This window comes from Bradyrhizobium genomosp. III, assembly GCF_000261705.1.
Lineage (GTDB): Bacteria > Pseudomonadota > Alphaproteobacteria > Rhizobiales > Xanthobacteraceae > Bradyrhizobium > Bradyrhizobium ottawaense.
This window is the reverse complement of sequence record NZ_AJQF01000015.1, coordinates 1-56,027: the sequence shown is the minus strand read 5'-3', so window position 1 is coordinate 56,027 and position 56,027 is coordinate 1. Positions and strand designations below refer to the sequence as shown.

54 protein-coding genes and 2 pseudogenes (1 of these 56 running past the window's edge) are annotated in these 56,027 nt (G+C 64.3%); 12 read left to right on the top strand and 44 right to left on the bottom strand.

Translation table 11 applies throughout. From position 1 onward, the window contains the following. The 4 genes in view from rnz to IC66_RS0101085 are tightly spaced (at most 52 nt apart) and all read right to left on the bottom strand, a layout consistent with a single transcriptional unit that may run on beyond the window. A protein-coding gene (gene rnz, locus IC66_RS0101100) for a ribonuclease Z (RefSeq protein WP_038946370.1) crosses the window boundary here: on the bottom strand, positions 1–496 show its 5' portion. Its footprint begins 410 nt before the window's first position; the window shows 496 of its 906 coding nt (coding positions 1–496); its start codon is at positions 494–496; the stop codon falls past the left edge of the window. A gap of 52 nt (positions 497–548) precedes the next feature. Next, complete coding sequence (locus tag IC66_RS0101095) at positions 549–1,532, bottom strand: antibiotic biosynthesis monooxygenase (RefSeq protein ID WP_038946369.1); 984 nt, start codon at positions 1,530–1,532, stop codon at positions 549–551. 10 nt (positions 1,533–1,542) lie between these two features. Then, positions 1,543–2,940, bottom strand: coding sequence for a guanine deaminase (guaD, locus tag IC66_RS0101090; RefSeq protein WP_038946368.1), 1,398 nt, complete (start codon positions 2,938–2,940; stop codon positions 1,543–1,545). Positions 2,941–2,955: 15 nt separating this feature from the next. Further along, positions 2,956–4,173: a multidrug effflux MFS transporter gene (locus tag IC66_RS0101085; RefSeq protein WP_038946367.1), complete on the bottom strand. Its 1,218-nt coding sequence runs from the start codon at positions 4,171–4,173 to the stop codon at positions 2,956–2,958. Positions 4,174–4,696: 523 nt separating this feature from the next. Here IC66_RS0101085 and IC66_RS0101080 point away from each other — a divergent pair. Then, positions 4,697–6,178 (top strand): amidase, encoded by a 1,482-nt coding sequence (locus tag IC66_RS0101080; protein WP_038946366.1) that lies wholly within the window; start codon positions 4,697–4,699, stop codon positions 6,176–6,178. Between the two features lie 34 nt (positions 6,179–6,212). Here IC66_RS0101080 and IC66_RS0101075 read toward each other — a convergent pair whose 3' ends face one another. Continuing rightward, complete coding sequence (locus IC66_RS0101075) at positions 6,213–6,818, bottom strand: TetR/AcrR family transcriptional regulator (RefSeq protein ID WP_038946365.1); 606 nt, start codon at positions 6,816–6,818, stop codon at positions 6,213–6,215. A 199-nt stretch (positions 6,819–7,017) separates the two neighbouring features. Between IC66_RS0101075 and IC66_RS0101070 the strand changes: the two genes are divergently transcribed. Together IC66_RS0101070 and IC66_RS0101065 are read left to right on the top strand one after the other, a co-directional pair. Beyond that, on the top strand, positions 7,018–8,262 hold the full coding sequence (locus tag IC66_RS0101070; protein ID WP_038946364.1) for an efflux RND transporter periplasmic adaptor subunit: 1,245 nt from the start codon (positions 7,018–7,020) through the stop codon (positions 8,260–8,262). Between the two features lie 164 nt (positions 8,263–8,426). Continuing rightward, positions 8,427–11,627 (top strand): efflux RND transporter permease subunit, encoded by a 3,201-nt coding sequence (locus IC66_RS0101065; RefSeq protein ID WP_038946363.1) that lies wholly within the window; start codon positions 8,427–8,429, stop codon positions 11,625–11,627. Here IC66_RS0101065 and IC66_RS0101060 read toward each other — a convergent pair. From IC66_RS0101060 to IC66_RS0100985, 15 genes and pseudogenes are all read right to left on the bottom strand, one after another. Next, positions 11,624–12,351: pseudogene (locus IC66_RS0101060) on the bottom strand (sulfite exporter TauE/SafE family protein). The gene IC66_RS0101065 and the pseudogene IC66_RS0101060 overlap by 4 nt on opposite strands. A gap of 14 nt (positions 12,352–12,365) precedes the next feature. Beyond that, the gene (locus tag IC66_RS0101055; protein ID WP_240536293.1) at positions 12,366–12,611 is read right to left on the bottom strand and encodes a hypothetical protein; all 246 of its coding nucleotides are present in this window, start codon (positions 12,609–12,611) and stop codon (positions 12,366–12,368) included. Continuing rightward, positions 12,538–12,774, bottom strand: a complete 237-nt coding sequence (locus IC66_RS0101050; protein WP_244429067.1) for a hypothetical protein — start codon at positions 12,772–12,774, stop codon at positions 12,538–12,540. The genes IC66_RS0101055 and IC66_RS0101050 overlap by 74 nt, the downstream gene beginning before the upstream one ends. A gap of 252 nt (positions 12,775–13,026) precedes the next feature. Then, positions 13,027–14,145: a helix-turn-helix transcriptional regulator gene (locus tag IC66_RS0101045; RefSeq protein ID WP_038946362.1), complete on the bottom strand. Its 1,119-nt coding sequence runs from the start codon at positions 14,143–14,145 to the stop codon at positions 13,027–13,029. 107 nt (positions 14,146–14,252) lie between these two features. Continuing rightward, complete coding sequence (locus IC66_RS0101040) at positions 14,253–15,371, bottom strand: helix-turn-helix transcriptional regulator (RefSeq protein WP_038946361.1); 1,119 nt, start codon at positions 15,369–15,371, stop codon at positions 14,253–14,255. Between the two features lie 144 nt (positions 15,372–15,515). Beyond that, positions 15,516–18,038, bottom strand: coding sequence for an autotransporter family protein (locus IC66_RS0101035; protein WP_038946360.1), 2,523 nt, complete (start codon positions 18,036–18,038; stop codon positions 15,516–15,518). 225 nt (positions 18,039–18,263) lie between these two features. Further along, positions 18,264–18,512 (bottom strand): DUF6894 family protein, encoded by a 249-nt coding sequence (locus tag IC66_RS0101030; RefSeq protein WP_038946359.1) that lies wholly within the window; start codon positions 18,510–18,512, stop codon positions 18,264–18,266. A 122-nt stretch (positions 18,513–18,634) separates the two neighbouring features. Then, positions 18,635–19,600, bottom strand: a complete 966-nt coding sequence (locus IC66_RS0101025) for a helix-turn-helix transcriptional regulator (protein WP_038946358.1) — start codon at positions 19,598–19,600, stop codon at positions 18,635–18,637. Positions 19,601–19,838: 238 nt separating this feature from the next. Continuing rightward, entirely contained in the window at positions 19,839–20,990 is a 1,152-nt protein-coding gene (locus tag IC66_RS0101020; protein ID WP_038946357.1) for a helix-turn-helix transcriptional regulator, read from the bottom strand. A gap of 303 nt (positions 20,991–21,293) precedes the next feature. Next, positions 21,294–21,794, bottom strand: coding sequence for a hypothetical protein (locus tag IC66_RS0101015; protein WP_028145205.1), 501 nt, complete (start codon positions 21,792–21,794; stop codon positions 21,294–21,296). Between the two features lie 90 nt (positions 21,795–21,884). Continuing rightward, the gene (locus tag IC66_RS0101010; RefSeq protein ID WP_028145206.1) at positions 21,885–22,331 is read right to left on the bottom strand and encodes a MaoC family dehydratase; all 447 of its coding nucleotides are present in this window, start codon (positions 22,329–22,331) and stop codon (positions 21,885–21,887) included. A gap of 380 nt (positions 22,332–22,711) precedes the next feature. Next, positions 22,712–23,134 carry a hypothetical protein gene (locus IC66_RS0101000; RefSeq protein WP_018319784.1) on the bottom strand — a complete coding sequence of 141 codons (423 nt, stop codon included), beginning with the start codon at positions 23,132–23,134 and terminating at the stop codon, positions 22,712–22,714. Positions 23,135–23,146: 12 nt separating this feature from the next. After that, positions 23,147–23,368, bottom strand: a complete 222-nt coding sequence (locus IC66_RS0100995; protein WP_018319783.1) for a hypothetical protein — start codon at positions 23,366–23,368, stop codon at positions 23,147–23,149. A 142-nt stretch (positions 23,369–23,510) separates the two neighbouring features. Further along, the gene (locus IC66_RS0100990; RefSeq protein WP_038946356.1) at positions 23,511–24,329 is read right to left on the bottom strand and encodes a lytic murein transglycosylase; all 819 of its coding nucleotides are present in this window, start codon (positions 24,327–24,329) and stop codon (positions 23,511–23,513) included. Between the two features lie 36 nt (positions 24,330–24,365). Beyond that, positions 24,366–26,219, bottom strand: coding sequence for a flavin-containing monooxygenase (locus IC66_RS0100985; RefSeq protein WP_038946355.1), 1,854 nt, complete (start codon positions 26,217–26,219; stop codon positions 24,366–24,368). A gap of 176 nt (positions 26,220–26,395) precedes the next feature. On the opposite strand from IC66_RS0100985, the gene IC66_RS0100980 reads away from it, so the two are divergent. From IC66_RS0100980 to IC66_RS0100970, 3 genes are all read left to right on the top strand, one after another. Next, positions 26,396–28,021 carry a long-chain fatty acid--CoA ligase gene (locus IC66_RS0100980; RefSeq protein ID WP_028145210.1) on the top strand — a complete coding sequence of 542 codons (1,626 nt, stop codon included), beginning with the start codon at positions 26,396–26,398 and terminating at the stop codon, positions 28,019–28,021. A gap of 161 nt (positions 28,022–28,182) precedes the next feature. Further along, positions 28,183–29,295: a glycoside hydrolase family 172 protein gene (locus IC66_RS0100975; RefSeq protein ID WP_028145211.1), complete on the top strand. Its 1,113-nt coding sequence runs from the start codon at positions 28,183–28,185 to the stop codon at positions 29,293–29,295. A 30-nt stretch (positions 29,296–29,325) separates the two neighbouring features. Continuing rightward, the gene (locus IC66_RS0100970) at positions 29,326–30,537 is read left to right on the top strand and encodes an acyl-CoA dehydrogenase family protein (RefSeq protein ID WP_028145212.1); all 1,212 of its coding nucleotides are present in this window, start codon (positions 29,326–29,328) and stop codon (positions 30,535–30,537) included. Between the two features lie 57 nt (positions 30,538–30,594). Here IC66_RS0100970 and IC66_RS0100965 read toward each other — a convergent pair whose 3' ends face one another. Together IC66_RS0100965 and IC66_RS0100960 are read right to left on the bottom strand one after the other, a co-directional pair. Further along, entirely contained in the window at positions 30,595–31,503 is a 909-nt protein-coding gene (locus tag IC66_RS0100965; RefSeq protein ID WP_038946353.1) for an amino acid ABC transporter substrate-binding protein, read from the bottom strand. Positions 31,504–31,663: 160 nt separating this feature from the next. Beyond that, positions 31,664–32,083: a nuclear transport factor 2 family protein gene (locus tag IC66_RS0100960; protein ID WP_038946352.1), complete on the bottom strand. Its 420-nt coding sequence runs from the start codon at positions 32,081–32,083 to the stop codon at positions 31,664–31,666. 143 nt (positions 32,084–32,226) lie between these two features. Here IC66_RS0100960 and IC66_RS0100955 point away from each other — a divergent pair, with 143 nt between their 5' ends. Both IC66_RS0100955 and IC66_RS0100950 read left to right on the top strand, forming a co-directional pair. Continuing rightward, positions 32,227–33,468: an amidohydrolase family protein gene (locus IC66_RS0100955; RefSeq protein WP_038946351.1), complete on the top strand. Its 1,242-nt coding sequence runs from the start codon at positions 32,227–32,229 to the stop codon at positions 33,466–33,468. A 205-nt stretch (positions 33,469–33,673) separates the two neighbouring features. Further along, on the top strand, positions 33,674–34,021 hold the full coding sequence (locus IC66_RS0100950; protein WP_038970964.1) for a hypothetical protein: 348 nt from the start codon (positions 33,674–33,676) through the stop codon (positions 34,019–34,021). Here IC66_RS0100950 and IC66_RS0100945 read toward each other — a convergent pair. From IC66_RS0100945 to IC66_RS0100915, 7 genes are all read right to left on the bottom strand, one after another. Then, the gene (locus IC66_RS0100945; RefSeq protein ID WP_038946347.1) at positions 34,011–34,925 is read right to left on the bottom strand and encodes a DUF1932 domain-containing protein; all 915 of its coding nucleotides are present in this window, start codon (positions 34,923–34,925) and stop codon (positions 34,011–34,013) included. The two genes, IC66_RS0100950 and IC66_RS0100945, sit on opposite strands and share 11 nt — an antisense overlap. Continuing rightward, a complete protein-coding gene (locus IC66_RS0100940) occupies positions 34,925–35,794 on the bottom strand; it encodes a hypothetical protein (protein WP_038946346.1) in 870 nt (289 codons plus the stop codon). The genes IC66_RS0100945 and IC66_RS0100940 overlap by 1 nt, the downstream gene beginning before the upstream one ends. 21 nt (positions 35,795–35,815) lie before the next feature. Further along, positions 35,816–36,499, bottom strand: a complete 684-nt coding sequence (locus tag IC66_RS0100935; protein ID WP_038946345.1) for a 4-carboxy-4-hydroxy-2-oxoadipate aldolase/oxaloacetate decarboxylase — start codon at positions 36,497–36,499, stop codon at positions 35,816–35,818. Beyond that, positions 36,496–37,209, bottom strand: a complete 714-nt coding sequence (locus IC66_RS0100930; protein WP_027517331.1) for a PIG-L deacetylase family protein — start codon at positions 37,207–37,209, stop codon at positions 36,496–36,498. The genes IC66_RS0100935 and IC66_RS0100930 overlap by 4 nt, the downstream gene beginning before the upstream one ends. 67 nt (positions 37,210–37,276) lie before the next feature. Beyond that, a complete protein-coding gene (locus tag IC66_RS0100925) occupies positions 37,277–38,344 on the bottom strand; it encodes a cation:dicarboxylate symporter family transporter (RefSeq protein WP_038946344.1) in 1,068 nt (355 codons plus the stop codon). Continuing rightward, positions 38,341–39,225, bottom strand: a complete 885-nt coding sequence (locus tag IC66_RS0100920; protein ID WP_038946343.1) for an amidohydrolase family protein — start codon at positions 39,223–39,225, stop codon at positions 38,341–38,343. Before IC66_RS0100920 ends, IC66_RS0100925 begins: the two co-directional genes overlap by 4 nt. Positions 39,226–39,255: 30 nt before the next feature. Next, a complete protein-coding gene (locus IC66_RS0100915; RefSeq protein WP_038946342.1) occupies positions 39,256–39,966 on the bottom strand; it encodes a TetR/AcrR family transcriptional regulator in 711 nt (236 codons plus the stop codon). A 113-nt stretch (positions 39,967–40,079) separates the two neighbouring features. Here IC66_RS0100915 and IC66_RS0100910 point away from each other — a divergent pair, with 113 nt between their 5' ends. Next, positions 40,080–41,060, top strand: a complete 981-nt coding sequence (locus IC66_RS0100910; protein ID WP_038946341.1) for a tripartite tricarboxylate transporter substrate binding protein — start codon at positions 40,080–40,082, stop codon at positions 41,058–41,060. Positions 41,061–41,138: 78 nt separating this feature from the next. On the opposite strand, the gene IC66_RS0100905 is transcribed toward IC66_RS0100910, so the two are convergent. Next, entirely contained in the window at positions 41,139–42,278 is a 1,140-nt protein-coding gene (locus IC66_RS0100905; protein WP_028145224.1) for a mechanosensitive ion channel family protein, read from the bottom strand. A gap of 128 nt (positions 42,279–42,406) precedes the next feature. Here IC66_RS0100905 and IC66_RS0100900 point away from each other — a divergent pair, with 128 nt between their 5' ends. Beyond that, positions 42,407–43,657, top strand: coding sequence for a DUF763 domain-containing protein (locus IC66_RS0100900; RefSeq protein ID WP_038946340.1), 1,251 nt, complete (start codon positions 42,407–42,409; stop codon positions 43,655–43,657). 38 nt (positions 43,658–43,695) lie between these two features. Here IC66_RS0100900 and IC66_RS0100895 read toward each other — a convergent pair whose 3' ends face one another. The 6 genes from IC66_RS0100895 to IC66_RS0100870 all read right to left on the bottom strand — a co-directional run bounded on the left by IC66_RS0100895 (position 43,696) and on the right by IC66_RS0100870 (position 47,126). Further along, positions 43,696–43,938: a hypothetical protein gene (locus IC66_RS0100895; RefSeq protein WP_038946338.1), complete on the bottom strand. Its 243-nt coding sequence runs from the start codon at positions 43,936–43,938 to the stop codon at positions 43,696–43,698. An 82-nt stretch (positions 43,939–44,020) separates the two neighbouring features. Continuing rightward, positions 44,021–44,221 carry a hypothetical protein gene (locus IC66_RS0100890; protein WP_028145227.1) on the bottom strand — a complete coding sequence of 67 codons (201 nt, stop codon included), beginning with the start codon at positions 44,219–44,221 and terminating at the stop codon, positions 44,021–44,023. 13 nt (positions 44,222–44,234) lie between these two features. Beyond that, a complete protein-coding gene (locus tag IC66_RS0100885; protein WP_028145228.1) occupies positions 44,235–44,420 on the bottom strand; it encodes a hypothetical protein in 186 nt (61 codons plus the stop codon). Between the two features lie 141 nt (positions 44,421–44,561). After that, on the bottom strand, positions 44,562–45,830 hold the full coding sequence (locus IC66_RS0100880; RefSeq protein WP_038946336.1) for a cytochrome P450: 1,269 nt from the start codon (positions 45,828–45,830) through the stop codon (positions 44,562–44,564). Positions 45,831–45,920: 90 nt separating this feature from the next. Next, the gene (locus tag IC66_RS0100875; protein ID WP_018320980.1) at positions 45,921–46,247 is read right to left on the bottom strand and encodes a hypothetical protein; all 327 of its coding nucleotides are present in this window, start codon (positions 46,245–46,247) and stop codon (positions 45,921–45,923) included. A gap of 105 nt (positions 46,248–46,352) precedes the next feature. Next, entirely contained in the window at positions 46,353–47,126 is a 774-nt protein-coding gene (locus IC66_RS0100870) for a ferredoxin--NADP reductase (RefSeq protein WP_038946334.1), read from the bottom strand. 157 nt (positions 47,127–47,283) lie between these two features. Here IC66_RS0100870 and IC66_RS0100865 point away from each other — a divergent pair, with 157 nt between their 5' ends. After that, positions 47,284–48,480, top strand: coding sequence for an amidohydrolase family protein (locus tag IC66_RS0100865; protein WP_038946333.1), 1,197 nt, complete (start codon positions 47,284–47,286; stop codon positions 48,478–48,480). Positions 48,481–48,598: 118 nt separating this feature from the next. After that, a complete protein-coding gene (locus tag IC66_RS0100860) occupies positions 48,599–49,288 on the top strand; it encodes a hypothetical protein (protein ID WP_038946332.1) in 690 nt (229 codons plus the stop codon). 10 nt (positions 49,289–49,298) lie between these two features. Here the strand turns inward: IC66_RS0100860 and IC66_RS0100855 are convergent, their stop codons facing one another. The 8 genes and pseudogenes from IC66_RS0100855 to IC66_RS48105 all read right to left on the bottom strand — a co-directional run. Further along, complete coding sequence (locus tag IC66_RS0100855; RefSeq protein WP_038946331.1) at positions 49,299–49,685, bottom strand: hypothetical protein; 387 nt, start codon at positions 49,683–49,685, stop codon at positions 49,299–49,301. 161 nt (positions 49,686–49,846) lie between these two features. Further along, entirely contained in the window at positions 49,847–50,302 is a 456-nt protein-coding gene (locus tag IC66_RS0100850; protein WP_028145235.1) for a MarR family winged helix-turn-helix transcriptional regulator, read from the bottom strand. Between the two features lie 25 nt (positions 50,303–50,327). Further along, on the bottom strand, positions 50,328–51,032 hold the full coding sequence (locus IC66_RS0100845; RefSeq protein WP_028145236.1) for an ABC transporter ATP-binding protein: 705 nt from the start codon (positions 51,030–51,032) through the stop codon (positions 50,328–50,330). Beyond that, on the bottom strand, positions 51,029–51,820 hold the full coding sequence (locus IC66_RS0100840) for an ABC transporter ATP-binding protein (RefSeq protein ID WP_038946330.1): 792 nt from the start codon (positions 51,818–51,820) through the stop codon (positions 51,029–51,031). Before IC66_RS0100840 ends, IC66_RS0100845 begins: the two co-directional genes overlap by 4 nt. Further along, positions 51,817–53,706, bottom strand: coding sequence for an ABC transporter permease (locus IC66_RS0100835; RefSeq protein ID WP_038946329.1), 1,890 nt, complete (start codon positions 53,704–53,706; stop codon positions 51,817–51,819). The genes IC66_RS0100840 and IC66_RS0100835 overlap by 4 nt, the downstream gene beginning before the upstream one ends. Positions 53,707–53,853: 147 nt before the next feature. Continuing rightward, positions 53,854–55,056 (bottom strand): ABC transporter substrate-binding protein, encoded by a 1,203-nt coding sequence (locus IC66_RS0100830; protein WP_028145239.1) that lies wholly within the window; start codon positions 55,054–55,056, stop codon positions 53,854–53,856. Positions 55,057–55,135: 79 nt separating this feature from the next. Then, positions 55,136–55,720: an amino acid synthesis family protein gene (locus IC66_RS0100825; protein WP_038946328.1), complete on the bottom strand. Its 585-nt coding sequence runs from the start codon at positions 55,718–55,720 to the stop codon at positions 55,136–55,138. A gap of 15 nt (positions 55,721–55,735) precedes the next feature. Beyond that, positions 55,736–56,027 (bottom strand): annotated as a pseudogene (locus IC66_RS48105) (UPF0280 family protein); the annotation flags it as partial.

The window sequence follows — 56,027 nt, the reverse complement described above, 5'->3', positions numbered from 1 at the left end:
GCGCCGCCAGCCGATCCGGCTGAAGGTGGCGGCGAGCGGGGCTTTGGAAGACGAATCCAAAACTGTCGGTGTCGCGATGGCGGACCGGAAAGCAGTCGATGGTGAAATCACCGGCGTCGACGAACCGTCCTGCGGCCAACGAGGCGAACTCCACTGGGAGCGGCGCCCTGCCCGCGCCCCACAAGCCGGCCAGCATCTGGATGACCGTATCAAGCGTCGATGGGCCACCATGAACCATCATCACCTCGGCGCTCTGCCGCAAACGCAGCGTCGAGAACAGGCCGGGGATGCCGAGCACATGATCGAGATGGGCATGCGTCAGTAGAATGCGGTCGAGCCGTCGAAAACCTGCGCCACTGCGCAGCAACTGACGCTGCGTGCCCTCGCCGCAATCGACCAGCATGCGCTGTCCGGCAGCCTCGATCAGCAGGGCCGGATGGTTGCGTTCCGCGGAGGGAACGCTCGCCGAGGTGCCGAGGAATGTCAGGGCAAACATGGTCGTCGATGTCCAGCGACCGCCCCTCTCCGCGACGGTACGGTGGACGGTCTCACCGTCCCCAATGCCACGCGAGCAACAACGCGTACAGCCCCATCGAAGCGGCGTAGAGCGCGGCAAGAAGTGCATAGCCCGCGATCTGGCGACTGATCGCCGCCTTCGGCGCGACCCACCAGTCGAGTGCCCTGAAGGCCGCGGGCACGAGCCACCAGCCGAGCAGCTGGGTGCTGACGAGATTGCCGACAAACAGCGACAGCCAGATCGGTACGCCATGGCTGTCGATCAGGGGCCGGCTGACGAAAGTGCCCCAGAGATAGACCACGGGGTAGAGCACCAGGAGGACGATGAGGTTGCTCTTCCAGATCATGGCCGGGCCCTGCTCGGGAGCCCCAGTCTTGCCGGCCGGGAACCAGAAATTGAAGCCGTAGCTCGCGCGCTTCACGTTCATGCCGGCGTTGAAGCGCTCGCCCTCTTTCAGCAGGGTCTGACGGACGGGTGAGCCAAGCCATGCATTGAGGTTGGCATCGCTGTCGAACGACAGGATGACGATCCATTCGTCGCGCAAGCCTGGAATCGGCCGCTCGATCTTGTGACGCAAAAATCCCTTGAACTCGGCCTCCGCGGCCTGGATGCGCTGCTGCCATTTCAGAAACGCGTCCTCGAGTCCATCCGGCACCTTGAAGGAGATGACGGCCGACACCGCGCTGTCACGCTGAACGCCGGTGTCGGGCAGGATGTGGACATCCTCCGAACCGACGAAGAAGCGCTGCACCTCAGCGATCAGCTTCGCCCGCACCTCGCTCTGGAGCCAGGCGCGCGCCGCGGCCGGACTGGCGAAACGCAAAATCGTCACCCAGTCGACATGCGCCGGCGGCTGCGGCGGCACCACCTCCTGCCCCAGGAAACCGGGCCAGGCCTTCAGCGCCTCGCCCACCTCGCCGTTCCACCGCGCGAACGCGGCAAAGCCCTCGTCAGCGATGCGGCGTTGGATGACGAGGGCGACCGGCTGGCCGGCCGTGTCAGGAGATGTGCTCATCGCGGCGGCTTCAGCCTTTTTTGTAGAGACGCTTGCCCATCACCCAGGTCTCGTCGACGCAGCGATCGTCGCCGACCATCATCACGGCGAACAGCATGCTCGCGGCCTCGTCCATCGTGCGCGGGCCGGCGCCCTCGGCGATCAGCGATTGGTGCCACGCTTGGGCGATCTGCCCGCCGTTCGGATCGAGCGCAACGAAATCGGCTTCTTTGCCGGGCTCGAAATTACCGAGCTTGTCGTCGATGTAGAGGCCCTCGGCACCGCCAAGCGTGATCGACCAGAAGCCGCGATAGGGCGAGAGCTTGTTGCGCTCGGCTTCCGCAAGGTCCTTCCGCGTGGGATCGATGCTGCCGTCGAGCAGCGTGTTGTTGCACATGCCGACCTTGTAGGCGTCGTCGAGCACGGAGATCATCGAGAAGCGGTTGCCGCCGCCGACATCGGTGCCGAACGACATCTTCACGCGATGCTCCGGATCGGTGGCGCGGCCGAGGCGGAACAGGCCGCTGCCGAGGAACAGGTTCGAGCACGGACAGAACACCACCGCCGCGCCCTTCTTCGACATGCGCCGGAATTCGTTGTTCGAGAGATAGACGCCATGGCCGCCTGAGAACTTCGGCCCGACGAGGTCGAACTTCTCGTAGACGCCGAGATAGTCCTCGCAGTCCGGATGCTCGACCAGCACGCCACTGCATTCAGCCGGGTTCTCGGAGATGTGGGTGTTGACCCAGCAGTCCGGATGCTCGTGCTTGAGGCGCTGGCACGCCTTGAGCAATTCCGGCGAGGCACCGAAGGCGAAGCGCGGCGTGATGGCGTAGAGGTTGCGGCCCTTGTTGTGATACTCTGCGATCAGCCGCTTGCTGTCGCGATAGAAATTCTCCGGGGTATCGATGAAGTCCGCCGGCGCGTTGCGATCGATGCCGGTGAGGCCCGCGATGACGCGCATGTTGCGGCGGGCCGCTTCCTCGAACAGTTCCTCGGTTGAAACGGGCGAGGAGCTCGTGAAGGCCTGGCAGGTGGTGGTGCCGGACGCGAGCAACGCGTCGAGGAAACGCTTGACGCCCTCCCGCGCGTAGTTGCGATCCCGGTATTTGAGCTCTTCCGGATAGACCCATTTCTGGAGCCACGGCAGCAGCTGCTCGCCATAGGCCCCGAGCACGCGGGTCTGCGGCAGATGGATGTGGCCGTCGATGAAGCCCGGGACGAGGATGCGGTCCTTGATGTGCGTGATCTCGACGCCGGGATGGGCGGCAGCGATCGTCTCGTAGGGTCCGAACGCCTTGATGACGCCATCGGTGACGATCATGAGACCGTCCTGGTGAAAGCGCGCGGCGGCCTGCTCGTTGCCGACATGCTTCCAGGGATCGTCGACGAAGTCGAAGAACGTGCCGCGAATACCGACCGTGGTCATGATTGAGTCCCTTCCTTAAGACTGTGTGGCTTGGCGCACTGACGGCAGCGACATCGCGAGCAGCGTGCCCGCGATGGCGCAGAGGCCGAGATAGAGCCATCCGATCGGCGCCTGCGTTGCCTCAGGCAACACTGCCGCGATCGCCATGGCGCCGCTCACGGCGAGATAGCAGAGCGCGCTGATCAGACCGCCGATCAGGCCGTGGTCGCGCTCGAACAGGCCGAGCGCCATGCCGTACATCATCGGGCACAGCACGCCGCAGCCGCCGAGGACCAGCGCACCGCCGATCGTGATCGACGCGAAATCGAGACCGACGACCATGCCTGTTACGGTCAGCACGGCGGAGCCGGCGAGAAACAGCGCGAAGGCACCGAAGCCCAGCAGGCGCGCCGGCATGAAGCGCGCAAAATGCGCGCAGCCGAGCTCGCCGGCGAGATTGACCCCGCCGAGGCCGAGCGCGACGAGGCCGTAGATCGCCGCCGAGTAACCGAGGCCGGTCTGGTAGAAGAACGGCGCGACGACGCCGAACGCCAGCTGCGCGCTCGCCGCCGCGGCGAAGACCAGCACGAAAGCCAAAAAGCCTGGACGGACCAGCGCCTCGCGCAAGATACCCGCCGTGCGGCGCGGATCGAACGGCGCGCGCCGCTCCGACGGCAATGTCTCGGGCAGAAGAAACACGACGATCGCAGCGACGATGGCCGCGGCAATCGCAATGATGACGAAGACACCGCGCCAGGACGTCAGCTCGACGATGAAGCCGCCGGCCGCGGGCGCGAGCACCGGCGCCAGCCCCCAGGCCGCGCCAAGCAGGCCGGAGATCGCGGTGAGCTCACGGCCGCGATAGCAATCGGCCGCAACCGCATAGGCCACGACGAGGCAGGTGCAGCCGCCGATCCCTTGCAGGAAGCGCAAGCCCAGCAGCAGCGAGGCGCTGGTGGCGAGCGCGCAGGCGATGCTCATCGCGATCAGCACCGACAGGCCTGCGAGCAGGACGTTGCGGCGGCCCAGCGTGTCGGAGGCGATGCCGACAGGCACCAGCGCCAGACTCATGCCGAGCATGTAGGCGGTGACGGTGTTCTGCATCGAGGCGGGATCGGCGGCGAGATCCACCACCATCTGCGGCAGGCCGGGCGTATAGGCATCGAGCGGAATCTGGCTGAACGGCACGACGCACAGCAGGATCGGCACGATCCCGCGCTTCGCGCAACCGGCGTCCGAAGCAAGTGCGGTCATGAGCAACGCCCCCTTGATCTCCGCGGGCCCCGTCTTTTCGTGCGCGCAGTGAGACGCGACGATGCAGGTTGCGGGAACTTTGACGCGCGGGAGCGTGCCAGAACTGTGTGTAAGAATTCTTAGGAGCGCCCGTATCGATACGGCCTTTGACGGCTGATGCCCTGGCCGGGGGACGCCCAAACAAAAAACGCGAAAACAACCCCATGCAAAGTACAAATCATTGAAGAATTTCGCGCCGCACTCCGCCAAGGCCTGCCCGCGCGGACGTTTGACACGTCGGGCAAAGCAGGCGCTGACTCGCCTGATGGCCGATTGTGGATCCCGCCAGCGCGCCGGTCCGTTAACGGGGCGGAAGGCATAGCTGCTTCGAAGCCCGGGCCTCCGCACCGGTGCCCCCGGCAAGCAGATCTGGTGCCCGTTGCGCCGCCTCCTCATCCCCCTTTCAAAATCGCATGTTCGGTGCCCCGAGCGATCTGCAGCGGGGATAGTGTAGATGCCGCGATGAGAGACATTGGAGTTCGTGATGACCGCAGATGCTGCTGACCTGAACTACGGCTCGATCAGAGCACTGGCGAGCGCCCTGCACGCGCGCAAGATATCTGCCTCGGAATTGCTCGAACACACGATCGCGCGCATCGAGGCACTGGACGGGCGGATCAACGCGGTCATCGTGCGCGATTTCGACCGCGCGAGAGCGGCCGCGCGCACCGCCGATGCCGCGCTTGGACGCGGCGAGCAACGGCCATTGCTCGGCATCCCCGTGACCTTGAAAGAACCCTTCAACGTCGCGGGCCTGCCGACGAATTGGGGCTTTCCGCATTTCAGGGATTTCCAGCCGGCAGAGGATGCCCTCGTCGTCTCGCGGTTGAAGGCGGCCGGCGCCATCGTCATCGGCAAGACCAACATTCCGATCGGGCTGCGGGATTTCCAGAGCTACAACGAGATCTATGGGACGACCAACAACCCCTGGGACCTCGGCCGGTCGCCCGGCGGTTCCTCTGGCGGATCAGGCGCGGCACTGGCTGCCGGCTTCGGTCCACTCTCCATCGGCTCGGATATCGGCGGCTCGATCCGGGTCCCCTCGCATTTCTGCGGCGTGTTCGGACACAAGCCGAGCCTCGGCCTGGTCCCGCTGCGCGGATACAGCCTGCCGCCGGCACCGCCCGTCCCCGGCCAGGGCGATCTCGCGGTCGTTGGGCCGATGGCGCGCACAGCTTCGGACCTTGCGCTGGCGCTCGACGTGATCGCCGGCCCGGACGAGACGCGCGACGGCGTCGGCTACCGCCTCGCGCTGCCGGCCCCGCGCCACGACCGGCTCGGGGATTTCAGGATCCTCGTGGTCGACACGCATCCGTTGATGCCGACGGGCGACGCGGTGCGCTCAGCCATTGGACGATTGGCCGAGCGGCTCGGCAGATCGGGCGCGCAGGTGGCGCGCTCGAGCACATCGCTGCCCGATCTCGCCGAGTCGGCCCGGCTCTACATGAGACTGCTGAACGCCGCGCGAAGCCCGCGCCTGACACCGGCCGCCATCGAAGAAGCGCGAGGTCTTGCCGCGGCACTCTCCCCCGACGACCGCAGCCTGCAGGCCGAACGCGCCCGCGGCTGGGGCATGATCCATCGCGAATGGCTCGCGACCGATGCGGCGCGCCTGCAGCTGCAGCAACGGTGGCAGGAGCTCTTCCGCGAATTCGACGCGGTGATCTATCCGGCAGCGGCGGTGCCGGCCTTTCCGCATGACCATTCCGAACCGTTCGACGCCCGGCAGCTCGACATCGATGGAAAGCTCTACAACTACTCCGATGCGTGCTTCATCTGGGCCGACCCCGCTTCCACCTGCGGGTTACCTGCGACCGCCGTTCCGATCGAGCGTACGTCGTCGGGCCTGCCGGTCGGCGTCCAGATCATCGGGCCCTATCTGGAGGATCGTACGACGATGGCGCTCGCCGGACTGATCGAGCGCGAGTTCGGCGGCTTCGTGCCGCCGCCGGCGCTGTCTGCATAATCCGCGGGAAGACAGCCGACGGCACTTACAGCCATCACGTTCGGTCGGCCGACTGCGCCTCGACCGCCTGCACGGCGACATGAGCCACCTGTCGCAGCGCTTCGCGGTCCGCGCCCGAGGATGCCATCACCCCCATGCCGACCGCGACCGCCGAGACGTAGCGCGCGAGCGCGGCGGGGTCGGCGCTCTCCTTGAGATCGCCATCGGCCTTGGCACGAACAAAACGGTCGCGGAGCTGGTCCTCGTTCTGGGCGCGGCGGGCGGCGAGCTCGAACGGGACGTTTTCGGAGCCGGTACCGCAGGCGATGCCGCCCTGCACGAGCAGGCAGCCGGGCGGATTGGCGGGATCGGTCTGCTTCTCGGCGATGCCCATCAGCATCCGTTCGGCGACGTCACGGGCGGTGGATGCGGCCACCACCTCGTCCATCCAGACGCCGCGCAGCTTGGTGTAGCGATCGAGCGCAGCCTTCAGCAGACCTTCCTTATTGCCGAAACAGGCATAGAGGCTGGGCGGATTGATGCCCATGGCCTCGGTCAGTTGCGCGATGGTGGCGCCCTCATAGCCATGGCGCCAAAACACTTCCATCGCCTGGTCCAACGCCGTTTCGGCGTTGAATTCGCGGGGGCGTCCCATGCGCATGTGCCTGTCTCCTCGGAACCGGCGGCTGGTATCAGCTTAACGCCGGTCCTATCTATTTGTTCTGGCTTTCTTTTTCTTGTGTCTTCCAATCGTCGCGGTTATCGGCGTACATTTTTCTTAGTGAATGGTACATAAGTATCTTGCACTGCGAGATCCAGCTCCACATCTGTAGTGAACACTACATATCTGGAGCGCGCAAATGCCCCCCTCCCAACATACCTCCCACACCGGCCGTCTCCGCCGCCTTCTTGGCGGCGTCGCCATCGTGGGCGCCCTCGCCGTAGCCGGTACGATTGCGACCGGCCACTATCTTCGTTCCGCCCAGGCAACCGCAACGGCCGCCGCGGCTGAACAGGCGGTGCCCGTCACCGTCGCCATGATCGAGCCGCGGCAGACCGCGCTGTGGGACGACTTCTCCGGCCGGTTGGAAGCCATCAACCGCGTCGAGCTCCGCCCGCGTGTCGCCGGTGCGATCCTTGCGACCAACTTCACCGAAGGCGCGCTGGTGAAGGCTGGCGACGTGCTATTCAAGATCGATCCGGCGCCTTACGCCGCCGAGGTCGACAAGGCCAACGCCCAGCTCGAGGCCGCAAAGGCGCGCGTGGTGTTCACCACCAGCGAGGTCGAACGCGGCGCGCAGCTGGTCGGCAACGCCGTCGTGACGCGCCGCGATTTCGACCAGCGCGAGAACGCCAACCGCGAAGCGATCGCCAGCGTGAAGGCGGCCGAGGCAACGCTCCAGACTGCAAAGCTCAATCTCGACTACACCGAGGTGCGCGCGCCCGTGGACGGCCGCGTCGGCAAGATCGAGATCACCGTCGGCAATCTCGTCGCCGCCGGCACCGCCTCCCCGGTGCTGACATCGCTGGTCTCGGTCAATCCGATCTATGCGTCCTTCGATGCGGACGAAGAGGTCGTGCTGCGTGCGCTGACCTCGATCGCGGACGCCAAGGGCGGACGCGGCAAGCTCGACCAGATCCCCGTGGAGATGGCGACCTCCGGCGGCCTCTCGGCGAAGGGCCACATCCAGCTCATCGACAACCAGGTCAACGGCCAGAGCGGCACCATCCGGGTGCGCGCGGTGTTCCGGAACGAGGACGGGCGTCTGATCCCCGGACAGTTCGCCCGCGTGCGCATGGGCCAGCCGAAGCAGCAGACGCTGGTGATGATCGATGAGCGCGCGATCGGCACCGATCAGGACAAGAAGTTCGTGATGGCGGTCGGCGACGACAGCCGCGCGGTCTACCGACCGATCACGCTCGGCAGCGCCGTCGACGGGCTTCGCATCGTCACCTCGGGCCTGAAGTCCGGCGATCGTATCGTCGTCAACGGTCTGCAGCGCGTGCGTCCGGGCGCCCTCCTCAAGACGGAGGTCGCAGCGATGGGCGCGCGTGGGCAGCAAGCAGCTTCCAACCACAGCAACCAGGACGTGGTGCAACGCTAATGTTCTCTGTCATCCCGGGGCGCGCATAGCGCGAACCCGGGATCTCGAAGTTACGAAACTCCGACCACCTCACCTCTGGATTCCGGGCTCGCGGGCTTCGCCCACGCCCCGGAATGACGGCGGAGCTGTCGGAGACGCACAAGATATTGCCCAGGGGCAAAGCCATGAATCTCTCGAAATTCTTCATCGATCGTCCGATTTTTGCCGGCGTGCTGTCGGTCCTGATTTTCCTTGCCGGCCTGATCTCGCTGTTCGCGATGCCGATCTCGGAATATCCGGACGTGGTGCCGCCGTCGGTCCTGGTGCGCGCCACCTATCCCGGCGCCAATCCCAAGGTGATCGCGGAGACGGTAGCGACCCCGATCGAGGAGCAGATCAACGGCGTCGAGAACATGCTCTACATGTCGAGCCAGGCGACCACCGACGGCGCGATGACGCTGACGGTGACGTTCCGGCTCGGCACCGATCCCGACAAGGCGACGCAGCTGGTGCAGAACCGCGTGCAGCAGGCCGAGCCGCGCCTGCCGGCCGTGGTGCGCCAGCTCGGCATCGTCACCAAGAAGTCCTCGCCCGACCTCACCATGGTCGTGCATCTGTTGTCGCCGAACGGCCGCTACGACATGACCTATTTGCGCAACTACGCGGTGCTCAACGTCAAGGACCGCCTGGCGCGGATCGACGGCGTCGGCGACGTCCAGCTCTACGGCGCCGGTGACTATTCGATGCGGGTCTGGGTCGATCCGCAGAAGGCGGCCGAGCACGGCCTGACCGCGAGCGACATCGTCAAATCGATCCAGGCGCAGAACGTCGAGGCCGCCGCCGGCGTCGTCGGCTCCTCCCCGAACGTGCAGGGCATCGACCTGCAACTGTCCGTCAATGCGGAAGGCCGGCTCTCCAGCGAAGAGCAATTCGGCGACATCGTGGTCAAGACCGGCACGCGCGGCGAGGTCGTGCGGCTGCGCGACGTCGCGCGGATCGAGCTCGGCGCCTCGCAATATGGCCTGCGCTCGCTGCTCGACAACAAGCAGGCGGTGGCGATCCCGATCTTCCAGGCGCCGGGCTCCAACGCGCTGCAGATCTCAGACAACGTCCGCGCCACCATGGCCGAGATCAAGAAGAACATGCCGGAAGGCGTGTCTTATCAGATCGTCTACGACCCCACCCAGTTCGTGCGCTCCTCGATCGAGGCCGTCATCCACACGCTGCTGGAAGCGATCGCGCTGGTGGTGCTGGTGGTGATCCTGTTCCTCCAGACCTGGCGGGCCTCGATCATTCCGCTGCTGGCCGTGCCGGTGTCGATCGTCGGCACGTTCGCGGTGATGCACGTGTTCGGCTTCTCCATCAACGCGCTCAGCCTGTTCGGCCTCGTGCTCGCGATCGGCATCGTCGTCGACGACGCCATCGTCGTGGTCGAGAATGTCGAGCGCAACATCGAGGCCGGGCTGTCGCCGCGCGACGCCACCTATCAGGCCATGCGCGAGGTGTCGGGCCCGATCATCGCCATCGCCATGGTGCTGATCGCGGTGTTCGTGCCCCTGGCCTTCATCTCCGGCCTCACCGGACAGTTCTACAAGCAGTTCGCACTCACGATCGCGATCTCGACCGTGATCTCGGCGGTCAACTCGCTGACGCTGTCGCCGGCGCTGTCGGCGCTGCTGCTCAGGGGACACAACGAGCCGAAGGACCGGCTGACGCTCATCATGGAAAAGAGCCTTGGCTGGTTCTTCCGCGGCTTCAACAAGGCCTTCACGCGCTCCTCGGATAATTACAGCGGAACCGTCACCAAGGTGATCTCGGGCAAGGCCGCAGTGATGGGGCTCTACGTGGTCCTGGTCGGCCTCACCGCCCTCTTGTTCCAGCAGGTGCCGAGCGGCTTCGTGCCGGGCCAGGACAAGCAATATCTGGTCGGCTTTGCGCGCCTGCCCGATGGCGCAACGCTCGACCGCACCGAAGAGGTCATCCGCAAGATGAGCGACGTCGCGCTGACCCAGCCTGGTGTGGAGAGCTCCGTGGCTTTCCCCGGTCTGTCGATCTCCGGCTTCACCAACTCGTCCAATGCCGGCATCGTGTTCTCGACGCTCAAGCCATTCGACGAGCGCAAGGGCCCGGCCCTGAGCGGGAATGCCATCGCGGCCGACCTGAACAAGAAGTACGCCGGCATCCAGGAGGCCTTCATCGCCATGTTCCCGCCGCCGCCGGTCAATGGTCTCGGCACCATCGGCGGCTTCAAGCTCCAGATCGAGGACCGCGCCGGCCTCGGCTATGAGGCCTTGAACGAAGCGACGAAATCGTTCATGGCGGCGATGCAGAAGGCGCCGGAGATCGCGGGCGTGTTCTCGAGCTTCCAGGTCAACGTACCCCAGCTCTTCGCCGACATCGACCGCACCAAGGCGCTGCAGCTTGGCGTGCCCGTGACTGAAGTCTTCAACACGCTGCAGATCTACCTCGGGTCCTACTACGTCAACGACTTCAACAAGTTCGGCCGCACCTACTCGGTCTATGTGCAGGCCGACGCGCCGTTCCGCGCACGCGCCGACGACATCAGGCAGTTGAAGGTGCGCTCGTCCTCGGGCGACATGGTGCCGTTGTCGGCGCTGCTCAATATCCGCCAGAGCGCGGGACCGGAGCGTGCGATCCGCTACAACGGATTCCTGTCGTCCGATATCAACGCCGCCGCCGCCCCCGGCTTCTCGTCGGGCCAGGCGCAGGAGGCGGCAACCCGGATCGCGGCGGAGACGTTGCCACCCGGCTTTGCCTTCGAATGGACCGACCTGACCTATCAGGAGTTCATCGCCGGCAATTCCGGCCTCTGGGTGTTTCCGCTGGCGATCCTGCTGGTGTTCCTGGTGCTGGCCGCACTCTACGAGAGCCTGACCCTGCCGCTCTCGATCATCATGATCGTGCCGATGGGCCTGCTCGCCGCCATGTTCGGCGTCTGGATCTCCAAGGGCGACAACAACGTCTTCACCCAGATCGGCCTGATCGTTCTCGTGGGGCTCTCGGCCAAGAACGCGATCCTGATCGTCGAGTTCGCGCGTGAGCTCGAATTCGCCGGGCGCACGCCGATCCGCGCCGCGATCGAGGCGAGCCGCTTGAGGCTTCGCCCGATCCTGATGACGTCGATGGCCTTCATCATGGGCGTGCTGCCGCTGGTGCTCTCGACCGGCGCGGGCTCGGAGATGCGGCGAGCCATGGGCGTGGCCGTGTTCTCCGGCATGATCGGCGTCACCGTGTTCGGCCTGTTCCTGACGCCGGTGTTCTATGTGCTGCTGCGGACCGTGACCGGTAACAAGCCGCTGGTGCATCACGGCAGCGACATCGGCGCGGCGCCGGTCCAGGGACTTCACGAAGTCCAAGGACACTAGATCAGGGATATCCCCGACACGAGCAACAGAACGAGCACGGTCTTGCGAAAGACCGTCTCGTTGACCCGGTGGAAAGCGATCACGCCAAGCGCCGAGCCGGCGAACAACGCCGGCAGGCTGACAGCAAGGTCGACGAAGACCTTTGACGACAGGTCCTGATGCCCGACCAGCAGCGCGATGGCAAACAGCTGCATTGCCGCGATGAACGGCTGCACCAGGCCGCGCTGCTCGCTCTTGGGCATACCGCGCATGTCGCACCAGATCGTCGGGATTGCGCCCGGCATCGCCGTCAGCCCGCCGACGAGCCCTCCTCCAAATCCGATCAGCGCCACCCAGTGCCGGCCGACGGCCTCTCCGGCCGTGACCAGCGTCGGCCGCAGCAGCATATACGCGGCATAGAGCGCGACATGATGCCGAAGCCGCGCCTGAGCAGATGCGTATCCGCGCTCTGCAACAGCGACACCGCGATGGGAACGCCGATCAATCCGCCGACGATCAGCAGCAGACTGCCCTCCCAACGGATGCTGCGCCGGAGCGCCCACAGATTGGTCGCCTGCACGCCGATGCTGCAAGCCATCATCAACGGCACGGCTTCGAGCGGCTGAAACATCCGCAGCAGGATCGTGCCCGCGACCGCCGAAAACGCGAAACCCGAGAGCCCCGAAACGAAGGCGCCGGCGAAGACGGCAACGCTAAGCAGAATCAGAGTCGTGACATCAGGCACGGACCGTCCTCCGGTCAATCGTAGGGGATCTGCGGAACGGCGACATCCGGGGTGTCCGTGCAGGCCGCCGGTTCGCGTGGAAACGACATTTGCATCGCGTGGGCGTGGGATCGTTCCAGAAGCGCCAGCCCGACCAGCTGAAGAGCGACGAGCGCCCCGGTCAGCGCAATCGCGACGATGTTGAAATTACGCGCGCTCGTAGGCGGGCTCGCCGGCGGCGCGCTCGCGCGCATCAGATCCGTGGGCATTTCCTGAAACATCCTCTTGCTTGCTGACCGGAATGATTTCGTTCAAAGGCAATGTGTCGCCGGGCTGCGCCAGCAAATGGTGATAGCGTTGCAATGCGCGCTGCGCGTCGATCTTACGCTGCTCGCGGAACACGGCGCCGATGCGAGCGACGATGTCGCGGAACTTGTCGGCCATGGCAAGTGACGTCCTTCGCATGACGACCTCCTCTCAACCTGTGCGAGAGAATGATGAGATTCACCCCAGCGTGATGTGAGTTGCTTCACAAAGAAGTCTGATAGGTCGAACAAGAAATCGTGTGACGCGTCTGTAGAAGGATACGCAAAAAATCGCGTCATTCGATCGAATGACGCGCGATAACTTTCTAATGATGTCTCTCTTTGAACCTGTCGGCGTGCTGCAGCGAAGAGCCCGCGACGCGCCTGCGTGTCAGTGCAGAAGCGGATTGGAGAATCCCGCTGCAAGCTTGACGAGATCGGCCTGACGGGACACGCCGGTCTTGGCGAAGACGCGATGAAGATGCGTCTTCACCGTCGTCTCGGCGATCCCCAATGCGAGCGCGGTCTCCGGCACACCGCCGACCTCGACGATCGATTGCAGAACCCTGAGTTCCGCGGGCGTCAGCTCGAACGTGCGGTCGATCAGGCCGGCACATGAGCGGCTGTCGAGTTCCGCCTTCCAGACAAGCAAGGCCCCGACGGCCGATGTGCGCTCGGTCGCGCCATCGCGCAGCAGCGAGGGCAACGCAATCACGTGCGCGACGTAGTGCGAACCGTCGTGCGACGTCAGAGGGATCTTTCGACCTTCAGCGGCCGCCAAGGCCACCTCTCCCGGATCGCGGAAGATATTGCGCAGGGCCAGATTGGCCTCGGAGGATCTCGTCACCAGCCTGCCCGAGATCGAGCGCAGGACATCGTCTGCGGCCAGGATCGTCTCGGCCGCCGGATTGCTGTGGGCGATCCGGCAGGCTGCGTCGAGCAGGATGACGCCGGCATTCAGGCGGTCCACGACGTCGGCCAGCGCGGTCGCGCGCTGCTGCTTCCGCTCGATCGCGCGGTTGATCATGAGCGCGCGGCTCGCATGCGGGACCAGGAACTGCATTCGCGCGCGCTGCTCGGCGCCCAGCATCTCCCTGCCGGGGATGACGGTCAGCAACATCGGGCACGGCGACTTCGACTGCTCCAGCACCACATTGGCGACGTCGATGCAGCCCTGCGGGCGCAGCCATTCCTGATAGAAACGCCCGCGGCGGTACTCGTCGAAATTCACGAGGTCCGGAATGTTGCGCACCTCGCCATACCCAGGAAGCCGGGCGAGCGGATCGTACCGGGAGTAGGTTTCGGAATAGAGCTGGATGTAGTGCGGATCGACTCCGCAATAATAGTGGGTCGCCCCGGACTTGCTGACCGTATCCTTCGAAATCAGGCCGCAGGCCTGGCTGCCGATGAACGCATTGAGCTTGACCACGACGTCGCTCCACAACTCAGGGTGGAGTCCTGCATCATAGATGCTCTCGATCAGCTCGGAATGTCGTGGAGGTCGGAGCATCGGAAGAGCCAATGGTCAAATTCGGAGATTTGCGGAATGATCTTCGTGCCCGGCGGCTCCTGTGAGTCTGTCGCGGGAGAAAAAGGTTCAACGCCGACGGCGGTTTGTCAGTGGACAAGCGGATTGGCAAATCCCGCCGCGAGCTTGACCAGATCGGCCTGCCGGGACACGCCAGTCTTGGCGAAGACGCGATGCAGATGCGTTTTCGCGGTCGTCTCCGCGATACCGAGCGCGGCCGCCGTCTCCGGGATGCCGCCGATCTCGACGATCGACAGGAACACGCGGAGCTCCGCCGGCGTCAGCTCGAAAGTTCGCGCGATCAATTCGCCGCAGGATTGTCCACCGAGCGACACCTTGCGCACGAGCAGCGCACCGGCGGCATCGACCACGCGCTCGCTGCCGTTGCGCAGCAAGGACGACAACGGCAGCATGTGAGCGACGTAGCGCTCGCCGGTGGCGGACAATAGCGGAATCGCATGGCCGCCTGCGGCAAGCGATGTGCCGTCGCGGCGGCCTGCAAACGCTTTGCGCAGGGTCTGATTGGCCTCAGCGCTGCTGGTCACGAGTTGCCCGGCAACGGACCGCACCAAATCATCGGCCGCGAGCAGGTCCTGACCGGCCGAATTCGCATGCACCAGGCGGCAGAAGCCGTCGAGCAGGAAGATCCCGACCGTCAAATTGTCGAGGACATCAGCCAGTGCCGTCGCCAGCGTCAGTTGCGCGGTCATGGCGCGGTTGATCAGCAGCGCGCGGCTGGCGTGCGGCACCAGCAGCGAGAGGCGCTGCTTCATGCGCCGATCGACCATGCGGCGGCCCGACAGCACGGTCATCATCACCGGGCAGTTCGCATTCGACATCTCGAGCACGACATTGGCCGCGTCGCTGCATCCCTGCGGCTGCATCCATTCCTGGTAGAAGCGCCCGCGCCGGTACTCTTCGAAATTGACGAGATCGGGAATGCTTACAATCCTGCCGTGTGGCGGCAGGACCGTCAGCGGATCGAACTTCGAATGGGTCTCGGCATAGAGCTGGATGTAGTGCGGGTCCGCCCCGCAATAGTAATGCGTGACACCGGATTTGCTGATCGAATCCTTCGAGAACAGCCCGCAGGCCTGGCCGCCGACGAAATCCCGGATGCCGGTCACCGCGTTATTCCACAGCGAAGGATCGAGCCCGGCATCGTAGATGGACTCGACGAGATCTGGCAGCTTTTGCGATCCGTGCATGGCTCAGATTGGCACTGAATGATCAATGCCGGGGAGCATAACACAACCGTAGCATGCGACATCCTCCGATCGGAGGAGGCGCCGGCCGGGCGGCTGGCGCCCGGCCGGCGGCATCGCGTTCGAGTCGCCAGGGCTGATGCCGGCTCAGAACGCGACGCGAACGCCACCCTTGGCCGTGCCGGTGCGGCTCTGGTCGGACATCATCATGCCCTCGACCGCGCCAAACACGGACACGTTGGGCCCGGTGCGGTAGTCGAAGCCGAGGCCGGCGACGGCACCGACCGTGCTGCGACTGCCCGGGGTGACGAACGACAGATTCTGGCCGAGCAGCACCGTGTTGACGGTGGTGTCGCCGGCGCGCTGCAGCGCGATGACACCGCCATGGATGTTGGCCTTGAGCTCGCCGCCGGCAATGCTCGTCACCCGCGAGAGATCGACCTCGCCCCGCTCCTCGAAGTCCTGCAGCGTGCGGCCACCGACCGACAGCCCTTGCGCCGAACCGGTCTCGCTGTAGCCGTCGAACCGGCCCGCGACATAACGCAGCCGCGCGGTCGGCGTCAGCACGTAGCCGTTGCCGATGTTGAGTCTGTAGCCGTAGGCGACCTCTGGACTCACGTACCATCCGCTGTAGTTCGCGGTTGCCGTCTCCATGCCGCCGACTGCCGCGTTGTTCAGCACCAGTCGGCGCGACCTGTTGTCGGCGTTACCGCCCTGGATCGTGAGGTTGAAGAACTGCGAAGCCCATTCGAACCGGCTGTAAGCGCCAGCAAACACGTAATTGGTGTCCACCGACTGCGAATTGAGATCGACCGAGAGGCCGCCCTGCCCGCCACCGAGGAAGGCGCCGACCAGCCAGTTCGGCTGCACCTTGCGGTCGATGCCGATGGCCCCGCCCCACGCCGTCGAGGTCGCGCGCAGCGTGGAGGTGGTCTCGTCCTGAATGCGCTGGCCGCCAAAGCTGTTGGCCCAGACCGTGATCGGCGCGGGATCGGTCCACAGGCTGCGCGGCGCCTTGGTGAAGGGTCCGGCCTGCGCCGTCTCGGGGGCATAGGCCATTGCCATCATGTTGCTGCCGGCCGGCCCAGCGCTGCCGCTCAGGCGGCCCTGCACCAGCGAGGAGACGCCGCCGGTGAAATCCATCAGCGTGCGGTCGGTCTGTGCCAGCGCGGTCGGATCGAGGGTGGCGAGTGTGCCGCCGGCAAAGACCTTCGGGCCATCGAAGCCCCCGCTGTTGGTGTTGATGGTGCCGTTGAAGTTGACGAAGGTCGGAAGCTCGATGCTCGTCAGCGACGCCACCCGGCTGCTCAAAGGGACGAAGTTGACGTTGACGACGTCGGCACCGAAGCCGAAATCGACCACACCGTTGATCTTCGAGCCCGGCAGCAGCGTCACCGTGTCGGCCTTGCTCGACAATTTGATTGCCGTCCCGCTGGTGCCAGTGATCGTACCGGAATTCGTGATGTTCGCCCCGTCGCTGGAAGAGATGCCCGTACTGGCGATAATGGTGCCGGAATTGATGACGTTGGCCTGGATCGCGGAGATTCCGGTGCCGCCGAGGTTGGAGGCCTGAAGAAGGCCGGTGTTCGTCACATTGGCGACGTTGGCGCTGACGGCTGCGCTATCCCCAATGATGGATCCGGAATTGTTGACGTTGCCGACGAGTGCATTGACGCCGCGATCTGCCGTGACTCTTCCGATATTGTCCAGGTTCACCGTGCCGGCGCTCATGCCGGAGCCGAGTATCGACGCAATCAGCCCTGTGTTGGTCACAGTGACGCTCGTACCAAAGATCGCGCTCGATACGCTAGTTATCGTGCCGCTGTTCGTCACGCTTGCCGCGAGGTCGGCGCGAATGGCGTTGCTCGCGCCGCCGTCGGCACCAATGGTGCCGGAGGCGAAATTGGACACGTTGACGTTCTTGCCGGACACGCCGAACACGTGACCGGCGATGTTGCCTGCGTTTGCCATCGTCACCACACCGGAGGCCTCGATCGCGCCGCCGGTCGCTGCAATCTGCGATATGATACCGGAGGCATCATTGGTGATGTTGAGGCTCGTACCCTTGATGCCGCGGGCATCTCCCGAGATCGTTCCGGTGTTCGAGACCACGTTGACCGTGGTACCGTTGATCCCGATCGTATCGGGCCCGACGCCGGCGATCGTGCCGGAATTTCGCACAGTGGACGTCGTGGCTTCGACCCCGCTCCCCCTTCCCCCGGCCTCGCTCGCAATCATGCCCGCATTGTCGAGCGTGAGTGTCGACGCCAGAATCGCATGAAAGCCGGTGATCGTGGCGCCGCTGAGATTCGACACCGTCATACCAAGGCCGCTGAGACCCGACGCCAACGCGCCGTCGATGATGCCGGCATTGATGATGACATTGCCATCGCCGCTCTGGATGCCGAAGGCGCTTCCGTGCACCTTGGCCCCGGCCTCGATCCGATAGATGTTGTTGTCGTCCAGGCTTGTCCCATATCCGTTGTTGGGGGCCTGCTGAGCGTCGACATCACCCGAGCAAACGATGGTCGCATTGCTGACCGGTGCCGCCGGCGTGCACGCAGCCTCGACCCGATCGACGGCCAGCAGCGGCGCAGCGAACACCAGAAAGCGCATCGATCGCCGCACCAAATGCCGCTGCACCAAGTCGCCAAGAGCCGTCACATTCATCGCCTTAGTTCCCCAGAAAATCCTCGCGCTTGATGGCAGCGCAGGCATGGTGATGCCGGACTCCTCCATTGGAAGGCGCTCGGCAGCGAACCCTGGATTCGCCAAACGCTAAGGTAGAAGCACGCCAATGGCCCGACTTGGACGGAAACGACCGCGCTTCAGCCGAGAACGAACCGAAGGCGCTTCGTTCCGCACTGGTGCAGAGTTGCTACACCGAAGCGGCACTCACGCCTGATCCCACCCCTGTTTCTCGGCGCACTCCGACCAGACCGGTGCGCGATAGATTTCGCGGCCGCTGTTGTCCCTGACGCGAATCCAGGCGTCGCGATCGCGCAGATCGTCGCGCCAGACGAAGAGATGTTTTGCCATCTCGTTGGCCACCACGAATGTCGCTTCCGCACATTCGAACACCATGCCGCCCGGGTCGATCTTCACGATGTTGCCTACCAGGAGGTCGAAAAAGAAACGGCGCATTCAATACTCCGGCTGCGGATGCCGCACGCAACGCTTGGGTCATGGCTTCGCGATCAAGGATCACGTCGGATCCCTGTCTGCTGGCTCAAATCGGCAGTTGGCTGAAATCCAGTGGCGCGCCGTCACGGCATCTCGCCGCTCCTGATGTCACTCGGCGTCGCGTTATAGGTGCGCCGGAAGCAGCGGTTGAAATAAGAGAGATCGCCGAAGCCGACATCGTAGGCGATCGAGCTCACCGTTCGCCCGGCATATCCCGGTTCCCGCAGCATGCGGTGCGCGCGCTTGACGCGCTGCTCGATCAAGAAGGAAGAGAACGTCTTGCCGTCGGCCTCGAACAGGCGCTGGAGATAGCGCGGCGTCACGCCGAGCTCCTGGGCAACCGAGGCCACCGACAAATCCTGCCGCCAGCAATTGTTGGCGATGGAGACTTTCGCCTTCTGGAGCCGCGCCGCCTTGACGCCGCGCCGTCCGGCCAGCTCCCGCGCTTCTCCGGTGGCACCGAGGACGAGCGCCAGCAGATCGTGCAGATGCCCGACCCCGAGCTGCCGCAGCACGGGCGTCGCGAACGCTTTCTCCCGCACCAGCGTCACCGCGTAGTCGACCAGCAGCCTCAGTCCGGCGGAGCTTTCAGGCATGATGCGCATCACGGCATCGTCGACGTCCACGATCATCGGCGCCAGCACGCGCCTCGGCACGCGCAGCGAGAAGCAGTTTCCCAGCAACAGCCGCTCGAACGTCGTGACGTCCTCCGCGCTCGTCAGCACCGCCTCTCCTGCATGAAGCCTCAGATCGTGTCCCCGCTCGGATATGCCGAGAACGCCGGACCTGTTCACGATCAGGGCGAGGCTGTCGTCGCCATCGGCCACCAGTTGCTTGGTGCGAATGACCCGCGCTCCGTACAGCCCCCCGATCAACAACTGGGCTTCCGGCAGGACATGAGAGGTGAAGCTCGCCGCGGCCGGCTTTCCATCCCTTGCCTCGACCTCCGCCTTCAGCACCCCGCGGCAATAGAAATCGCGAAGCAACGGGATGCGCTCGTTTTCGGGAATTTCGTTCGTTGAAACATTGAGAACGGAAAAATCAACCATGCTGCTCACTGCAATCTCTCCAGCCGACGAGCAGACCCGGCCACGCGCTGTCGTTTCCTCCACACGCGCGTTCGATGCCGTTGTGGCAAGCTTCGCGGCGCTCGCTGCTCTTCAATTATCAGAAGCGCGATATACGAAAGTCTCGAATGACTCGCGTCCTGCATTCGGATGACCCGCGAGCGCGGATCATCACAATGGATTGAGAACGCGGCACGTAACATCGAGGCATCGCAATGAATCACGCAACGCTGTCATCGCCGTTCGTTCGCAGCGCGAACGGCACGGCAAAGCCGGCGGCGATCTTCACCAGATCAGCCTGCCTGCCGGCGCCCGTCTTCTCGAACAGGCGACCGAGATGCGTCTTCACCGTCGTCTCGGCGACGCCGAGTTTTGCGGCGATGTCGGGAACACCGCCGGTCTCGATGATCGCCATCAGCACGCGCAATTCAGACGGCGTCAGCCTGAAGGCTGCTGCGATCGCGTCGGCTGCGAGCAGCGGCAGCATGGAAGCTCTTTGAACGAAGAGCATCGTGGCTGCAATGTCCCGCGGCAGGCTGCGATCCCGCTTCAGCGGAAAAGCATGGAGCAGATAATGCTGCCCATCGGCCGACGTCGCAAGTTCGATCTGACGACGAGCGGCAGAATGTGTGCCTTCATCGAATTCGCACAGGCTGCGGAATATTTTATCGGTCTGGGTGTTGCGGGCCACGATCCGGTCACCGACGATCGCAAGCAGATTGGCATCGGCGAACAACTGGCGGCATGCCGCGTTGGCATGAACGACGCGGCCGTCCGCATCGAGCAGGCAGATCGCCGTGTTCAATCCGTCGAGGACGTCGGCAAGGTCGTCCACCGTATGCGAGCGCGCCCTGATCTGCCGGCCCATGATCTGCGACCGATGGATGTGCGGAGCGAGCAGCCGCATGCGCTCGCGCATCGCATCGTCGACGGTTCCACGGGAGCGGTGGCGCAACACCTGCAGGATCGTGGTGCGCGCGGCCGTCTTCTCGAGCGCGACGGTCGCGAGGTCTATCGCCCCCTGCGGTTCCACCCACTCGCGATGGAAGCTCGTCTCGAGAAAATCAGCATGGGACATGATGTCGGTCACGCCGATCGTCTGTTCGGACGCGAGGGTGAGGTGACGGTCGAGCAGAGGATCGAGCTCCACATACCGGTCGCGATAAAGCTGGCGGAAGCGGGCGTCGGTTCCAAAATGCTGCTGAATCTCGATCGTAAGCCGTGCTGAATCCCTGGACAGGATCATCGCGGCGCAACCACCGACGAACTGCGAAACCTGTTCCAGCGCGCCGCTGCGCAAGGCGGGGTCAACCGCCGCGTCGTAAATCTCGCCGATGAGAGACGAGAACCGGTTTGCCTGATGGGTCGTCATCGGACGGACGACGCGATCTGCGTGCGGCCCGTCCGAGACGGAGAGCTCGCGATCCGGGAACTGACGGAGAAGACGGGCCGGTCAATTGCCGCCTTCGACGAGGAAAAAACGTTGCAGCCAGATGCTGGAATATCGAACATCGTCCTTGCGTAACGTCAACCGCAGGGTGCGGCTTGGACTGTTTCGCCAAAGACTAGGATAAATGCGAACAGCGTGCGGACTGTGTGCGATGAGTCACGCGCCGGTTCGCTGCCGCCCGCTTCGTTGCCACGTCCTGCCCGCTTCACGGCCGGCAGCGGCAACCTATTTCCGATTCTCCTCGCAGAACTTCAACGCGGCCAGCGCTTCGCCGGCACGCGGTACCTGCATCTCGATACTGTCGTCGTCATCGTCCTCGAAATCGAGCGTCAGGCGTCTCGCCTTCGACAGGCGGTCCATCATCGACTGGTCGTACTCGAAGATGCCGCGCACGGTGGTCTTGTCCATGACCTCCCACTTCGCCTTCTTCATGATGTCCGCATCGTCAGTGCCGACATCGGCCCGAAGGATCTCTCCGACCTTCTCCCATTCCCAGCCATCATAGATCATCACGATCACGATCGCCTTCTCGGAATAGGTGATCACGATGACGTAGTCGCGGTTCTCGTCCTCCTTGTCCTTGTAGCCACGGCTCGCATTGCAATGCGTGTCCTGCGTGCGCTTTTCGATGGTCCAGTCGCCGACCTTGGATTGTTGCGCAAGCGCCGGTCCGGCGCTTAAGGCGCCCGTCGCGATCAGCAAAGCGGCAAGAAGGAATCGTTTCATGTCAGCCTCCAGCGCGTTCCCCGGGCCGAGATGACCACCTCCGCGGGAGGGCCGCAAGGGCTTACCCCGGCAGAACGGCGGCGCCCGTGCCTATCCCCGCCGCGGCACGATCGCGATGGGAGTGAAGGTGTAAACCTCCTCGCCGCTCTGGTTGAACATGGTCCATTTCACCAGCGCGATACCCTGCGGCTTCGACTTCGAGGGCGTCAGGCTCATCACCTCCCCAACCAGATGCAGGCGATCATTGGGCCGTACCGGCATCGTCCAGCGCAGGCCGTCGACGCCGGCGCCGATCAGCGGATGCGGGCCGAACGGGCGTGTCTGGATCGCGAGATTCATGGCTATCGCCGCGGTGTGCCATCCCGATGCCGCCAGGCCCTTGAACAGGGTCGCCTTGGCCGCCTCGTGGTCGAGATGCATCGGCTGCGGATCGAACTCGGCCGCGAAGCGCTTGATGTCGGCCTCGGTGACCTCGACCTCGGGGGACCTGAACCGCATTCCGATCGCCAGATCGTCGAACCATTCGACCTGCGCCATGATTTTGCCTCGCAATGTCGTGCGCCGCCTTCGAAGAGACGGCCAAAGGGCTCCAGCAATGGCGGGACCGCAGCGCACAAAACCAGCCCCGAGGTTCCCCGCGAAACCCCTTTCCCGAGGCGACGAAACACCGCTGAAACAGATGGCCGCTTAAGTCGTTGTCAAAATAAATACAGGGACGGCTACCATGCAATTCCTTCTCGACCTGATCTACGACTATTCCTGCTGCCGCAACCTCGTTGCCCATTCAATACGGGAGGACGAGCTATGATCGAGCTGATCTCGGGCCTGCTCGCCCTTTGCAGCGCCGGTGTCTTTGCGGCGCACGCGCTGGACGCCTACCGCACCACACATCACTGACCGCTTCGCCGTTTCGGCCGCTAGAAAGGCCGCCGGTAGAAGTGCTCCGAATGCGTTGCCGGCGGAAACCGGTTGGCGAGAGAGAGCGCGCCTGTCTCGTCGGTCTCGAGCGCGATCTTCTGCGCCAGCATCACGTCGCCCGGCACCAGGAAGCCTGACGGGACGAAGCACCATCCCATCGTGGCGCGGCCCTCGCCGTCGATTTCGTGGACATTGGCGGCGGTGCCGTAGTGAATGCGATAGGTCTTGCCGGTGTCGCATCCAATGACGTCGAAATACCGGTGCTCTTCGAATTGGGCGCGCTGTGCGGGCGAGAGCCAATCGAAGAGCAGCCGGCGACCACGGGCATCCGGCGTGTTCTCGCCGAAGAAGCGCCGATACAGTTCACGCAGCGCATGCAGACGCGCACGCGCCGGCGCGCGGAGCCAAACCGCCGTAATCATGAGCAGCTCAGATCAACCGCCGACCAGGCGGGGATAGAACAGCGTTTCCTGCGCGGTCGGGTCGAACGATCTGATACGAGTGACTTCGCCGGGTCCGTTGCGAAGGGCCGCGGTGAAGCCGGCTCCAGTCAGCTCCCGAAAGCGCCGTTCGGCTCGCGCCAGCGCTTCGGCATTGCCAGGATCAAACTCGTGGCGCGTATCGCCAGTCTGGTCCATCACGATCTGGGTTGCCATGTTGAGTCTCCTCATGCCCAGCCCTGAATCTGATCAAAGCAAACCTCGTGCCCTCGGTTCCTGATGGCAACAACTTTCTCATGTCGGCGCATCACGCCTTGCTGAGCAGGAGCGTTTTTCGAGCGAAGTGGACGGGTTTTCGTCAGCGCGAGGCCGCCGCTCCGCCGCCCTCGTCGATCTGCCGGCCCATCAGTGCGATCGCCTTCTGATAAACGCCGGCCGCATTCCAGGCCTCGATGGCGACGAAATTCGGCTCGCCCGGCTGGTAACCGGCTCCTGCTTTCCAGCCATGACCTTTAAGGAAATTCGCGGTCGAGTTCAGCGCGTTGGCGGCCACCTCGAGGTTGCCGGTGCCATAGGCCAGGATGTTCTTGGGCATGAACTGGGTCTGGCCGACCTCGCCATGCATGGAGCCGCGGGTCGCCCCCGACAGCGTGCCGCGGTCGACCAGCTTCAAGGCCGCGTAGAGCTGGTCGGTGAAGAATTCAGGACGGCGGCAGTCATAGGCCAGGGTTGCGATCGACGACAGCATGTTCTGGTTGCCGCGCTGGCTGCCGAAACCGGTCTCCATGCCCCAAATCGCGATCAGCGGGCCGGGCGGGACGCCATAGCGCTGCTGGATGGAGGCGAACAAGGCAGCCTGCGACTGCTTGAGCTGGCGCCCCTTGGCGACGATAGTGGTGGCGCCGCGCTTGGCGAGAAACTGGTCGAGCGTCAGCGAAAAGCTGCGCTGGCCGCGGTCGGCCGCGATGGTGGCACTGGCGTAGTTGGTCTGCATCAGCGCCGAGAGCGCGGTCTGGCCGATGCCCTTGCCCTGCGCCTCTGCGCTGAACTCTCGTTTCCAGGCCTCAAAACCCGCCGGCGAGCTGCCGCATTGCGCGGCCGCGGCGGCGGACGCCAGGCACCCGAGCAGCGCCATCGCACCAACAACCGCTCCCGCAACAGCCCTGCCCGTGGTCATACCCAATCTCCCGTCCTGTAACCGATCGGCGCAACCTTACCCGGAGGAACGCGCCGACTCCATGGCCTGATCATAGGACAATTCGAGGCCGTCCAGATTGCCTTCCTTCCGCCATTTGTCGAGCAGCCGCAGGAAGGCCACCGGCCCGCGCCAATATTGGCTGTTTCTTGCCGCGATCGGATCGAACACGCCCTCGTTGTTGTAGTAACCGGGCGTGCATTCGGCGAGATAGGTCTGGCGGCCGAGCGCGGCCTTGACGACCTCCTCGACCCAGGCGTTTTCCGCGGCCAGCGTCGGCTCCAGCGTTCGGGCTTTGCGCTTGCGCGCTTCGGCGATCACATAGGCGATGTGCTGTGACTGCTCGTCGATGATGTGGGGGAAGTTAGCGCTCTGGCCGGCCTGCACCGTGACGATCAGGAAGCAGTTCGGAAAGCCGCGGCTGTAGAACCCATGCATCGTCTTGACGCCGCCCTGCCAGCGCTCGGTCAGGCTCATGCCGTCGCGGCCGTAGACCTCGAAGCCCATGCGGCGGGCATAGTCGGTGCCGACCTCGAAGCCGCTGGCATAGATCAGGCAGTCGAGCTCGTAAGCCTTGCCGCCGGCCATGACGGCGTTCTCGGTGATGCGATCGACACCCTGCCCTTTGGTGTCGACGAGATGCACGTTGGGACGATTGAAGACATCGAGATATTCGTCGTGGAAGCACGGCCGCTTGCAGAACGCCTTGTACCACGGCTTGAGCGCGTCCGCGGTCGCCGTGTCCTTGACCACCGCATCGACGCGGGCGCGGATCTCCTCCATCTTGCGGTAGTCGGCCTGCTCGATGACCTTCAGTGCCTCTTCCATCGAGGTCACCGGCTGCGGCTGACGACGCGGCGCCAGCAGGATCTCGCCGAGCAGGCCGGTCCAGCCGTCCTGCACCAGGTCCCGTTCGACCGGCTCGCCGGAGATCACGGCAGTGAAATTGTCCATGCGCTCGCGCTGCCAGCCGGGCTTGAGGCTCTGCGCCCAGTCTTGATCCGTCGACCGGTCGTCACGCACGCCAATCGCTGACGGCGTGCGCTGGAAGACATAGAGCTCCTTCGCAGCGCGGCCGAGATGCGGCACGCATTGCACGGCGGTGGCGCCGGTGCCGATGATTCCGACGCGCTTGTCGGCAAGTCCGGTCAGTCCACCATCCGCATTGCCGCCGGTATAGCCGTAATCCCAACGACTGGTATGGAAGCTGTGACCTTTGAAGGTCTCGATGCCTGGAATGCCCGGCAGCTTCGGTCTGCTGAGCGGACCTCCGGCGAGAATGACGAAGCGTGCACGGATGCGATCGCCCCGATCGGTCTCGACCAGCCATCGCGCCTCCTGCTCCTGCCATGCCATCCGCGAGATGACGGTCTGAAACAGCGCGCGATCGTAGAGATCGAAATGGCGGCCGATGCGGCGGGAGTGCTCGTAGATCTCCGGGGCGCGCGCATATTTGCGCACCGGCTTGTAGCCGGTCTCTTCCAGCAGCGGCAGGTAGATGTAGCTCTCGGTATCGCAGGCCGCGCCGGGATAGCGATTCCAGTACCAGGTGCCGCCGAAGTCCGCAGCCTTTTCCACGATACGGAAATCATCGATGCCGGCCTCGCGCAGACGCGCGGCACAGAGAAGCCCGCCAAAGCCGCCACCGACGACGAGCACTTCAGTCTCTTCACTGACAGGTGCGCGCGCAAATCCGGGATCGGCCCAGGGGTCGTCGAGGTAGCGGCCGAATTCCCCTGTTACCTCGACATACTGAGCCTTGCCCTCGGCACGCAAACGGCGGTCGCGCTCGTCACGGTAGCGCGCGCGGAGGGCTGCAATATCAACGGTAGGTTCGCCGGCTGCACCGGTCTTGTGTCTTTCCGCTGACATGCATTTCCTCCACGGAGAACGCTGCTTCGCCGGCAGCTCGGATCAGTTAGCCCTGAAAAAGTGACGCATGCAATCGCGTCCAATGTTTTTTGCGTGAACGCCGCGTGACGTTCCGCTAACCTCGCGCACAAATCACAAGCGCAACGCCACGCAACGACGTGGCCGTGGAGGAGACCATGCAGGGATTGATGATGGACATGCCGCTTCTGATCAGCGGCCTGATCCAGTATGCCGCGGACTATCACGGCGAAGCCGAGATCGTCGCGCGCGAGATCGAGGGCGACATTCATCGCTACACTTATGCCGATGCCCATCCGCGCATCAAGCGCATGGCGCTGGCGCTGAAGCGGCTCGGCATGAATCCGGGCGATCGCGTCGGCACGCTGGCCTGGAATACGCATCGTCATTTCGAGATGTTCTATGCCGCGCCGGGCATGGGCTATGTGCTGCACACCGTCAACCCGCGGCTGTTTCCCGAGCAGCTCGTCTACATCATCAACCACGCCGAAGACCGCCTGCTGTTCATCGACCGCGCCACGCTGCCGATCGTCGAGGCGATCGCGCCGCAGCTCAAGACGATCGAAGCTTATGTCGTGATGTCGTCGCGCGAGCGGATGCCCGAGACCAAGCTCGCCAACGTGCATTGCTACGAGGAGCTTCTCGACAAGGAGAACGAGGCCGGCTTCACCTGGCCGGAGTTCGACGAGAAGTCCGCCTCCACCATCTGCTACACGTCGGGCACGACCGGCAATCCCAAGGGCGTGATCTATTCGCACCGTGCCGCGATCCTGCAGACCATGACCTGCTGCAATTTCGACTTCCTGCCGGGACATGTCGAAGGCGTGCGCGAGGTGATGATGCCGATGGCGCCGCTCTTCCATGGCAATGGCTGGAACATGCCGTTCACGGCTCCCTACACCGGATCGAAGCTGGTGCTGCCCGGCCGCAACTACGAGCCCGACAAGCTCTATGAATTGCTCGAAGGCGAGAAGGTGACGCTGTCGGCGGGCGTGCCGAGCTTCTGGCTGATCCTGCTCGACTGGCTGGGCCGCACCGGCAACAAATTCTCCACGCTGCGGGCAACGTTGTCGTCGGGCTCGGCGCCGCCGCGCGCCATGGTCGAGAAACTGAAGCGCGACTACCATATCGACTACATCCAGGCATGGGGCATGACCGAGGCGCTCGGCTGCTCGATGCCGGGCTTAAGGCCCGGCTCGGAGCATCTCGGCGACAAGGAGAGGTTCGACCGGCGCCAGGTATCTGGCCGCGCCTGCTTCGGCACGAGCTTGCGCATCGTCGACGACAGCGGCGCCGAGTTGCCACGCGACGGCAAGTCCGTCGGCCATTTGCGCGCCCGTGGCCCCTGGGTCGCCTCCGGCTACATGAAGCTAGACGAAGGGCTCGACCGCGACGGCTGGCTGATCACCGGCGACATGGCGGTGATCGACCCACAGGGCCACGTCACGCTCACCGACCGCTCCAAGGACGTGATCAAGTCCGGCGGCGAATGGATCTCCTCGATCCAGCTCGAGGACGTCGCCTTGTCTCACCCCGACGTGCTTCAGGCAGCCGTGGTCGCGATCAACCATGAGAAATGGCAGGAGCGTCCCCTCCTCCTCGTCGTCCGCAAGAAGGGCGCGACCGTCGACGGCAAGACGCTGCTCGACCATATGCGCCCGAAAATCGCGAGCTGGTGGATGCCGGACGCGGTCGAATTCCTCGACGAATTCCCGATGACGGGGACCGGCAAGGTGTTGAAATCGGCTCTGCGCGAGAAGTTCAGGGAGTATCGCGTCGCGTGAGCCGCGCGCAGAGGCGTCGACCTTGTAGCCCGGATGGAGCGCAGCGCAATCCGGGCTACGAAGGCGGACATCGGTCGTCTTCCCTGACGCCATCATCTTCACCTTTTGGTCAATTCAGCGACGATATATCGGGAGGTCGCTAACCCCGCATCGAGGACATCATGGCGTTTTCCGGATTGGGCCTGCATCTCGGCAATCTGTCGCGCCTGTCGAACGCGCAGACGCGTTCGATCAGCCCCGAGAACTTCACCGGCGAGAAGGGCAAGGGCGGCATGTCCGTCGATGGCCCCGCCGCCCGCCAGGCCCGCGATCTCGGACAGGGCTGGAAGGTCTCGCCCTACGTCGTCATCGAACCGGGCACGACCTTCACGCTCGGCGACATCGCCGGGCAAGGCGCGATCCAGCAGATCTGGATGACGCTGGCGCGCGGACGGCTGCGGCATTCGATCCTGCGCATCTACTGGGACGACCAAACGCTGCCGAGCGTCGAGTGCCCGGCCGGCGATTTCTTCGCCTGCGGATGGGAAGAGTTCGCGCAGGTGTCCTCCCTCGCGGTCTGCGTCAATCCCGGCCGCGCCTTCAACTGCTATTGGGAGATGCCGTTTCGCAAGCGCGCGCGCTTCACGCTCGAGAACCGCAGCGAGGAGCAACTCACCGTCTACTACCAGATCAACTACACCCTGACCGACGTGCCGGAGGACTGCGCCTACTTCCATGCCCAATTCCGCCGCACCAACCCGCTGCCTTACAAGGAGGTCTATACCATCCTCGACGGCATCAGCGGCGCGGGCCACTATGTCGGCACCTACATGGCCTGGGGTGTCAACAACAACGGCTGGTGGGGCGAAGGCGAAATCAAGTTCTTCATCGACGGCGACGGTCACTTCCCGACGATCTGCGGCACCGGCACCGAGGACTATTTCTGCGGTGCCTATAATTTCGATCCCTATGTCGCCCATTCCGGCCAGGGCCAGCAATCGCGCTACCAGGAATTCACCACGCCCTATGCCGGCCTGCCCCAGGTGATCCGCCCCGACGGCGTCTACAAATCGCAGCAACGCTTCGGCATGTATCGCTGGCACATCCCCGATCCCGTGCGCTTCCGCTCCGATCTGCGTTTGACGATCCAGGCGCTGGGCTGGTTGTCGGGCACCAAGGAGGCCAAATACCTTCCGCTGCAGGACGACATCGCCTCCGTCGCGTTCTGGTATCAGACGCTGCCGACGGCGCCCTTCCCGGAATTGCCCGGCCCGGATTATCTCGAAATCGGCTGATCCTGCCGCCGATCAATAAGGAGACCAGAGATGCTTTACCCGATGTCGCCAAAAGTCGTCGAACTCAAGCGCAAGCTCGAGAGCTTCATGGACCGGCACATCTACCCGAACGAGGAGCGCTTCTATCGCGAGGCGGAAGAGCTGGGGCCCTGGAAGGTCTATCCCGTCGTCGAGGAGTTGAAGCCGCTGGCGCGTGCGGAAGGTCTCTGGAATCTGTTCCTGCCGGAGTCCGGCCATGGCGCAGGCCTGACCAATCTCGAATACGCGCCGCTCTGCGAGGTGATGGGCCGATCGCATCTGGCGCCCGAAGTGTTCAACTGCTCGGCGCCCGATACCGGCAACATGGAGGTGCTGGAGCGCTACGGTTCGGAGACGGACAAGGAGCGTTGGCTGAAGCCGCTGCTCGCAGGCGAAATCCGCTCCTGCTTCGCCATGACGGAGCCTGCGGTCGCCTCATCCGATGCGACCAACATCGAGAGTTCGATCCTGCGTGACGGCGACCATTACGTCATCAACGGCCGCAAATGGTACACGACCAATGCGACCGACCCGCGCTGCAAGATCTGCATCTTCATGGGCAAGACCGATCCTGACAATCCGGACCGCCACAAGCAGCAATCGATGATCCTGGTGCCGATGGACACGCCTGGCATCGAGGTGAAACGCCCCCTGCCCGTGTTCGGCTTCTACGGCGTGCCTGACCGGGCGTCCGAAGTCGTCTTCACCAATGTGCGGGTCCCCAAGGAGAACATGCTGCTCGGCGAAGGCCGCGGCTTCGAGATCGCGCAGGGCCGCCTCGGCCCCGGCCGCATCCACCATTGCATGCGGCTGATCGGCCTTGCCGAACGCACGCTGGAGAAGATGTGCCGCCGCGTGCGCAGCCGCGTCGCCTTCGGCAAGCCGGTCTCCGAGCAAACGGTGACGCAAGAGCGCATCGCGGAATCCCGCATCATGATCGAGCAAGCCCGGCTGCTGACGCTGAATGCGGCCTACGCGATGGACACGGTCGGCAACAAGGTGGCGAAGGCCGAGATCGCAATGATCAAGGTCGCGGTGCCCAACATGGCCTGCCAGATCATCGACTGGGCGATCCAGGCCCATGGCGGCGGCGGCACCTCGAACGATTTCGGTTTGACCCAGGCCTATGCGACCGCGCGTTTGCTGCGGCTTGCCGATGGACCGGATGAGGTGCACCGAAACCAGATCGCCCGGTTCGAGCTGAAGAAATATTCGAACGCGTAGATCCGGTGTTCGCCGAGAGCGCGCGGGTCGTTTCCCGCGCGCCTCGGCGCCCTCGCCTCAGTTCGCCAGATACACGTCCGGATCTGCGCTCCAGCTCGGTTTCTTGAAGGCGTTGCGCAGGGCGGGCGACATCGGGACGTTGTAGTTGAGGCCGTTCGGCGGCGTCGGGGACTGCAGCCATTTCTTGTAGAGCACCTCGATCTCCGGGCTTGCATAGAGCTCCGCAGTCGCACGGTCGGCGAGCGCCTTGAACGGCGCATCCTCCCGCCGCAGCATGATGCCGTAGGGCTCCGGCTTGGAGAACGCCTCCTCGCTGATCATGAAGGCTTGCGGCTCCTTCGAGCGCGCGATCGCGACCGCGAGTTGCACGTCGTCGAGTGCGTAGGCCTGGGCGCGGTCGGTTTCCAAGAGCAGGAAGGCCTCGGCCTGGTCCTTCGCCGGCATCAGGCTGATGCCGAGATTGCGTTCCGTATTGACCTTGGCGAGCTGCGTCAGGTTGACCGAGCCGGCCACGGCCGTGACCGCCTTGCCCTTGAGATCGTCGATGGTGTTGATCTTCGTGGCCTTCTTGGCTGCAAATCGGGTCGCACTGAGGAAATGCGTGTTGGTGAAGGCGACCTGCTTCTGGCGATCGGCGTTGTTGGTGGTCGCCGAGCAGTGCAGGTCGAGCGTGCCGTTGACCATCAGCGGGATCCGGTTCGACGAGGTCACCGCGAGCGTGTCGACGGCGATGTCGGGCATGCCCAGCTGCTTCTTCACGGCATCGACGATCCTCAGGCAGATCTCCATGGCAAAACCGACCGGCTTCTGGTCGCCGTCCAGATAGCTGAACGGGACCGAGGCCTCCTGATAGCCCAGGGTGATCTTCTTGGTCTCCTTGACCTTCTGGAGCGTGCCCGACAGATCTTCGGCTGAGGCTGCGCCGGCAAGACATGTGAGGGCCAGGATAACGGTGGGTAGACGCATCGGCTGCTCCTAGAGGGGGCTCGCGCCTCCATGCCGGGCGCAATCGCGGAACTTGATAGCGCAGGGGCGCGACGGCCGCCAGACAGGCTAGCGCCTATCAGCTATCGCAGCTTTCGATATGACGAGCGGCCGTTCGGCTCCGCCTGTGGCGTGACGGACCTTACGCGTCGATGCCGCGCTGGACCAGGATGCGCTCGGCGCTATCGTTCCAGACATCCATCCTGGTGATCTTGCCATTGCGCACAACGAAGCGGTCGACGTAACGGTTGCCCTCGAACGGGGTCCCATCCTTCCATTCGCCGTAGAGCGTGCCGACGCTGTAAACCACGGTCTCGCCGTCGCCGGGGCAGACGTCGAACCGGTCCATCTTCTTCTTGACCCAGCGGTAGCGCTTGGCGTTGAAGCCGGTCGGGCCGCGCGGATGATCGAACTCGCGCCCGCCGGTGAAGGTGATCACGGTGCCCGGCGCCATATAGGTCGCCGCAGCGTCGGGATCGGGAATCATCGATGCCGTGAGATAGGCCTCCACGATCGCGGCGTCGGACAAATGAGCAGTTTCGGCTCTGGCGGCAACGGACATGGCAGGCTCTCCCCGGTTCGCGAGATACTACCGCCACGGTCACGGAATCCATGCATATATTTTGAACATTTGCCTCGCTACACTGCCGACAATCTGGAGCCGCCGATCCCCGCTGATTGCTCGAAATTCCGTCCGTAAGAACCATGATCACCCAGCCCGCCTTCGACCTGATCTTCCGTAACGCGCTGTTGCGGTCATCCGCCGCGCCCGTCGACATCGGCGTGAAAGCCGGCCGGATCGCCGCGATCGCGCCAAAGCTCGCCTGCGAAGCGGTCGAGGTCGATATCGGCGGTCACCTCGCCCTGCCCGGCTTCGTCGACACCCACATCCATCTCGACAAGGCCTGCCTGCTCGACCGCTGCGGCCACGATCACGGCAGTCTCAGTGACGCCATCCGAGCCGTATCGGCGATGAAACGCGACTTCACCGTCGAGGACGTCTACGCCCGCGGCGCCAAGGTGCTCGAACGCGCGATCGTGCACGGCACGACGCACATGCGCACGCATGTGGAAATCGATCCGCGGATCGGCCTGCGCAGCTTCGAGGCGGTGAAGGCGCTGAAGCGCGACTATGCGTGGGCCCTCGACCTGTCGCTCTGCGTGTTCCCGCAGGAGGGGCTCACCAACGATCCCGGAGCCGAGGAGCTGCTGGTCCGGGCGCTACGCGACGGCGGCGAGACGATCGGCGGCTGTCCCTATACCGACACCGATCCGACCGCGCATGTTGCGCGCATCTTCGACCTCGCCCAGGAATTCGACGTCGACGTCGACCTCCATCTGGATTTCGATCTCGATCCCTCCTGGTGGCATCTCGACGAGGTCTGCCGCCAGACCGAGCGGCGCAACTATCACGGCCGCGTCGCGATCGGCCATGCGACAAAGCTCTCGGCATTGCCGCCCGAACGGATGAAGGCTGCCACCGCACAACTGGCAAGAGCCGGCGTCGCCGTCACCGTGCTGCCCGCGACCGATCTCTATCTCATGGGGCGCGAAGCCACCCACAACGCTCCGCGCGGGCTGACCCTCGCCCACAAGCTCGCGGGCGACGGCGTGGTTTGCTCGGTCGCGACCAACAACGTCCTCAATCCCTTCACCCCGTTTGGCGACGCCTCATTGCTGCGGATGGCGAACTTCTACGCCAATGTCGCACACGCTTCGGTCGGGGATTTCGACACCTGCCTCGATCTCGTGACCGAGCTGCCCGCGCGGCTGATGAACCTCGACGATTACGGCATCAAGGTCGGCAATCCCGCCGATCTCATCGTGCTTGATACGCAAGACAGCCGCTTCGCCATCGCCGAGCTGCCCGACGTCATGATGGGCTTCAAGGAGGGCCGACAGACGTTTGCACGGCAGCGGCCCACTCTGTTCCGGCCTGGGGCCTGAACGCGTTTCCGGTCGACTCTCCAACGGTAAAATCGTCGGGAACACGGCTGATCGTCGGACCGTTTCGTACCGATTCACGGCCGATACGTCCCCAGATCCGAGCCCGGTAGAATCCCGGACCGTAGCTGTGCGCATTGCGCAACGGGTCGTCCGGATCATACTAAGGGGACGCACTGAACGAGCTGTTCAGTGGGGAAGTATGTATATGTTCAGCGCATTCAGTAGCATCGATTATCGCTCCATTCGGGCCAACTCGCCGGCTGAAACCGCCGTCAAGCGACTGAATGGTATTGGCGAAGTCCTATCTGGCCTCGATATCTCGGCGATCCACACGCAGGACGACATGACCCGCGCGCTCTGGACGCTGGATACCGCCGACAAGTGCATCCGCATGATTCTCACCGAGTTCCGCACCGCGCCCGCCAAGGAGCAAGTCGTCCGCGAGGCCAAGCGCCTGGTCGACCTGATCGAGCTCGCCCGTGACGAAATCTCGAACTATCGCGACAGCGACAGGGTTTTGAGCTCAACCCACGCGTTCGGCGTCAGCGTTTGATCTTGCTCAGGATTCGATCTGCCTCGGTACGCCAATCAGCGCTGCGCGCGAACTCCGCCGTGCCCCTGACGCCGAACAGACCTTCATCAGCAAGGTCAGCCACCCAGGCCTGACGCTCTGCCGTGCCCTGCGCGGACCATGGTGTCAGTCCCGCCTCACGCACGGTCTCGGCGACCTCACGCACCTCCTCGGCGCGCCGGCGACCGTGCTCGATCACGCGCTGGAAGAAATAGGCGCCCTGCTTCTCCCAGTTGATCCCGGGGAACGTCTCCGCGAGCGAGGCCAACACCGCATCCTCGACCCCATAGGCACGCGCGGTCGTAAAACTCTCGATGACCATCGCCTCCAGGCCCTTGATCAAGATGCTGCGGCACATCTTCACCGCGGAGGACACGCCGAGCTTGTCGCTCGCGACCTTGGCGGCAAAGCCGATGGTGTTGAGCAGCGGCTCGATCTCTCTCGCGCCGGGGCCGCCGAGCAGCAGCGGCACCTTGATGCGATACGGCGGCACCGAGGTCATCACCGCACCCTCGACATAGCGGCCGCCTCCGCCGTCGATCAGCGCAGCAGCGCGCTGCTTGGCGCCCGGAGAGGCCGAATTGAAATCAAGGAACCAGTTACCCTGGTTGATCGCAGCGGCGCAGGCCTTCGCCACCGGCACGGCCTGGCTGGCGGTGACCGCGGAGATGATGAAGTCCGATTTCGCCGTCAACTCGGCGTGCGAGGCCGCAAGCGCCACACCGTGTTTCGCCGCATGCTCCTTCAGCGGCGCGCCCTGCTCGCCCCCGAGCTTGATGTCATAAGCCGAGACCTTGATGTCCTGCTGGCGCAAATCCTCGGCCAAGATTTTGCCGACTTCGCCGTAGCCAACCAGCCCGATCTGCCATCGTTTCGGATCCACCATCAGTTCAATCCTCGTGTCGTCTCGTCGAACAGCTCCTCGACAGCATAGCGGCGCGGGATCAGCGCCTGCTGGAATGCGTAGTCGACGATCAGCTCCAGCGGCTTCCGGTTGGCCTCGATCCCGAACGGGACAAGGTCAGGCGTTGCCACTGCTCCCGCCTGCTCCTTGTTCCGCTTGAGCAGATCATAAACGCCCACAACGACGTCGGGCCGCGATTTCGCAAGTTGCTCGGTCACGACCACGAGGTGATTGACCGGGACGACGCCGCGCCTCGCGTACCATCTGGCGGCCTCCGCGGCTGGATCGGAGAAGAGCGGCTTCAGCTTGGGATTGTCACAGGTCTCGCCGAGGACGGCGTCGAGCTCACCGTCGAGCAGCATCTGCAGGATCTTCTTGTCCTTCGGGGCGCGCTCGGTGGTGTCGACATATTCGGCCACGTGCGGATCCTCGAAGGTGATCCAGCGGATCGTGTCGAGATTGACGCCATAGTCGTTGGCGAGGATGCCCCTGATCCAGGCGCCGGTCGTGGTCGTGAACGAGCGGATGCCGACGCGCTTGCCTTCGAGATCGGACGGCCCGAGCATTCCCCGTGCGGGATTGTACAGCGCATAGGAATGCTGGAAGCGCCCGAGCATGGTCGCCGGCAGCAGCACCAGCGGCTTGCCGTGCGCCTTCGCCATCAGATAGGTGACGATCGCCATCTCGCAGACCTCGAAGGCCTGCTCCCGCACCATCGGCTTGAACGCGGTGTTGGTCGGCGTGTACGCGATGAAGTCGAGATCGAAAAGATCGGAGCGGAGTTCGCCGCCCTTCACCGCCTGCACGTGGGGGTGGCTACCGAGCACGGCCTTCAGCTTGAGACGATCCATCCACCCGCTCCCACCGTTGCTCTAGACATCCTCGGTATTGTCGACATAGACGAGCCCGGCCTTCGCCAGCGCTTCGCGCATGCCGTACATGTCGAGGCCCAGTTCGCCCAAGGCAAGGCGCGTGCGCTTGCCGCCCTCGTCCGCGTTGCGCTTCCTCGCCTTCTCGGCGACCTCGGCGGCATAGCGCTTCGGGACCACCACGACGCCATCGTCATCGGCGACGACGATATCGCCGGGGTCGACATTGACGCCGGCGCAAACGACGGAGACGTTGACCGAGCCGAGCGTCGCCTTGACTGTGCCCTTGGCCGACACCGCACGCGACCACACCGGAAACTCCATCTCGTGCAGCGCTTTGACGTCGCGGCAACCGGCATCGATGATCAACCCCTGCACGCCACGTGCCTGCAGCGAGGTCGCCAGCAATTCGCCGAACATGCCGTCGGTATTGTCGGTGGTGCAGCCGACGACGAGGATGTCGCCCTTTTTGCACTGCTCGACCGCGACATGGATCATCCAATTGTCGCCGGGCTGCGCCAGCACCGTGACGGCGGGCCCCGCAATCGACGCACCAGACCAGACCGGACGCAGATAGGGCTTCATCAGGCCGATGCGGCCGTAAGCCTCGTGCACGGTCGAAACACCGTACTCGGCCATGTCGGCGGGATCGGCCCGCTCAATGTTGCGAACGACGACCGGCTTCATGCCAGCTCCTCCGCAACCGTCGGGAACAGGCGCTGATAGGCCTCGCCATAAGTCATGGGCACGCCGGTGTTGCGGCTGCCCTGAATACCACGGTTGAGCGCGACCCGCTCGTAATAGCCCCAGAGGTGTTTTTGCGCAGCGAGAATCTGGAACGCCTCGTACTTCTCCTTCCAGACCTCGTCGATCTTGAGGAGCAGATCCGGCTTGTAATTGCACTGCTCTGGCTGATGCGGCTCGAACAGGAACACCGGCGGCGCCGAATATTTGTACTGCGCGCCGGGCTTGTGACCCATCGCCTGCGCGACCACGCGGGTCTCCTGCGCGAAATGCGCCGCGTTGGGATGGTCGAAATTATAGGGGTCTTCCAGCGCGTGGGTCAGCACGAAACTGGGATTAAGCTCGCGATAGATGTCGACCATGCGGTCGAAATGCGCCTCGGTGAGCTTGAGAGGATAATCGCCGCAATCGAAGAACTCGATCTCCGCGCCGAGCAGTTTTGCCGCGCGCTCCGCTTCGTCCTTGCGGCCGGCCTTGACCGATTCCAGCGTCGCGCCCTTCTCCTTCCAGGCGAACTGGCTCTCGCCGCGCTCGCCAAAGGACATGCAGACGATCTTCATGCGATAGCCCTTCTTCGCATGCAGCGCGATCGCGCCGCCGGCGCGCCAGACGAAATCGCCGGGATGGGCGGTGATGACCAGACCTGTCTTCATGGGAGAAACTCCCCTCTCTTGTTCGTAACCATCATAGGCCGCCTGCGTCACGCCGGAAGCCACTTCATCAGATTGCAGCGGCCACTTGTTCCTCGCCGTCGAGCACGCGCCTCAGGCGCTCGCCGTCGAGCGCGCCTTCCCATTTGGCAATCGCGATGGTCGCGACCGCGTTTCCGATCAGGTTGGTCGGCGTCAAGCCCTGCGACATCAGGCGATGGATGCCGAGCACCAGCGCAACGCTCGTCACCGGGATGGTGCCGGTCGCCGACAGCGTCGCCGCGAGCACGACGAAGGCGGCGCCGGCGATCCCCGCCGCCCCCTTGGAGGTCACCAGCAGGATCAGCAAGAGCTCGATCTGCTCGGCCAGCCCGAACGGCGTGTTGGTTGCCTGCGCCAGGAACACCGAGGCCGCCGCGAGGTAGAGGCAGGTGCCGTCGAGATTGAAGGAATAGCCCGTCGGGATGACGAGCCCGACCACGCTCTTCTCGCAGCCCGCTTTCTCCAGCTTGGTCAGCATCCGCGGCAGCACCGTCTCCGACGATGTCGTGGCTATGCAGATCAACAGCTCTTCCCAGATGTAGCGGATCAGCTTGAGCAATGAGAAGCCGCAGAGCCGCGCCACCGGGCCGAGCGCCACGACGATGAAGACCACACAGGTGAGATAGAAGCCTCCGAGCAGCTTGCCGAGCGAGGCCAGCGATCCCACGCCGAACTTGCCGACCGTAAAGGCGATGGCACCGAAGGCACCGATCGGCGCCGCACACATCACGAAACCGACGGCGGGATCGATGTTCATGCCGACGCCGGGCTTGAGCAGGTTGATCGCGATGAGACCGATGATCAGCGCGATCGTGGTCATGATCTCGAAATAGACGATCGCCTTCACGGCGACGCGCCCGACCCGCGCCATGTCGGCCATATGGGCGATGCCGTGCACGACGGTGCAGAAGATGATCGGCGCGATCAGCATCCGGATCGCCTTGATGAAGGCATCCCCCAGCGGCTGCATCTTGGCGCCCGCCTCGGGACTGGCGATCCCAAGCGCGATGCCGGCGGCCATGGCGATGAGCACCTGGATCCAGAGCTCCCTCCACCAGGGCCGCCCGCGCGGCTTGTCGATTGCAAGCACGGTCATCGGTCGAACTCGAACAGGCGCGCCGGATTGTCGACAAGGATCTTCTGCTGGAACTCGGGTTCGGGCGCGAACAGCGGAATCAGGTCGACGAGGTCGCCGTCATTCGGCATCACCTTGACGTTAGGATGCGGCCAGTCAGTGCCCCAGATGACGCGATCCGGCGCGGTCTCGACGATCTTTCGCGCGAACGGCACCGCATCGGTAAAGGGCGGACCGCTGGAGGACACCCGCTCCGAGCCGCAGATCTTGACCCAGCATTTCTCGTCGCACTGCATCAGCTCGATCAGGATCCTGAAGGGAAGCTGATCGAGCCCCTGCGCCGCCTTCACACGGCCCATATGGTCGATGGTGTAGCCAAGCGGCAGCCTGGTCAGCATGTCGGCATATTCAGGCAAATCGATCGCATCGAAGTGCAGATCGATGTGCCAGCCAAGCGGCGTGACCATCGCGATGATACGGTCGAACACGCGCTTGTCGGGCACGCCGCCGAGATGGCGGACGAAATTGAAGCGGCAGCCGCGGAAGCCACCTTCGTGCAGCACACGGAGCTCGCGCTCGGTGATGCTGTCGTCGATATTGGCGACCGCACGGTAGGCGCCATTGCTCTCAGCGATCGCATCGAGCGCCACACTGTTGTCGGTGCCGTGCACGCTGGCATTGACGATGACCGCACGCTCCACGCCGAGCTTGGCATGCAACGCCCCGAAATCCTCCAGCGGCGCGTCCGGCGGCGTGTAGGACCGGTCAGGCGCATAAGGGTATTTCGCACCGGGCCCGAAGATGTGGCAATGCGCGTCGCATGACAGCTTCGGCAGCTTGAACTTGGGCGTGCGCGTGTTCGGATCGGGCGGCGGAATGGTGGGCGTGTACATCATCGTCATCACTTCAACCGTCGGGCGAGACGGCTTCTTTCAAGTCCTGCTGCTGACGACCGGCCGCCGCCGCGACGGCGCGACATGATCGAGCGGCGGCGCCTGGAAGGAGGCAACCGTGGCCTGCACCAGCTGCTCGATAGCGCTGGCGGCATCGCCGCCATCGGCTTCGCCGCGCGACAGGCGCGAGACGCGATCGGGCGTCACCAGCGAGTAATAAAGTGCGCCTAGCAGGAAGTGACTGCGCCAGACAATGTCGGTGCGCGGAATGTGCGGCAGGCTCTCGTGGACCGCATCGATGAAGGCGTGGCTGGTGTCGTCAAATGTCTGCGCGATGATTTTTCGCGCGACCTCGTTGCCTTCGGCCGACATCACGGCGCGCAGCCGCGTGAAGCGCGCACCGCCGCCGGCAAGATCGCTGCCTGAGGTGAAAGCCGGCACGACATAGGCGCGCACCACCGCCTCCAGCCGGTCCTGGAGATCACGCACGCGCCTCGCGGCGGCGAGCAGTTCCGAACGGCGCAAATTCATCGGCCCGCAATGGCGCCGGTAGATCTCCAGCAGCAGGCCGTCCTTGGTCTTGAAATGATAGGTGACGCTGCCTGGATTGGCTCCGGCAGCCTGCGCGATGTCGCGCACCGAGATGGCATTGAAGCCGTTGGTGGCGAACAGCTCCTCGGCCGCGGCGAGGATCGCCTCGCGCATGTTCGGCTTGCGGGCCGTTTCCTTGCTGGTGGGTTTGCGTACCATGTGATTTGTACTATCGTACAAAAGATCAGGTCTCGTCAACAAAAACCATGGGCGGCATCCAGACGACCCGAAGACCGATGCAAGGATGCGCGCCCGCAAGGAGTGCTGGGAAAATGCTGGGTTTTAACAAGACAATCGGCGGATTGATGCTGGGCGCCGGTTTACTGCTGGCGGGCAGCGCCGCGCAGGCCGCCGACAATTATCCGAGCAAGCCGGTTCACATCCTCGTGCCCTACGCGGCCGGCGGCGCGGTCGATGTGCTCGCGCGCACGCTGGGCCAGGCGCTGGCGAAGTCTTGGGGGCAGCAGCCGGTGGTCGACAATCGTCCAGGCGCCGGCGGGATCGTCGCCTCGCAGGCGCTGACACAGGCCGCGCCCGACGGCTACACGCTGATCCTGGTCGCGAGCGGCCATCCGCTCAACCAGTTCATCTATCCGAGCGTGCCCTACGACACGTTTAGGGATTTTACCGCAATCACCGAAGTCGCCTCCTCACCGCTCGCGATCGTCGTGGCCAAGGACAGCCCCTACAAGACGCTCGGAGATCTCCTCGCTGCGGCGAAGAAGGAGCCGGACAAGCTCTCCTACGGCATGTCCGGCAATGGCACCTCGGCGCACCTGGCCGGCGAACTGTTGAAACACATGTCCGGCAGCAAAATCGTCGCGATTCCCTACAAGGGCGGCGCGCCGGCGCTGACCGCCGTGATCGCAGGCGAAATCCCGCTCAGCATCAATCCGCTTGCGGAAGCGATCGGTCAGCTCGAAGGCGGTCCGGTGCGCGCACTCGCGGTGACCTCGGCCGAACGCTCCAAGGCGCTACCTGACGTCCCGACCGTCGCAGAATCCGGCGTCGCCGGTTACGACGTTTCGGTGTGGTGGGGCGTGCTTGGTCCGGCAAAAATGCCGCCGGAGATCGTGGCGAAGCTCGAAACCGATCTGAAGGCAGCGCTTCAGGACCCGAACGTGCTGTCGACGCTCGGCAAGATCGGCGCCGCTCCGGTCGGCTCCTCTGCCAAGGAGTTTGACGCCTACATGCACGCCGAGGCAACCAAATGGGAGCCGGTGCTGAAGGCGGCCAACATCCGCGCGCAGTGAGCAGCAGCAGGCGGCCTTGCGCGGCGCGGTCAGGACTTCGCGCGCGTAGCAAGCCTCGGCTCAGCAACAAGGGCCTGTTCAGTTGTGGGCCCTCGCCCGCATCTTCTCCGGCGTAACGGGCCGTAGGAAATCGGCATCATCGTCGGTCGACGGGATCAGGATCGCGCGCTCGCGCGGCAGCGCCTCCGGCATCTCGTCGCGGATGAAGGCCACGAGCTTTTCCCTGATCTCGCAGCGCAGGTCCCACGACTGCGGCGCGTTTCTCGCGCTGACCAGCGCGCGGAGCTCGATGGTCCGCGAGTCCGCGTCGATCACCTGGAGATTGACCACGGCACCATCCCAGAGCTTGGACTGTTTCACGGCGTCCTCCAGCCAACGCCGGATGCGCGGGACGTCGGCACGATAGTCGACGTGGAGCGCGATCACGCCGATCAGGGATGCGGTGTCGCGGGTCCAGTTCTGGAACGGCTTCTCGATGAAATAGGACAACGGCACCACCATGCGGCGCCAGTCCCACAGCCGGATCACGACATAGGTCGAGGCGATATCCTCCACCCAGCCCCATTCGTTCTCGATGATCACGGCATCCTCGATGCGGATCGGCTGCGTGATCGCGATCTGCAGGCCTGCGATCAGGTTGCTGAGCAGCGGCCGGGCGGCAAGGCCGACGATGATGCCGGCCGCGCCGGCGGAGGCGAACAGGCTGACGCCATATTGCCTCACCGAATCGAACGTCATCAGCGCGGTGGACACCGTGATGACGACGATGATGGTGTCGGTGACGCGCTTGAACACGCGAACTTGCGTCACGTGCTTGCGCGCGACGAAATTCTCGCTGACGTCGCGGAAATTCTGCAGATAGCGCGCCGCGCTCATGTCCACGATCCGGATCGAGATCCAGCCGATCAGGGCAATGACGGCCACGACGAACAGGCGCATCAGCGGCGTGCGGATCATGTCGTCGAGCGGGGCAAGCGGCAGGACCAATGCGACGGCCGCCAGGCAAAGCGCCAGCTGGGCCGGGCCGGCGGTGCGGTCGATGAATACGCTCAGGAGCGGAAGGCGGGTTCCGAAGGCGCGCGCGAGCAGCCATACGGCGAGCCGGTAGACGAACAGCGCAAGCAAGATCGCGCCGACAACCAGGCCGAGGCCGACAAACCACGACGGTATCCAGCCGAACATCCTGTCGATGTCAGCCATCAGGGCCTGCAAATTCATCGATTGTCCCCGTCATTGCATTCGCATAGCCCGCTCAACGCCTCCCGGCCGGCTTCGCTCCCCTCTCTCGTGCAACGCAGCATTCCGCAGATGCAACCGTCGCCGAACTGCGCTAATTTGTGAGCACCATGACCAGACGTACCGGCAGCGCCGATCTTCCCTTGCACACCGGACGGGTTCCGCCGTGGCTCGCGAGCCGCATGGCTTCGCTGGGATCGATCGTCACGCAGGCGATCGTGCATCATTACGGCCGCGATGCGTTTCTCCAGCGGCTGTCCCATCCATTCTGGTTCCAGTCATTCGGCGCCGTGATGGGAATGGACTGGCACTCCTCCGGCATCACGACATCCGTGATCGGCGCACTGAAGCGCGGGCTCGGGCCGCTCCAGGACGAGCTTGGCATCTATGTCTGCGGCGGCCGCGGCCAGCATTCGCGCAAGACGCCGGACGAGTTGATGCAGCTCGGCGACCGCGTTGGATTCGACGGCGCAAAGCTCACCCGCGCCAGCCGCCTGGTGGCGAAGGTCGACAGCGCGGCCGTGCAGGACGGCTTCGACCTCTATCTCCACGGCTTCTTCGTGACCGCCGACGGCAAATGGACGGTGGTGCAGCAGGGCATGAACGGCGACAAGCGGCAGGCCCGCCGCTATCACTGGCATTCCGAGGCGCTGAAGAGCTTTGTCGATACGCCGCACAGCGCGATCGACGGCCCGCAGCAAGGCGAGATCGTCAATCTCACCGACCACCGCGCCGATATCTCGCGGAGCGCGCAGCTCGAGCTCCTCAACGATCTCGGCCCCGATCGAATCCTCACTGAATTCGAGCGGCTCACCGGGCCTGCGCCCGAGCCTGCGCAGGCCATGCTGCCGCATCTGATCATGCCCGCGCATCACGATGTCCGGCCGAAGGATGTGTTCGCGCGGCGCCTGCACGGCACCCTCGCCGCAGCCGCCGAACGCGGCCCGGTCGATTTCCCGGAGCTGCTGCTGACGCCCGGCGTCGGCGCGCGCACCGTGCGCTCGCTGGCGATGGTCGCCGAGGTCGTGCACGGCGCGCCCTATCGCTTCAGGGATCCCGCGCGTTTCTCGCTCGCCCATGGCGGCAAGGACCGGCATCCCTACCCTGTGCCGATCAAGGTCTATGACGAGACCATCCGCGTGCTGAAGGGCGCGATCCAGAACGCCAAGCTCGGGCGTGATGAAGAGATGCAGGCGATGAAGCGGCTAGATGATCAGGCACGGCGGCTGGAACGCACCGCGCACGGCCCGTCGGTCGAGACCTACATCGCCGGCGAGCGCGCGGCGTCACCCGACCTCGACGGCCGCTCCGTCTTCGGCTGGGAGCGCGATCTCGTGCCGACAAAAAAGCGGACCGGCTGAAGACCGGTCCGCAAGTTTCAGCGGGAGGAACGGCTCTCTCAGGTCTCGTCAGTCTCCGGCGTCTCGTCGAGCCGGTTGGCTGCATGATCCTGATACTGTTCGGTCTGAATGGACTTGCCGTCCATGCCGCGAATGTCCGAATGCTGGGCCTTGTCGCGGTTGGACAGGACCATGTTATCGCCGATCTTGTCCTTGGGCACTTCGGTCAATGCACCGGCGCCGTCGCCCTTGCCATGCATGCCGGATCTGAAGTGCGTCTTGCTGCCGTGCCCACTTGGCATCAGTCTCTCCTCTTGCAGTGATCGCCCGTTGAAAGCTCGGTACTCCCGTTGCACCGGCGTCGGTCGCGGCGGCCGCTGTGGTCTATCTGCCGCCGCCCTTGCCGGCCGCATCGTGGCGGTGATGGGAATCCTGCTCGCCTCCACCACCGGAGACGCGGCTGTGGCTTCGCTGTTCATCGTCCGCAGGCGGCTTCTTCACCTCCAGCGGCGCCTTCGCGTTCTCATGCGATGCTCCGGGGCCGCCCTGACGAATGCTGCTGGGTGTCTTGGTGGATGTCGACATGAATGTCGCCTCCTCAACGGTCTTGCTGGTGTCCCTGATTGGTCGTGTTCTGCTTGATGTTGCCTTGTTGGCCCTGTTGGTCCGGATTTTCCGCGCGCTGCTGGCCGCGCGGAGTCTGATCGGCCGACGTTTGCTTAGTGTCGCCAGTTCCCTTCCGGCTCTGATTGTCCGGCGGAACATTCGGCATTTTGCTGGTCATGATCCAACCTCTCTGAGAGATGGGAATCCCTGGACACGCAACTGTTCCTTCGCATGCCATCAGGTCCCGGTGGACAACAGCAAGCGCCACAGGCTGTTCCGAGCAGATCATGGTCAGCGACGATTTGCCGAAGAGAGAGCCTCACTCCGCCCGAACGGGAGAACGATCAGCCATCGCCGGCGCCGCAGCGGTAAATGTTCCGTGGACCGCGGCCGTGACAGGAAGCTTCGCAATCATGCGAATCCCCGGCCGCTTGCGCCAATGGATCTGCGAGGGATCGACGGCCAGACCAAGTTTCGGCCAGCGCACGAACAGCGCTTCCAGCGCGCAGGCCGCCTCGATGCGCGCCAGCTGATGGCCGAGGCAGAAATGGATTCCTGTCCCGAACGAGAGGTGACGGTTCGGCTTGCGCTCGAGATCGAGGCTTTCGGGACGATCATGCATCGCCGGATCCATGTTTGCGGCGGCGAGCATCACCATGACACGGTCGCCCTTCTTCAAACGCACGCCTTCGACCTCGACGTCCCGCCGCACATAGCGCGGTTTTGAAAATTGCACCGGAGAGACGAAACGCAAGAACTCTTCCACCGCAAGCCCGGCGCGGCTCCAGTCCTGTTCCAGCCAATCGTGAAGGCCGGGATTCCTGAGCAGCTCGTAGGCGGAACCGCTGATGAGATGCGTGGTCGTCTCGGAGCCGGCTGCAAGCAGCAGAAACACCATCGAGACCATTTCATCCGGCGTGATCTGAGCACCCTCGCGCTCGACCTGGACCAGTTCGGCGATCAGGCCTTCACCGCCCTGCACGCGCGCGGCCTGCAATTGCTGCTCGAGGTAGGCCCGCATCTTGCGAAAGGCCCACAGCAATCGACAGAAGCTGACGACATTCGTCAGCGAGGACATCGCGTTGCCCCAGGCGATGAATTTGGGCCGGTCGGCCAGAGGCAATCCCAGAAGCTCGGAGATCACTGCGAGCGGCAGGATGCGCGCGTAGCGCTGGACCAGATCTGCTGGCCGTCCCTCCGCGAACAGCTCGTCGGCCAAGCCGTCGGCAATGGCACGGATGCGCGGCTCCATCGCGACGATGGCACGACGGCGAAAGGCCTCGTCCACGATGCTGCGGAGCCTCGTGTGATCCGGCTCGTCCATCGTCAGCATGTTGTTGGCGATGGTCCTGACGAAGCTCGGCATCCACCAGCGCAGACTCGCGACGTCGCCATCCTCCTTGCGCAGCGTGAAGGTGGCGCCGTCTTTCAGCACCTGTGCCGTCGCGTCATGGGTCGTGGTGATCCAGACATTGCCGACCAGGGGAAATCGCGTCGCGACGAGAGGACCGGACATGCGCAACGCTGCGATCGCCTTGGGCGGATCACGAAAGAAGGCCTCGCTTGTGAAATCGAGGCGCGCTGTCATGGGATCACCGGAGTGATTGTTGGCGTCTCACCCAAATGGTATGGGCGGGCCAACGCGCAAGGGTCGGAACTGGCGCGAGGAGACGAAGACCTATCCACGCCCGGGCGAGCGCTGGCCGGTCTTGCGCTGCTGCTGGTTGGTATAGGCGTCCCAATGGCTCCAGCTGCCGTTGCTGAGGCTCTGCATGTCGGTGCCGAGCGGACGGCGCGTGCGCTTGTCGTGATCGGCGATCACGCGCTCGGACTGGGCGATCTTGCGCTTGAGTTCCGCGATCGCCTTCTGGGTCTGGCCGTTCCGCTTCGAGGAGGCGATCTCACCCATCGTGAAGCGCGCGGTCTCCAGCGCCTTCAACTCGGCGCGGTTCTTCTTCAACTGGACCCGGTGCCAGGCGATGTTGCTGTCGCTGTCCGCAACCATGTGGGAACTCCGCTGATTCGTTCCCACAGTGTATCAAGCGCCGAATCGGCGCCGCAACGGGCCCGACGCGGCGAAAATGCGGTCTTCTCAAGCAAGAATTGCGTGTTAGCGCTCGGCAAAGGCCTTTTCGACCACGAATTGGGCCGGCTCGCCGTGATTGCCCTCGACAAAGCCGCGCTCTCCCAGGAGCACGCGGGTATCAGCGACCAGTGCCGGGCTGCCGCAAATCATGACGCGGTCGTGGGCAGCCTCCAGCGCCGGCAGGCCAATATCGGCGAACAGCTTGCCCGTGGTGATGAGGTCGGTGATGCGGCCGCGGTTGCGGAAGGGATCGCGCGTCACGGTCGGATAATAGATCAGCTGATTCTGAATGTACTCGCCGATCAGTTCGTCCTTCGGCAGCGTCTCGGTGATCATCTCGCCATAGGCGAGCTCCCTGACATGCCGGCAGCCGTGCAACAGCACGACCTTCTCGAACCGCTCGTAGGTCTCGGGGTCCTTGATCACGCTCAGGAACGGCGCAAGGCCCGTGCCGGTGCCGATGAGGTAGAGGTTGCGCCCCTCCTCCAAATTGTCGATCACCAGCGTGCCGGTGGCCTTGCGGCTGACGATGATCTCGTCGCCTTCCCTCAAATGCTGGAGCCGCGAGGTCAGCGGACCGTCCGGCACCTTGATCGAGAAGAACTCGAGCGTGTCCTCGTAATTGGCGCTGGCGACGCTGTAGGCCCGCAGCAGCGGCTTCTCGCCGACCTTGAGCCCGATCATGGTGAATTCGCCGTTGCGGAAGCGGAAGGTCGGGCTGCGGGTGGTCTTGAAGGAGAACAGCGTATCGGTCCAGTGGTGGACGCTCAAAACACTTTCCTGATTGAAATTGCTCATCTCACCTTCCCTGTCGCGTCCAATGCGGTTCCGAGGCGGGCAGCTATGCGTCGTTTGTACACGATCATTCGTATACTAATGAATAATCCTGCTTGATCCCGCGGTCAAGGCTGCCCAAGATCGAAAGCGTTGCAGTTAGGAATAAGGAGCCCCTTCCATGGCGCATGACGCACCCCAGGCCGCCGGACCCTCGAAGCTCGTGATCCGGAACATCGGCCTGATCCTGTCCGGCGCCCTGGAAAAGCCGATCCTGGATGGCGACACGATCGTCGCCGAGAACGGCAAGATCACCGCGATCGGCCGCTTCAAGGACGTCGACATCGAAGGCGCGACCACCATTGTCGACGCCCAGGGCACCACGGTGGCGCCGGGCCTGATCGACAGCCACGTCCACCCCGTTGCGGGCGACTGGACGCCGCGACAGAACCAGATCAATTGGATCGACAGCTATCTGCATGGCGGCGTCACCACCATGATCTCGGCCGGCGAGGTTCACATGCCGGGCCGCCCCCGCGACGTCGTCGGCCTGAAGGCGATGGCCATCTTCGCCCAGCGCGCGTTCTGGACCTTGCGTCCGGGCGGCGTGAAGGTTCACGCCGGCGCGCCGGTGATCGAATGCGAGATGGTCGAGGAGGACTTCAAGGAGCTGGCCGCCGCCGGCGTCAAGCTGCTTGGCGAGGTCGGCCTCGGCGGCGTCAAGGACGGTCCCACCGCACGCAAGATGGTCGGCTGGGCACGCAAATACGGCATCCAGAGCACCATCCACACCGGCGGCCCCTCGATCCCCGGCTCCGGCCTGATCGACAAGGACGTCGTGCTGGAGGCCGACACCGACGTGGTCGGCCACATCAATGGCGGCCACACCGCCCTTCCCGACGACCAGATCCGCTGCATCTGCGAGGGCTGCAAGCGCGGTCTCGAGCTGGTGCATAACGGCAATGAGCGCTCCGCTCTGTTCACGCTGCGCACCGCGCGCGAGATGGGTGATCTGCACCGGGTCATCCTCGGCACCGACGCGCCCGCCGGCTCCGGCGTGCAGCCGCTCGGCATTTTGCGCATGGTCTCGATGCTGTCCTCGCTCGGCGAGCTGCCGGCCGAGATCGCCTTTTGTCTCGCCACCGGCAACACCGCCCGGATGCGCGAACTCGATTGCGGCCTCATTGAAGTGGGACGTTCCGCCGACTTCGTCATCATGGACAAGGCCCAGCACTCGCCCGGCAAGAACATCCTGGAGAGCGTCCAGCTCGGCGATCTCCCGGGCATCGGCATGACCATCATTGACGGCATCGTGCGGACGCAACGCAGCCGCAACACCCCGCCGGCGGGCAAGGTGCCGGAGGTGGTGGCGAAGTGACGCAGCCGGAGCGGCACACTGCTCCGCACCTCCCTCGATGGCGTTGAACAAGTCTGCGACCTGCTGCGTCTAACGCAGGCAGCCCCCGGTGGCGGCATTTCATTGCTGGACCATCGACATGAAGAACTCATCGCGAATAGCCCTCGGCGTTGCTGGCGCGGTGGCGGGCTATGTCGCGATCTTTGTGCTGTTTTCCCTGTTCGATTTCGGCAACCGCGCGGACCCGATCACCTCGGGTCTGTTGGGACTGTTCGTCTACTCCCCCATCGGCGCGATCGCCGGCGCGGTGTTTGCCAACTGGCTGGTGACGCGTTCAGGCGAGGACGCAGGCAATGGCAGCGTCGGGCGCAACAGCCTGAAGTCCCTCGGCGTCGTCGTCCTGCTCTGCGTCGCCGGGATCGGCCTCTACATCGCCTACGCCTATGCGACGGCGACGCCCTGGCTCAACCGGAACGGCGGCAATCCCCTGCTCGTATTCGAGGTGCGTTTTCCGGCCGGGGTCACGGTGCCGACATCAGCCCAGGGCATCACCATCGAATTGCAGACCAACCTCAACACGATGCCGGGCGAAGTGACCCCGGCCGCCTTCTATCGTGACGGCGACCAGCCCGTCATCGCAGGCGAAGTCGAGCTCGCGTTTCGAACCTCGCACCGGCAGCTCGCCGTCAATATCGAGGGCCAGCCGAGCCGAACCTACCCGATCGACTTGACGGCCCGGGCGCCGCATACGCCGGAGTTCGGGACCTGGCGGCGGCTCGCCGACGGCAGCGAAATCCGCTACCGCGCCAAATGGCCGGGCAAGACATAAGCGTTCGAGATCAGCGCTTCTTCGCGATCTCGCAACGCACATAGGTCTGGCGCTTGGCCTGCCCGACCGGTCCGTTGTCCATCACCAGCTTGCCGTCGGTTGCGATGGAGACCCGGGGATTGGAGCGAAACTTCTCGCCCTCGCCTTCGCAGGCGAGCTTCATCTTCCAGCCGAGCTTTCCGTCGGCGGTGATCTCGCCGGCGCGGCAGCGCGTCTCGTACCAGTAGAGGCGGTTGCCGCCTTCGATGCTCATGCGGTTGGGGCTGTCGTCGTCGCGGCAGTCCTTTTTGGTAGACGCCCAGAAGCCTTCGTAGGGCTGCGCGGCAAAGGCAGGCGCACTGCCCGCCAGCGCCGCACCGAGAGTGAGGAGCATTACAAATTTCGTGGCGACTCTCATGAATAAAGACCTCGACAGACCCTTCATCGGGATTAGTCGCCAGTCCTCGCACCTTGTTCAACTGCCGTAGCGTGGGCAAAGCGAAGCGTGCCCACCATTGAGAAGTCGTGGGCACGGCGCTTCGCGCCTTTGCCCACCCTACGAGACCGTCTTCGGCACCCTCACCGCAGCTTGTTCAACAACGCCATCAGCATCTCGCGCTCCCTGGGCTCGAGCGGCGCCAGCGTCTCGCGGGTGATGGCCAGCGCGTTCGGCGCGACCTTCTCCGAAAGCTGCTGACCGGCGCGCGTCAGGCTGACAAGGAGCCGCCGACCGTCCTCGGGATCCTGGCTGGTCTCGGTCAACCCGCGCGCCGTGAGCCGATCGATCACGCCCTTGATGGTCGCGACGTCCATCGCCGTCAGCCGGCCGAGCTGGTTTTGCGAGCACGGCCCGGTCTCGGCGAGTTTCGACAATGCCGCCCACTGCGTCGGCGTCAGATTGGTGCCGATATCGCGGGAGAAGATCGAGCTGTGGCGCTGCCAGACCTGGCGCAGGATGAAACCGACCTGCTCGTCGAGCACGTAAGGCGGTTTTCCCGGTTTGACGCTCTTCTTGGCCGTGACGCTTCTCGCCATCCGCTCGCTGCCCCTCCCTTTGCGTTCACAACGACAGATGCGCGTCGCGGATATCCGGACGCGCATCGAGCTCGGCCATGGTGCCGCCGAAGCAGATGCGGCCGCGCTCGATGATGTAGGCGCGATCCGAAATCAGCCGCGCGAAATGCAGATTCTGCTCGGAGACGACGATGCTGACGCCCTCCTTCTTCATGGTCAGGATGGCGTCGACCATCTGCTCCACGATCTTCGGCGACAGACCTTCCGAGGGCTCGTCCAGCAGCACCAGCGACGGATTGCCCATCAGCGTCCGCGCAATCGTCAGCATCTGCTGCTCGCCGCCGCTCATGCGCCCGCCGGGACGGTTCTTCATCTCGCCGAGATTTGGAAACAGCGCGAACAGCTTTTCGCGTGTCCAATGCGGCGCGTTCGGACGCTTGGGCTGCCTGCCCACTTCGAGATTCTCCTCGACGGTCAGGTCGGTGAATATCCGGCGCTCCTCCGGCACATAGCCGAGCCCCTCGCGCACGATCTCGTGGGTCGGCTTGGCCGAGACGTCCTTGCCCTCGAACATGATGCGGCCGGTTCGTTGCGCGACCAGGCCGACGATCGAGCGAAACGTCGTCGACTTGCCGGCACCGTTGCGCCCGAGCAGCGCAACCACCTCGCCCTCGCCGACCTCGAAGCCGATGTCGAACAGGATATGCGCCGGGCCATAATGGCTGTTGAGGCCCTCGACGGTGAGCTTCATATTGATGCTCCGTCGCGATGGCGGGCATCGTAGACCAGGCCCTCGCCGAGATAGACCGCCTGCACCTGCGGATTGCCGCGCACCTCGGCCGGCGTGCCCTCGGCGATCAGCGTCCCTCGATTCAGCACGATGATGCGGTCGGCATGCTCGAACACCACGTCCATGTCGTGCTCGGTGAAGAGCACGCCGATCGATTTCTCCCGCGCGATGCTCGCGGTCAGCCGCATCAGGTCGACGCGTTCGCGCGGCGCCATGCCGGCGGTCGGCTCGTCCATCAACAGCAGCTTGGGCTGGTTGGCGAGCGCCACCGCAAGCTCGAGCCGCTTGAGGTCGCCATAGGCAAGCTCGCCGCAGGGCCGATCGGCATAGCCGCCCATGCCGACCAGCTCGAGCAGACGGCCGGCCTCGCCGCGGTCGAACTTCGGCGCCGAGCCGAACAGATTGAACAGCTGCCTCTCGTGCGAGATCAGCGCGACCTGCACGTTCTCGCGCACGGTCATGGTGGCGAAGGTCGCGGTAATCTGGAAGGTACGCCCGACACCCATGCGCCAGATCTCGCGCGGCTTCTTCCCGGTGGTCTCTTCGCCGAGCAGACGGACTTGCCCGGTATCAGGCTTGTTCTGGCCGTTGAGCATGTCGAAGCAGGTGCTCTTGCCGGCGCCGTTCGGCCCGATCAGCGCCAAAATCTCGCCGGCGCGCAGCGAGAACGAGACGCCGCGCACGGCATGGATGCCGCCATAGGATTTGGTCAGACCTTCGACCGCAAGAAGTGGGGGTGCAACACTCATTCGGCAGACTCGATCGGCTTGGCGAGCAAAGGTGATCCCGGCGGCGACGCCTTCCTGCGACGCTGCGCCAGCATCTCCAGCATGCCGACAATGCCCTTGGGGAAGACGACGACGATCAGAACGATGAAACCGCCGAGCACGAGTTTCGACAAATCGGTCTGGCTGACCAGCCAGATGTTCAAGGCCTTGTAGACGATGGCGCCGATCACCGCGCCGGACACCGTCTCGACACCGCCGAGCAGCACCATCACCAGCGCATCGACCGAGAGCGAGATGCCGAGATTGTCAGGGAAGACGCTGCCCTTGAGGTAGGCGAACAGCGCGCCGCCGATGCCGGCGGTCGTGCCTGCGATCACGAAGGCGGTCCACTGGATGCGCTTGGCATTGATGCCGATCGCTTCCGTGCGCAGGAGCGAGTCGCGCGTGGCACGGAGCGCGTAGCCGAACGGCGAGAATACCATGGCCCGCAGCGCGATGGTCACCAGCGCCGCAACGCCGAGCGCCAGCCAATAGAAGTGCGACGGGCTAGCCGCCCATTTTTCCGGCCAGACGCCCAAGATGCCGTTGTCACCGCCGGTGACACTCACCCACTGGAACGCGATCGACCACACGATCTGCGCGAAAGCGAGCGTCAGCATCGCAAAGTAGACGCCGGAGAGCTGCACGGCGAAGAAGCCGAACACGGCCGCGCCCATGCAGCCGAGCAGCGGCCCGAGCAACAGGCACACGATCATCGGCAACCCCGCCATCTTGGCGAGGAAAGCGACGCCGTAGGCACCGAGCCCGAAATAGGCGGCATGGCCGAAGGACGCGAGCCCGCCGACCGACATCAGGAAGTGGAGGCTGACGGCAAAGATCACGAAGATCGCGATCTCCGAGCCGACGGTCAGCGCATAGTTGCCGGCGAACAGCGGCAGCGTCGCTGCGATCACGAGCGCGGCAAGCGCTGCAAGTCGCTCGTTCGACGTCAGCGGGCGCCAGGGATTGACGGTGAGCCCCGGCGTCTTGCGCGCGGGGGCCTCCGGTTTGCCGAACAGACCCCAAGGTCGTACGATCAGCACCACCGCCATCACCAGGAAGACCAGGATGATGGAAATCTTCGGGAAGATCAGGATGCCGAAGGCATTGAGCTCGGAGACCAGCACCGCGGCGACGAACGCGCCGACGATGCTGCCGAGGCCACCGATCACGACCACGACGAAGACTTCGACGATGATGCGCAGATCCATGGCGTGATGCACGGCATCCCGCGGGATCTGAAGCGCGCCGCCCAGCGCGGCGAGGAAGACGCCGACCGCGAACACCGACGTAAACAGCCATTTCTGATTGACGCCGAGCGCTGCGACCATGTCGCGGTCCTGCGTCGCCGCGCGCACCAGGACGCCCCAGCGCGTGCGCTGGAACAGCAGCCAGAGAATGCCGAGCACGACGGGCCCGAGCACGATCAGGAACAGATCGTAGCTCGGGATGTTCTGGCCGAAGAAATCGATGGCCCCCTTGAATCCGGGCGCACGACGGCCGACGAGATCGTCAGGCCCCCAGATCAGGACGACGAGATCCTCGACCATCAAGGTCAGGCCGAAGGTCGCAAGCAGCTGGAACAGCTCGGGGGCGTGATAGATGCGGCGGAGCAGCACCATCTCGACCAGCACACCGATCAGCGCCACAGCAATCGCGGCCAGCACGATACTGCCCCAGAAGCCAAATGCGCCCGACAGGCGCTCCGTCAGCGTGAAGGCAATGTAGGCGCCGATCATGTAGAAGGCGCCATGCGCGAAATTCACGATCCGCGTCACGCCGAAGATGATCGACAGGCCCGAGGCCACCAGGAACAGCGACGCCGCGCTGGCGAGACCGGTCAGAAACTGTACGACGTAAAAGGCCATCGGCGGTCCGGGTTCGGGGAACTCGTAGGGTGGGTTAGCGCAGCGTAACCCACCACCTTTTCTCGTGTGGCACCGAAAGAGGTGGGTTACGCCGAGCAGATACGCTTTGCGCATCTGCAGGGCTAACCCACCCTACGGCAGCGGGGATCAATCCTTCGGACGCAGCTTCTCGACTTCGGCATCGCTGGGCAGATAGTCCGAGCCCTTCTTGTAGGACGAATCCACCATCACGCCCTTGCCGTCCTTCAGCGCAGTCTTGCCGACAAAGGCACCGAGCGTCGACTGATGGTCGATCTTGCGGAAGGTGATCTCGCCGAATGGCGAGGGCATCGACAGCCCCTCTGCCGCTGTGATCAGCTTCTCCGGATCAGTCGAGCCCGCCTTCGCCAGGATCGCGGCGGCCGCCTTGATGGTCTGGTAGCCAACGATCGAGCCGAGGCGCGGATAGTCGTTGTACTTGGCCTGGTACGCCTTCAGGAACGCGTCGTGCTCGGGCGTCTTGATCGAGTACCAGGGGTAACCGGTGACGATCCAGCCCTCGGGCGTCTCGTCCTTGAGCGGATCGAGATATTCCGGCTCGCCGGTCAGGAAAGAGACAACCTCGCGCCCCTTGAACAGGCCGCGGGTATTGCCTTCGCGCACGAGCTTGACGAGGTCGGCACCGAAGGTGACGTTGAGGATCGCTTCGGGATTGGCGGCGGCAACAGCCTGTACCACGGGGCCCGCGTCGATTTTGCCCTGCGGGGGCCATTGTTCGTCGACCCACTGGATGTCAGGCCGCTTCTCCGACATCAGCTTCTTGAACACGGCAACCGCGGACTGGCCGTATTCATAGTTCGGGGCGATCGTCGCCCAGCGCTTGGCGGGCAGCTTGGCGGCTGCTTCCACCAGCATCGCCGCTTGCATGTAGTTGGAAGGGCGCAGACGGAAGGTGTATTTGTTGCCCTTCGACCAGGTGACGGCATCGGTCAGCGGCTCGGCCGCGAGGAAAAACACCTTCTTCTGGTTGGCGAAGTCGCTGACGGCGAGGCCGATGTTCGACAGGAATGTACCCGTCAGCATCGCGACGCCCTCGCTCGACACCAGCTCATTCGCCGCAGTCTGCGCGTCCGCCGGCTTGCCGCCGTCGTCCTTCGAGATCACGACCAGCTTCTTGCCATTGATGCCGCCGGCCGCGTTGATCTCTTCGACCGCGAGCTGCCAGCCCTTGCGATAGGGTTCGGTGAACGCCGGCAGCAGCGAATAGCTGTTGATCTCGCCGATCTTGATGTCCTGCGCCAGGGCCGAATGAGCCATGCCGCCCGCCAGAAGCGCAAAGGCCGCGCCGACGAAGTAATTTCTTGCTCGCATCCCAACCTCCAGTTTTTGAGTTCTATGTCTCGATCACGATCTTGCCGGAGAAGCTGTGCCCGCATCTCCGGATCATGCCTTATCTCAGACCGTCCTCGCCCTTTACTTCCGCGACCGTGAGCCCGCCGACGCGCGGCAGCGGACGGCCGCTGTCGGTGACGGCGACCGCGACCATGATCTCGTTGGCGCGCGGCGCGTCGTTGATCTGCACCTCCATGCCGTCGAAATGGCTGCGCACGAACGCGGCGTCCTTGTGCCCGAGCGGAATGTCGAGCGTCGTGCCCGGCCCGCTGCGCTTCTTCGACGAGGGGATCAGCGCCGCGCCCTTGCTCAGAACTTTCCGCACCGGCGCGCCCATCTTGGGGTGGAGGATCGCGGCGGCATGCTCCAGCTCGCCGTTCTCGCCGACAGCGGCAGCCTTGCCGTAGCTCTGCGCCTTCGCGCCATCGATGCCGAGCGCCGCCACGGCGCGCTTCGACAAGAGCTCACCGAGCTCTTCCCCGATCGCGATCAGCGGCGAGAGGTCCTCGACATATTGTCCGGCAAAGGGATTTTCGATCACGGCGATCGCAGCCGCGCGCCGGGTCGGCGGCGAGACCTGGCGGCCCATCTCCATCTGCGTCTCTTCGACGACGGTGACGATCTTGCGGATGATCGCGATCATGTTTCACTTCCCTGTTCAGGCACAGACGGCGTTCTCCGGCAGATGCGGGCGCGTTCGTTGCTCTTCTATATCCTTAGCTCCGATGACAAGCATATCACCACAAAGCTGCAAGACGGCACCCTCGATCAATCCGCGATCGAACAATTGGCGTGCACATTCCGCGCCAGATTCGAGCGTTGTCCCGACCTCGTCCTGCGACAACTCGCCGACGTCGCGGGTGACGAGGCGCGAGCCGAGATCGCTGTCGGGCTGAAGCTCGTTTGCAGGCGTTCGGATGATGGCGGGATGCCCGGGCAGGTCGACGGCA

Bases quoted from the DNA above. Each gene is read 5' to 3' on its own strand.
- IC66_RS0101095 (WP_038946369.1), bottom strand. From the start codon at position 1,532: ATGAGCACATCTCCTGACACGGCCGGCCAGCCGGTCGCCCTCGTCATC.
- guaD (WP_038946368.1), bottom strand. From the start codon at position 2,940: ATGACCACGGTCGGTATTCGCGGCACGTTCTTCGACTTCGTCGACGAT.
- IC66_RS0101085 (WP_038946367.1), bottom strand. From the start codon at position 4,173: ATGACCGCACTTGCTTCGGACGCCGGTTGCGCGAAGCGCGGGATCGTG.
- IC66_RS0101080 (WP_038946366.1), top strand. From the start codon at position 4,697: ATGACCGCAGATGCTGCTGACCTGAACTACGGCTCGATCAGAGCACTG.
- IC66_RS0101075 (WP_038946365.1), bottom strand. From the start codon at position 6,818: ATGCGCATGGGACGCCCCCGCGAATTCAACGCCGAAACGGCGTTGGAC.
- IC66_RS0101070 (WP_038946364.1), top strand. From the start codon at position 7,018: ATGCCCCCCTCCCAACATACCTCCCACACCGGCCGTCTCCGCCGCCTT.
- IC66_RS0101065 (WP_038946363.1), top strand. From the start codon at position 8,427: ATGAATCTCTCGAAATTCTTCATCGATCGTCCGATTTTTGCCGGCGTG.
- IC66_RS0101055 (WP_240536293.1), bottom strand. From the start codon at position 12,611: ATGTTTCAGGAAATGCCCACGGATCTGATGCGCGCGAGCGCGCCGCCG.
- IC66_RS0101050 (WP_244429067.1), bottom strand. From the start codon at position 12,774: ATGGCCGACAAGTTCCGCGACATCGTCGCTCGCATCGGCGCCGTGTTC.
- IC66_RS0101045 (WP_038946362.1), bottom strand. From the start codon at position 14,145: ATGCTCCGACCTCCACGACATTCCGAGCTGATCGAGAGCATCTATGAT.
- IC66_RS0101040 (WP_038946361.1), bottom strand. From the start codon at position 15,371: ATGCACGGATCGCAAAAGCTGCCAGATCTCGTCGAGTCCATCTACGAT.
- IC66_RS0101035 (WP_038946360.1), bottom strand. From the start codon at position 18,038: ATGAATGTGACGGCTCTTGGCGACTTGGTGCAGCGGCATTTGGTGCGG.
- IC66_RS0101030 (WP_038946359.1), bottom strand. From the start codon at position 18,512: ATGCGCCGTTTCTTTTTCGACCTCCTGGTAGGCAACATCGTGAAGATC.
- IC66_RS0101025 (WP_038946358.1), bottom strand. From the start codon at position 19,600: ATGGTTGATTTTTCCGTTCTCAATGTTTCAACGAACGAAATTCCCGAA.
- IC66_RS0101020 (WP_038946357.1), bottom strand. From the start codon at position 20,990: ATGACGACCCATCAGGCAAACCGGTTCTCGTCTCTCATCGGCGAGATT.
- IC66_RS0101015 (WP_028145205.1), bottom strand. From the start codon at position 21,794: ATGAAACGATTCCTTCTTGCCGCTTTGCTGATCGCGACGGGCGCCTTA.
- IC66_RS0101010 (WP_028145206.1), bottom strand. From the start codon at position 22,331: ATGGCGCAGGTCGAATGGTTCGACGATCTGGCGATCGGAATGCGGTTC.
- IC66_RS0101000 (WP_018319784.1), bottom strand. From the start codon at position 23,134: ATGATTACGGCGGTTTGGCTCCGCGCGCCGGCGCGTGCGCGTCTGCAT.
- IC66_RS0100995 (WP_018319783.1), bottom strand. From the start codon at position 23,368: ATGGCAACCCAGATCGTGATGGACCAGACTGGCGATACGCGCCACGAG.
- IC66_RS0100990 (WP_038946356.1), bottom strand. From the start codon at position 24,329: ATGACCACGGGCAGGGCTGTTGCGGGAGCGGTTGTTGGTGCGATGGCG.
- IC66_RS0100985 (WP_038946355.1), bottom strand. From the start codon at position 26,219: ATGTCAGCGGAAAGACACAAGACCGGTGCAGCCGGCGAACCTACCGTT.
- IC66_RS0100980 (WP_028145210.1), top strand. From the start codon at position 26,396: ATGCAGGGATTGATGATGGACATGCCGCTTCTGATCAGCGGCCTGATC.
- IC66_RS0100975 (WP_028145211.1), top strand. From the start codon at position 28,183: ATGGCGTTTTCCGGATTGGGCCTGCATCTCGGCAATCTGTCGCGCCTG.
- IC66_RS0100970 (WP_028145212.1), top strand. From the start codon at position 29,326: ATGCTTTACCCGATGTCGCCAAAAGTCGTCGAACTCAAGCGCAAGCTC.
- IC66_RS0100965 (WP_038946353.1), bottom strand. From the start codon at position 31,503: ATGCGTCTACCCACCGTTATCCTGGCCCTCACATGTCTTGCCGGCGCA.
- IC66_RS0100960 (WP_038946352.1), bottom strand. From the start codon at position 32,083: ATGTCCGTTGCCGCCAGAGCCGAAACTGCTCATTTGTCCGACGCCGCG.
- IC66_RS0100955 (WP_038946351.1), top strand. From the start codon at position 32,227: ATGATCACCCAGCCCGCCTTCGACCTGATCTTCCGTAACGCGCTGTTG.
- IC66_RS0100950 (WP_038970964.1), top strand. From the start codon at position 33,674: ATGTTCAGCGCATTCAGTAGCATCGATTATCGCTCCATTCGGGCCAAC.
- IC66_RS0100945 (WP_038946347.1), bottom strand. From the start codon at position 34,925: ATGGTGGATCCGAAACGATGGCAGATCGGGCTGGTTGGCTACGGCGAA.
- IC66_RS0100940 (WP_038946346.1), bottom strand. From the start codon at position 35,794: ATGGATCGTCTCAAGCTGAAGGCCGTGCTCGGTAGCCACCCCCACGTG.
- IC66_RS0100935 (WP_038946345.1), bottom strand. From the start codon at position 36,499: ATGAAGCCGGTCGTCGTTCGCAACATTGAGCGGGCCGATCCCGCCGAC.
- IC66_RS0100930 (WP_027517331.1), bottom strand. From the start codon at position 37,209: ATGAAGACAGGTCTGGTCATCACCGCCCATCCCGGCGATTTCGTCTGG.
- IC66_RS0100925 (WP_038946344.1), bottom strand. From the start codon at position 38,344: ATGACCGTGCTTGCAATCGACAAGCCGCGCGGGCGGCCCTGGTGGAGG.
- IC66_RS0100920 (WP_038946343.1), bottom strand. From the start codon at position 39,225: ATGACGATGATGTACACGCCCACCATTCCGCCGCCCGATCCGAACACG.
- IC66_RS0100915 (WP_038946342.1), bottom strand. From the start codon at position 39,966: ATGGTACGCAAACCCACCAGCAAGGAAACGGCCCGCAAGCCGAACATG.
- IC66_RS0100910 (WP_038946341.1), top strand. From the start codon at position 40,080: ATGCTGGGTTTTAACAAGACAATCGGCGGATTGATGCTGGGCGCCGGT.
- IC66_RS0100905 (WP_028145224.1), bottom strand. From the start codon at position 42,278: ATGAATTTGCAGGCCCTGATGGCTGACATCGACAGGATGTTCGGCTGG.
- IC66_RS0100900 (WP_038946340.1), top strand. From the start codon at position 42,407: ATGACCAGACGTACCGGCAGCGCCGATCTTCCCTTGCACACCGGACGG.
- IC66_RS0100895 (WP_038946338.1), bottom strand. From the start codon at position 43,938: ATGCCAAGTGGGCACGGCAGCAAGACGCACTTCAGATCCGGCATGCAT.
- IC66_RS0100890 (WP_028145227.1), bottom strand. From the start codon at position 44,221: ATGTCGACATCCACCAAGACACCCAGCAGCATTCGTCAGGGCGGCCCC.
- IC66_RS0100885 (WP_028145228.1), bottom strand. From the start codon at position 44,420: ATGACCAGCAAAATGCCGAATGTTCCGCCGGACAATCAGAGCCGGAAG.
- IC66_RS0100880 (WP_038946336.1), bottom strand. From the start codon at position 45,830: ATGACAGCGCGCCTCGATTTCACAAGCGAGGCCTTCTTTCGTGATCCG.
- IC66_RS0100875 (WP_018320980.1), bottom strand. From the start codon at position 46,247: ATGGTTGCGGACAGCGACAGCAACATCGCCTGGCACCGGGTCCAGTTG.
- IC66_RS0100870 (WP_038946334.1), bottom strand. From the start codon at position 47,126: ATGAGCAATTTCAATCAGGAAAGTGTTTTGAGCGTCCACCACTGGACC.
- IC66_RS0100865 (WP_038946333.1), top strand. From the start codon at position 47,284: ATGGCGCATGACGCACCCCAGGCCGCCGGACCCTCGAAGCTCGTGATC.
- IC66_RS0100860 (WP_038946332.1), top strand. From the start codon at position 48,599: ATGAAGAACTCATCGCGAATAGCCCTCGGCGTTGCTGGCGCGGTGGCG.
- IC66_RS0100855 (WP_038946331.1), bottom strand. From the start codon at position 49,685: ATGAGAGTCGCCACGAAATTTGTAATGCTCCTCACTCTCGGTGCGGCG.
- IC66_RS0100850 (WP_028145235.1), bottom strand. From the start codon at position 50,302: ATGGCGAGAAGCGTCACGGCCAAGAAGAGCGTCAAACCGGGAAAACCG.
- IC66_RS0100845 (WP_028145236.1), bottom strand. From the start codon at position 51,032: ATGAAGCTCACCGTCGAGGGCCTCAACAGCCATTATGGCCCGGCGCAT.
- IC66_RS0100840 (WP_038946330.1), bottom strand. From the start codon at position 51,820: ATGAGTGTTGCACCCCCACTTCTTGCGGTCGAAGGTCTGACCAAATCC.
- IC66_RS0100835 (WP_038946329.1), bottom strand. From the start codon at position 53,706: ATGGCCTTTTACGTCGTACAGTTTCTGACCGGTCTCGCCAGCGCGGCG.
- IC66_RS0100830 (WP_028145239.1), bottom strand. From the start codon at position 55,056: ATGCGAGCAAGAAATTACTTCGTCGGCGCGGCCTTTGCGCTTCTGGCG.
- IC66_RS0100825 (WP_038946328.1), bottom strand. From the start codon at position 55,720: ATGATCGCGATCATCCGCAAGATCGTCACCGTCGTCGAAGAGACGCAG.